The following is a 57671-nucleotide window of genomic DNA, read 5'->3' on the forward strand; positions in this document are numbered from 1 at the left end:
CTTCAAGGCATGCAAACCTGCCTGCAGTGACTCCTCGAGGAATACTTTGTCCAGAGCGGCGTCGGCCAACTGGAATGGCACGTTCATGCGTGAACGGTTACCGGAAGCAACATCGTTACGATAGAAGCTGCTGCTGTCGATCACGCCATAGAGAAGGTCAGCTTTCGCCTGATTAACCTTATCCATTTCAGCCACACCGCCCTTCTCTTTCAGCCATTTAAAGACCAAACCAGAAAGATACCAAGCGAAGGTTGGCGGGGTGTTGAACATGGATTCGTTTTCTGCCAGCACCTTGTAATCAAGAATAGAAGGCACATAACGTTGCGCTTTACCCAGCAGGTCTTCACGCACCACCACCAGCGTTAAGCCTGCCGGTCCGATATTTTTCTGCGCGCCCGCGTAGATCACACCATAACGGCTGACATCAATAGGACGAGACATGATGGTTGAAGAGAGGTCGGCAACAACAACTTTGTCACCAAAATCCGGTTCTTCATCAATAGCAATACCGTCGATGGTTTCATTCGGGCAGAAATGCACATAAGCAGCATCATCGTTCAACTGCCATTCACGCATCGGTAACAAAGCACGTTTACCTTCCAACGTGGTTTTGACATCAATGGTGTTTGGGGAACAATATTTTTCCGCTTCTTTGATGGCGCTGTGAGCCCAGTAGCCGCCATCAATGTAGTCGGCGGTTTTGGCTTCACCCAGCAAGTTGCCCGGGATAGCCGCGAACTGTGCACGCGCGCCACCATGACAGAACAAAACTTTGTAGTTGGATGGGATCTTCAGCAGATCGCGAAAATCCTGTTCTGCTGCTTCAGCAACCGCAATGAACTCTTTACTACGGTGACTGATCTCCATCACCGAGGTGCCTAATCCGTGCCAGTTTGTCAGTTCTTGTTCTGCACGACGGAGCACTTCTACCGGCAGCATCGCTGGGCCGGAGCTAAAATTATAAACCTGCGTCATTTCCCCTCACCACTGTCATATCGAACGGTTATGAATACCGTATCGGTTTTATCATTGCCTCCGAATGGCTGCAATCATTAATCCGGCGGAGATCACATTCACAGAGCAGGCATCGCCGCAGCTTATGTCATAAATGCAATCAGCCACGGAATTTTGTGAGGTGGTTTCATGAAGTAAAATCAGAATGCAGCCAGGTGAATAAAAAGCCGCAACAATACCGCGATAAATTTGGAACACTGAATAGCTAAGCAGGCGCAAAACCCGTATCATTGCGCGCTTTACGCCCACCCCATCGACTTGAGAGAGCGCCAACATGACGCAAACGTTTATTCCAGGAAAAGACGCCGCACTGGAAGACTCCATTGCCCGCTTCCAGCAGAAGCTGCAAGATTTAGGCTTCAATATTGAAGAAGCCTCCTGGCTTAACCCGGTTCCACATGTTTGGTCTGTGCACATCCGCGATCGTGACTGCCCACTGTGCTTTACCAACGGTAAAGGTGCCAGTAAGAAAGCCGCGCTGGCATCTGCGTTAGGCGAGTATTTTGAGCGTCTCTCAACCAACTATTTCTTCGCTGACTTCTGGCTGGGTGAATCCATCGCGAAAGGTGAATTTGTTCACTATCCCAACGAGAAGTGGTTCCCACTGACTGAAGATGACAGCCTCCCGGCTGGTATTCTGGATGCGCGCCTGCAGAAATTTTACGATCCAGAAGATAGCCTGAGCGCCTCAGACCTGATTGATTTGCAGTCGGGCAATGCTGACCGCGGTATCTGCGGCCTGCCGTTTACCCGTCAGTCCGATCAGCAAACGGTCTACATTCCGATGAACATCATCGGTAACCTGTATGTTTCTAACGGTATGTCCGCCGGCAACACCGCCAATGAAGCGCGTGTACAGGGACTTTCTGAAGTCTTTGAGCGCCATATTAAAAATCGTATTATCGCCGAGTCCATCAGCCTGCCGGAAATCCCGGCTGAAGTGATGCAGCGCTATCCCGGTGTGATCGAGGCGATTGACCGTCTGGAAGCAGAAGGCTTCCCTATCTTCTCTTACGATGCTTCCCTTGGTGGGAAATATCCGGTCATCTGCGTAGTACTGTTCAACCCGGCAAACGGCACGTGCTTCGCTTCCTTCGGTGCACACCCTGACTTTGGCGTGGCGCTGGAGCGTACCGTCACTGAACTGCTTCAGGGCCGTGGCCTGAAAGATCTGGATGTGTTCACCCCGCCGACCTTTGATGACGAAGAAGTGGCTGAACATGCTAACCTCGAAACGCACTTCATCGATTCCAGCGGCCTGATCTCCTGGGATATGTTCAAAGACGATGCAGATTACCCGTTTGTTGACTGGAGTTTCTCTGGCAGCACGCACGAAGAGTTCGACACCTTGATGGCGATCTTCCGTGCTGAAGATCAAGAAGTGTATATTGCTGACTACGAGCATCTGGGTGTTTACGCTTGCCGCATTATCGTGCCGGGCATGTCCGATATCTATCCGGCGGAAGATCTGCTGTTGGCCAATAACAGCATGGGCGCGCCACTGCGTGAAACCTTGTTGGCGCTGCCAGCCAGCGAATGGGAACCCGAAGCCTATCTGAACCTCATCGAGCAACTGGACGAAGAAGGCCATGACGACTTCACGCGCGTGCGTGAACTGCTGGGTCTGGCATCGGGCAAAGATAACGGCTGGTATACCCTGCGTATCGGTGAATTGAAAGCGATGCTGGCGCTGGCAGGTGGTGATTTAGATCAGGCACTGATCTGGACTGAATGGACCATGGAGTTTAACCAGTCGATCTTCAGTGAAGAGCGCGCCAACTATTATCGCTGCCTGCAGACGCTGTTACTGCTGGCGATGGAAGAAGAGCGCGATCCAGTGCAGTATCATCGTGCATTCGTGCGCATGTATGGCCAAACGGCAGTTGATGCCGCATCCGCTGCTATCAGCGGTGAAGCGCCATTCTATGGTCTGCAAGCGGTCGATCTCGACCTCAAAGCCTTCCCTGCTCACCAGGCTCTGTTAGCGGCTTACGAAAAATTGCAGGCGGCCAAGCGCCAATACTGGTCAAAAAAATAACGCCAGTTTTGCAGTGAAGTATTAATTGGCACTGAATCATTTCAGTGCCTTTTTTATGACTAAAATACAGCTGTCACACTTAACCTTTATATTTAACAATTCGTCTTCAATCGCTAAACGTAATTAACTGTTTACTCGCGACCAGGCTACGTCATTAAAATATTAGTGTATATTTTAAAAAATATTTATTTCATAAAAATCATATAATTAAATACAAAAAGCATCGTTACCCGCCTCGCTTATCCCCGCCAGCCCTGGCATTTATGATCCACATCAATTCCTGACCTATACTCCTTTGTTAGTATCATTACAGACAAATTTTGGAGAGCGTTAGTGTGAAAGCTGACAACCCTTTTAATGCATTACTACCGGCGGCAATGGCTAAAGTTGCAGAAGATGCCGGTGTTTATAAAGCCACTAAACACCCTTTAACCACCTTCTTCCTTGCCATCACCGCTGGCGTATTTATCTCTATCGCTTTCGTCTTCTATATCACTGCCACAACTGGCAGTGGCGCGATGCCTTACGGCATAGCCAAGCTGATTGGCGGCATCTGCTTCTCACTTGGCTTGATGTTAGTGGTGGTATGTGGTGCTGACCTCTTTACCTCCACCGTACTGATTGTGGTGGCGAAAGCCAGCGGGCGCATCACCTGGCTGCAACTCGGTCGCCACTGGCTGAATGTTTATATCGGTAACCTGTTTGGTGCCCTGTTCTTCGTGGCATTGATTTGGTTAGCGGGTGAACACATGGTCGCGAACGGTGCATGGGGTCTAAACGTGCTTCAGACCGCAGACCATAAAATGCATCACACCTTTATTGAGGCCGTAAGCCTGGGCACGCTCGCTAACTTGATGGTTTGCCTTGCAGTGTGGATGAGTTATTCCGGCCGCAGTTTGTTCGACAAAATGTTCGCGATGATCTTGCCCGTCGGCATGTTTGTTGCCAGCGGCTTCGAGCACAGTATTGCCAACATGTTCCTGATTCCAATGGCCATTGTTATTCGTGATTTCGCCAGTCCTGAATTCTGGCAGATGGCCGGTTCCAGCGCCGCACAGTTCCCGTCTCTCAGCGTTGGTGACTTTATAGTTAACAACCTGATTCCAGTGACCATCGGCAACATCATTGGTGGCGGATTGTTAGTCGGTTTGACCTATTGGGTTATCTATCTGCGCGGCGATGAGCCCGTGCATTAATGAATTGATACGGGCGTGCGGCAGCGCACGTCATACGTCAGAGTCTCCCTAAATAAGGCAGGTATATCATGTCCGAACTTAACGAAAAAATGGCGTCAGCCTGGGAAGGATTTAGCGCCGGCGAATGGCAGAACAGTGTCAACGTCCGTGACTTCATCCAGAAAAACTACACCCCGTATGAAGGTGACGAATCTTTCCTGGCGGGCGCAACACCAGCCACCACAGAATTGTGGGACAGCGTGCTGGAAGGCATCAAAATTGAGAACCGTACCCACGCTCCGGTCGATTTTGATACCGACCTGGCTTCAACTATCACCTCTCATGACGCGGGTTACATCAATAAATCTCTGGAGACCATCGTTGGTTTGCAGACTGAAGCACCGCTGAAACGTGCCATTATCCCATTTGGCGGCATCAAAATGGTTGAGGGGTCTTGCAAAGTCTACGGACGTGAACTCGATCCTGCGCTGAAAAAAGTCTTCACCGATTATCGTAAAACCCATAACCAGGGTGTGTTCGATGTCTACACCCCAGATATCCTGCGCTGCCGTAAATCCGGTGTGTTGACCGGTCTGCCAGATGCTTATGGTCGTGGTCGTATTATTGGTGACTACCGTCGCGTGGCGCTGTACGGCATCGACTATCTGATGAAAGATAAAGTGGCACAATTCAATTCACTGCAAAGTGATATGGAGAACGGTGTCGATCTGGAAGCCACCATCCGCTTGCGTGAAGAGATCTCAGAACAACACCGTGCATTAGGCCAAATCAAAGAGATGGCCGCTAAGTATGGTTGCGATATCTCTCTGCCAGCCGTGACGGCGCAAGAAGCGGTACAGTGGACCTACTTCGGTTACCTTGCCGCTGTGAAATCTCAAAACGGCGCAGCCATGTCATTTGGTCGCGTATCCACCTTCCTTGATGTTTATATCGATCGCGACATCAAAGCCGGTAAATTGAGTGAAGAAGGCGCGCAGGAGCTGATTGACCACCTGGTGATGAAACTGCGTATGGTGCGTTTCCTGCGTACCCCAGAGTACGATGAACTGTTCTCTGGTGACCCTATCTGGGCAACCGAATCCCTTGCAGGTATGGGTGTAGATGGCCGTACATTGGTCACCAAAAGCACCTTCCGCTTCCTGAATACGCTGTACACCATGGGCCCATCGCCTGAGCCTAACATGACCATTTTGTGGTCGGAAAAACTGCCCGTTAACTTCAAAAAATACGCGGCCAAAGTCTCTATCGACACATCCTCATTGCAGTACGAGAATGATGACCTGATGCGTCCTGACTTTGATAACGATGACTATGCCATCGCCTGCTGTGTCAGCCCAATGATTGTCGGTAAACAAATGCAGTTCTTTGGTGCCCGCGCCAACCTGGCAAAAACATTGTTGTATGCAATCAACGGTGGTGTGGACGAAAAACTGAAAATGCAGGTGGGTCCAAAAGAAGCGCCAATCACTGACGAAATCCTGGATTTCGATACCGTTATGGCGCGTCTGGATCACTTCATGGATTGGCTGGCGAAACAGTACGTCACCTCGCTGAACATCATCCACTACATGCACGATAAGTACAGTTATGAAGCCTCACTGATGGCGCTGCATGACCGTGACGTTTATCGCACCATGGCTTGTGGTATCGCGGGCCTGTCAGTGGCTGCCGACTCCCTGTCAGCTATCAAATATGCGAAAGTGAAAACCGTGCGTGATGCTGATGGCCTGGCCGTGGATTTCGAAATCGAAGGCGAATACCCGCAGTTCGGCAACAACGATTCACGTGTTGATGACATGGCCTGTGACCTGGTTGAACGTTTCATGAAAAAAATTCAGAAACTGCAAACCTACCGTAATGCGGTACCTACTCAGTCAGTGCTGACCATTACCTCAAACGTTGTTTATGGTAAGAAAACCGGTAATACCCCAGATGGTCGTCGTGCCGGTGCGCCATTTGGACCGGGTGCTAACCCAATGCACGGTCGCGATCAGAAAGGTGCCGTTGCCTCACTGACCTCGGTTGCCAAACTGCCGTTTGCCTACGCTAAAGATGGTATCTCTTATACCTTCTCCATCGTGCCAAACGCGCTGGGTAAAGATGACAACGTGCGTAAAACCAACCTCGCCGGTCTGATGGACGGTTACTTCCATCACGAAGCGAACATTGAGGGCGGCCAGCACCTTAACGTCAACGTCATGAACCGTGAAATGCTACTGGATGCGATGGAACACCCTGAGAAATACCCTCAGCTTACCATCCGTGTTTCCGGTTATGCTGTGCGCTTCAACTCGCTGACTAAAGAGCAGCAGCAAGACGTTATTACCCGTACCTTCACGCAGTCTCTGTAATTCTTCCAGAGATGTAAAAGGCTCCTGCGGGAGCCTTTTCTCCACAAGTCTGTTTTGCCAGTTTGCTGGTGATGGCAACCTGGCAAAATCGACTTTAATCCCAGAGCACAACACAGATTGTGCCGCCTGATGTTGAGGCTAAACCGGAGAACTCATCGCAATGTCCACCATTGGTCGTATCCACTCATTTGAATCTTGCGGCACCGTTGACGGGCCCGGCATCCGTTTTATCACTTTCTTCCAGGGCTGCCTGATGCGCTGCCTCTATTGCCATAACCGCGATACGTGGGACACGCATGGCGGCAAAGAGGTCACCGTTGAAGACCTGATGAAAGATGTCTTGTCGTATCGCCACTTTATGAAAGCCTCTGGCGGCGGTGTTACCGCGTCTGGCGGAGAAGCGATTTTGCAAGCCGAGTTTGTGCGTGACTGGTTCCGCGCCTGCAAAGCACAAGGGATTCATACCTGTCTCGACACCAACGGTTTTGTCCGTCGCTACGATCCGGTGATTGATGAGTTGCTGGATGCCACCGATCTGGTGATGCTCGACCTGAAGCAAATCAATGACGATGTTCACCAGATTCTGGTCGGGGTGTCCAATCACCGCACGCTGGACTTCGCCCGATATCTGCAAAAGAAAGGTAAACGCACCTGGATTAGATTTGTCGTGGTGCCTGGCTATTCCGATGATGACGACTCAGTACATCGCTTAGGTGAGTTCACCAAAGATATGGACAACATCGAGAAGATTGAGTTGTTGCCCTACCACGAATTAGGCAAACACAAATGGATAGCGATGGGGGAAGAGTACAAGCTTGATGGCGTGAAGCCACCGAGTAAAGAGACCATGGAACGGGTCAAAAATATTCTCACCAGCTATGGTCACGAGGTGATGTACTAAATGGCATAAGGGGAGCAATCGCTCCCCCTTCTTTTTGCCGTTAAGCATGTGCCACTGGGGTGGCATGCTGATCGGCCTTGCGCAGCAGCATCACCAAATACACCAGTGCCACCACCGCAATCATCACAAACAGCAGGCGATCGGAGTAGTTCTGCATCAGCATCGACGTCATGCCAGGCCCAACTAAACTGCCAACGGTATAGCTAAACAGCAGAGCCTGATTCATCGCGACCAGCTCGTGGTGAGCCACGGTCTCGCATGCCCACGACATCGCAACCGGGTAGAGGGTAAAACCTGCCAGACCCAACACAAACAGCGCGGGTGCCATGGCGGTATCACCCAGCATGGCAATCGCACCCAGAATGACGACAAACACCTGCACGCGTAAAACCATTAAGCGGCCAAAGCGGTCAGCCAGGCGTCCGACCGGCCACTGCCCTACGATGCCTGCGCTCACCAGTAATGCCATCCAGTATCCGACGGTGGCATCGCTCATTCCCTGATGGGACAAATAGAGTGGCATCAGTCCATACAACGATCCCAGCACAATGCCTGAAATCACACAGCCGTTAATACCCAGACGAGAACTGCGACGACGCAACATAGTCCAGATACGTCCGGTCGATGCCTCTTCTGTTGCAGCTCCAGCATTCACACGCAGGAATACCACTGGCAACACGGCACAAATAATCAGTGCGGTCACCCACGGAATAACGTGCAGCAACTCAGTCGAGACACGGCTAACCAAAAGCTGACCCGCAACCGTGCCCAGGTAGTAAACAATCATATAGGCCGCTAACAATTGGCCGCGATTGCGTACCGTGCCGCTACACAGCAATGCACTCTCCACCACAACCCAGATCAGTGCGCAACCTAAGCCAGCCATGAAACGCAGAGACGTCCAGTTATAGAAACCGTCTAATAGCGCCATACCCATGGTCGCCAAAGCAAACAGCACGCTCGCCAGATAAAAACAGCGATTAAATCCGTAGCGATTGATAAGCCAGCCTGCCAGCAAGGTCCCGAGCAGGTTGCCGGTGTAATAGGCTGAGCTGGCCATCCCCACCTGCCAGGTCGGCAGTTGATCATGTGTAAGCCAAAGCGGTACCAGCGTATTAAGCACAGCAATAGACACCGTCATGAGCATTAAGCCGCAGAGCAGCAACACGACGGGGCGCGACCAGGTTGACATAGGGATTAAAACCAAAGAAATGTAGATAATTGCGCGCAGTTTGCCATTCGCTATTTTAAAGTCAATGTGCAAAAAATAGTCGCCGCACAATTTGCTGCAGAACAATTTATTTTTTTTATCTTCAGCAGGTTAGAGGATATATCTCACACGATGGGACGATAGCTATCTGTATGAATTTATAGATTTTAGTCTTTTAAGGCCATCTACTGACGATAACGTTTATTTCTGATTAATTCTTACTAAAAAATAATCCCTGAGTTATAGACAATAAAAAACCCGGCATAGCCGGGTTTTTACTGGGAAAGTCTCGATTAACCAATCATTTCCAGACCGCCCATATAAGGGCGCAACACTTCTGGCACCTCAATGCGGCCATCAGCTTGCTGGTAGTTTTCCAGTACCGCAACCAAAGTACGGCCTACAGCCAGACCAGAACCATTCAAGGTGTGAACCAGGCGTGGTTTTTTGTCTGCTTTGCTGCGGCAACGCGCTTGCATGCGACGCGCCTGGAAATCCCACATATTTGAGCAAGAGGAGATTTCACGATAGGTATCTTGCGCTGGCAGCCACACTTCCAGATCGTAGGTTTTGGCAGAGCCGAAGCCCATATCACCGGTGCACAGCAATACTTTACGATAAGGCAGATTCAGCAGCTGCAAGACTTTCTCAGCGTGTCCGACCAACTCTTCCAACGCATCCATCGAGGTTTCTGGCGCAACAATATGCACCATCTCTACTTTGTCGAACTGGTGCATACGGATCAGACCACGGGTGTCGCGTCCGTATGAACCCGCTTCTGAACGGAAGCAAGGTGTATGCGCCGTCAGCTTGATCGGCAGATCTTCTTCTTCGACGATCTCGTCACGTACCAGATTGGTCAGCGGCACTTCTGCGGTCGGGATCAGCGCATAGTTGCTGCTACCGGCTTCTTCACCCAGTGGCTTAGTGTGGAACAGGTCTTCACCAAACTTCGGCAGTTGACCTGTACCAAACAGGGTTTCACGGTTGACCAGATAAGGCACGTAGGTCTCAAGATAACCGTGCTGCTCGGTGTGCAGGTCAATCATGAACTGGCTCAGAGCGCGGTGCAGACGTGCAATCTGGCCCTGCATCACAATGAAGCGAGATCCTGTCAGTTTCACTGCGGACGCAAAATCCAGGCCTTTTACCGCTTCACCCAGCTCAACGTGGTCTTTTACCGGGAAATCAAACTGGCGCGGCTGGCCCCAGCGGCTGACTTCCTGATTCTCGCTGTCATCTTTACCCAGCGGCACTTCATCGACCGGCAAGTTAGGCAGAGAGAGCGCAAAATCACGAATTTCGTTCTGCAGCGTGTCCAGTTCCGCTTTGGCCGCATCCAGGCGTTCGCCCAGCGCGTTCACTTCCTGACGCAGTGGCTCGATGTCTTCCCCACGCGCTTTGGCCTGACCGATGGATTTGGATCGGGAGTTACGCTCTGCCTGCAGGTTTTCAGTTTCTACTTGCAGGACTTTACGACGCTCTTCGAGGGAGCGAAGCGTTTCCACATCCAGTTTAAATCCTCGGCGTGCCAGTTTTTCTGCGACTGCGTCTGGCTCATTACGCAGCAGATTGGGATCGAGCATGCTTATCCTGTGTAATTAAGGTTGATTGAACGAATGAAGGGATGCATCCCACTGGAATGCATTGAAATACTTGCTCACCTTACCGTAAGGTCTTTATCAGCGGTAGCGTTTTATCGGGCTATTTTGATCCTGTTCAGCCAGCCAGGCGAGTTTTTCGCCAATTTTCCCTTCAAGCCCCCGATTGGTTGGCTGATAGTAGCGCGTTTGCGCCATTTCAGGCGGGAAGAACACCTCACCGGCGGCGTAGGCATTAGGCTCGTCATGCGCATAGCGGTACTCTTTACCCAACCCCATCTCTTTCATTAATTTGGTCGGGGCATTGCGCAGATGCTCTGGCACATCATAATCCGGCGATTCGCGCGCATCACGCATCGCCGCCTTGAAAGCGGTATACACGGCATTACTTTTCGGTGCACAAGCCAGATAAACTATCGCTTGCGCAATCGCGCGTTCGCCCTCTGCGGGGCCAACACGGGTAAAGCAATCCCAGGCTGAAATCGCCACCTGCATGCCACGCGGATCGGCATTACCGACATCTTCGGAAGCGATGGCCAGTAAGCGACGCGCCACGTAAAGCGGATCGCCCCCTGCGGTGATAATGCGTGCGTACCAGTAGAGCGCGGCATCCGGCGCCGATCCACGCACCGATTTATGCAGTGCGGAAATCAGATCGTAAAAGCGGTCACCTTTATTATCAAAACGCGCCGCCCTTTCACCGGACACTTCATTGAGCAGTTGCGGCGTCAGCTCGCGCAGGCCTTGTGCATTGCTCTCTGCCATATCGGCCATCATTTCCAGCGTATTGAGCGCCCGCCGCGCATCACCATTGACCAGTTCAGCAATCATCCGACGCGTGTTATCCGGCAACAGAATATCGCTGTTGCCATAACCACGGTCGCTGTCTTGCATGGCTTGTGTTAACACCCGTTCAATGTCTTCGGTGGTGAGGGATTTCAACAGATAAACACGCGCACGCGACAACAATGCCGAGTTGAGTTCGAATGAGGGATTTTCTGTGGTGGCGCCAATAAAGGTGATGGTGCCATCTTCAATATGCGGCAAGAAGGCATCCTGCTGACTTTTATTGAAGCGATGCACCTCATCGACAAACAAAATGGTGCGACGTCCGAGCTGACGATTCTGACGCGCACGCTCAATTGCCTCTCGGATCTCTTTCACGCCAGACGTCACCGCAGAGATGCGCTCAACGTCTGCTTGACCATAATGCGCGATGATCTCAGCTAGCGTGGTTTTCCCTATTCCTGGCGGCCCCCAGAGGATCATCGAATGCAGATGCCCGGCTTCAATAGCACGCGGCAGCGGTTTGCCCGGCGCCAGCAGATGCTGTTGCCCGATATACTGCTGCAACGTTGCTGGCCGCATACGCGCGGCCAGGGGTTGAAACTCATTCGAAGAGGCGAAATCAAGGGACAGGTTACTCACGCTGACCTCACTGACGTTGATCGTCGACCGTTACCCCTTTAGGCGGCGTAAAGGTAAATTTATCCGGGCTAATCGCGCCATTTTTCTGACTTTTCAGCTGGTAGTCACTGTGCTGGCCATCTTGTTCAATCGCGCTGAATTTATTAATGGTGCCGGATGCAGAAACATTGATGGTGAACTGTTTCAGATTGCCGTCGCTGCTTTTCGGCGTCAGTTCAAAGTTGTCGCCCTGCTGCTTGATGTTGTACTGCTGCCAGTCGCTTGGCTGGTTACGCGCAATCAACATAAACGGGGTGTTGCTGGTGGCATTCTGCAACAGGCTGACGCTCGCCTGCTCAACAAAGGGGTTATAGAACCACAGATTCTTACCGTCAGAGATGATGACGCTTTCGTCTGGTGCGGTCATGTGCCAGTTAAACAGGCTTGGGCGCTTAACCCACAGTTCCCCTTCCCCATCCTGCACATTGGCACCGCTACCGTCGGTGACCTTCTGGCTAAAGCTGGCATGGAAACTGTTCACCTTGTTCAGACGTTGTTGCAAATCGCTGGACGCATCCGCCAATACCGATGCAGAGACAAAACTGGCCAACAGGCCGCAGGCAATAACGCGTAATTTCATCTGATTCGATTCCTTATTCATGGTTTCCCGACACTTACCGCATTAAACGTAGTTGCCGCCCTGTCAGTTCGACAGGAGAAAAAGCCGAAAGCTCCCGAAGATATGGGGATCGTTTCGCAGATAAACAACGGGCCAGTGTTAACTGGCCCGAATATAGCTCACTGCTGACACAAGATTACATCTCATGCGGCGGCGGGGAGAGGACTTCACGGTTACCGTTATGACCCGGTTCAGACACAATTCCCTGCGCCTCCATCTGTTCAATAATACGTGCAGCACGGTTGTAACCAATACGGAATTGACGCTGGACACCCGAAATCGAGGCGCGACGTTTCTCCACCACGAACGAGACGGCCTGGTCGAACAGCGGATCCAGTTCTTCATCGCCGTCCAGCCCACCTGCAGCAGTTTCGCTCTCTTCACCCGCCGTGATGCTGTCGATGTATTGCGGACGTCCGCGTGCTTTCCAGTCTTGCACCACCGCATGCACTTCCTGGTCACGCACGAAGGCGCCGTGAACACGGACTGGCATCGAGGAGTTTGGCGGCATATAAAGCATGTCACCCATCCCCAACAGCGATTCTGCGCCCCCCTGATCCAGGATAGTACGCGAGTCAATCTTACTGGAAACGGTAAAAGCAATACGGGTTGGAATGTTGGCTTTAATCAAGCCGGTGATCACATCCACTGACGGGCGTTGCGTTGCCAGCACCAGGTGAATACCCGCTGCACGCGCTTTCTGGGCGAGGCGAGCAATCAACTCTTCCACTTTCTTACCTACCGCCATCATCAGGTCGGCGAATTCATCCACCAACACCACGATATAAGGCAGTTTCTCCAGTACCGGCGGCGTCGTGTCCATGCTGTCGCCCGGCTTCCAGAACGGATCAGGAATCGGACGGCCCATCGCCGCTGCCTGCTCAATCTTCTCGTTATAACCCGCCAGATTACGCACGCCGAGTGCTGACATCAGCTTGTAGCGGCGTTCCATCTCACCCACACTCCAGCGCAGCGCGTTGGCGGCATCTTTCATGTCGGTAACAACTTCAGTCAGTAAATGAGGAATACCTTCATAAACCGACAGCTCCAGCATTTTCGGGTCGATCATGATAAAGCGCACTTCTTCCGGCGTGGCTTTATACAACATGCTGATGATCATGGTGTTAACGCCCACTGACTTACCGGAACCGGTGGTACCCGCAACCAGTAAGTGAGGCATTTTCGCCAGATCCGCAACAACCGGCTGACCCGAAATATCTTTACCTAACACCACAGAGAGCGGTGAAGGATTATCACGGAATTTATCGCAATCCAGTACTTCACGCAGATACACGGTTTGGCGGTGCTTGTTCGGTAACTCCAGCCCGACATAAGGCTTGCCCGGAATCACTTCCACCACACGCACTGCAACCGCAGAGAGTGAGCGCGCTAAATCGCGTGACAGGTTAGAGATACGAGCGGCTTTCACACCCGGCGCAAGGTCGAGTTCAAAACGGGTGATCACCGGGCCTGGCGAAATGCCCACCACTTCCGCTTTCACACGATAGTCAGCCAGACGCGCTTCAACCAGACGCGCAGTTTGCTCAAGGGCAAACATATCCACCGGCTCTTCTTCCGAAGGCGGCGAAGTCAGTAAATCGAGCGTTGGCAATGGAGTAGACGGTTTTTCCAGTGGCCGCTCATGACGCACCAGGAACGGATGGAACAGGCTGTCCTGCGCTGGCGTAGCCGGTTTTGGCGTTTCGCTGGGTGCAGCATAACTTTCCGGCTCAGCCGAAGACCATGGGCTGTTCTGCTCAGTCAACGATGGCAGGGTTTCCGGTTGCGGCGCTGCAGGCTGCTGCCATTGCGATGGCGCTTCCGGTTCTGGCGTCGCGGCAATAGTAAACAGCGGCTCGCTTGGACCGTCATCAACCAAATCTTTCATCGGCGAAAAATCAAAGGCTGACGAGGTATCAAGACTAAATACCGGGCCATCACTGGCATCTGATGGCTGATAGCGCTGTTGCTGCTGTGCCGCAAACTGATTCGCGAGCTGCGCCTGATGCAACGCCTCTTCATCATCCTCTTCCGGTTGCTGCTGCCAGCTGTCGCCATAACGCTGCTGCTGTTGAGATTCATAGGCCTGACGCAACTGTGCCTGCTGCAGTGCGGCATCATCATCATGATCATGTTGCGGTGCATGGTAGGTTGCCGTCATTTCTGGCAACGTCTGCTCCGCCTCTTCTCGTGCCTTTTCTTCCGCCATACGCTGAGATGGCAGTTTAATGCCATAAGAAGCCCGTTCACGACGGGTTGGCAGTTTGACTTTATTCGGACGCGGTAATTCAGGACCAATACCCTGCTTCACCTGCGGGTTGTAATCTCGCTCAGGGACAATATCAAAAGCCGGTGTGTAAGCTGACGCGCTCTTCACCGCCGCCATGCCCGCTGCTGCCGCTGCGGCAGTATTGAGAGAAGCAGACGAGGATGCCGCATCCTGCCAGTTGCCCATGCGCGGGCCATCATCCTCATCAGCCAGTGAGAATGGAGCGGGCGTTGACGCAGGTTCATTCGGCACTTCAAAACGATACAACGGTGGCGCAGGCTGAATCACTGGCTCGGGAGCAGCCGCAACAGGTGCTACTGGCACAGGTTCGGTTGGCAAAGCGTTCACCGGAGGCGTCACAACAGAGGATTCAGTTGGCGAACTGACCGCAGGTTGCACAGCAGTCGGAGCCTGTTGTGCGGCTTCTGTGGTAACCGCAATAGCCGCGGCTGTTGCTGCACTGGCTTTCGCCAACAGCGGATCATCCGCCAGTTCTTCCGCAATGGGCTCGGCGATTTTACGTGGTTTAGCCAGCAGAACGTCATCAGCGTCATGATGGGCTTGCGTAGCACGTAACGGAGGCGCGGCATCTTCTGCCTGCTCCTCGTCTTCGTACTCGTCATCTTCTTGCCAGGGTTCGTCATGGCGCGAGCGATTGCTGGCAAAGGTCAGCACGCCCATCACCACACCGCCAATCCTTTCGGCAATGGTAAGCCAGGACCAGCCGGTATACAGCGTAATACCCGCAGCCCAGACGCACAGCAGCGTTAAGGTGCCGCCCGCGGAACTGAACCACGGTGCCATCGCATTGCTGACCAGGCTGCCAATCACGCCGCCGGAAGCAAAGTACCAGATGTCATCCACGTTGAGCGCCGCCAGGCCGCAGGTGGTGACCACCAAAGCCAAAACGCCGATCAAACGTAAACCAACGGCAAAGTAATCGATGTAATCCTGACGATCGCGCTGACGGAACGTAATCCAGCACAGCCCAATAATGACGGGAGGAATGGCATAGGCCATCACGCCAAAAATGAACAGCAAGGTATCCGCCAGCCATGCGCCAACACTGCCGCCTAAATTATGAATCGGCTCATGCCAGGCGGTCTGCGACCAGCTTGGATCTGAAGGGTTGAAGCTAACCAGCGACACCATCAAATAGATGGCGAACAGGGCCACAAGGATGAGTAACGCTTCCAGCAGCCTGCGTCCACTGCTCAGCGGTTGTAACGAAACGTCTTTATCTTCTGTATATTCCTGGCTCAAGAGAACTCTCCAGGTGCCTGTAAATTAAGAAGGAAACAGCGTCGGGCAAGCCCGACGCTGATCCTGTATGAATTCACAGGAGTGTACCGAATTCCTGCAAGCTTTGCACCTGCCCTGCACTAACGGGTTTTGATCACCAGACGATTGCTCTGTTTGACCTCTTCCATTACCACGTAAGTACGGGTGTCATTCACGCCCGGTAGGCGCAGCAAGGTTTCACCCAAGAGCTTACGATAGGCGGACATGTCCGGTACACGGGTTTTCAGCAAGTAGTCAAAGTCACCGGAAACGAGGTGACACTCTTGAGTTTCCTCAAGTTTTTGCACTGCGGCGTTAAATTGCTCAAACACATCGGGCGCACCACGATTCAGAGTAATCTCAACAAACACCAGCAGTGAAGCGTCCAGATAATGCGGGTTCAGCTGTGCGGTATAACCCAGAATGAAGCCCTGACGCTCCAGGCGACGCACACGCTCAAGACACGGTGTAGGTGATAACCCAACACGTTTCGAAAGCTCAACATTGGAAATACGACCGTCTTTCTGCAATTCATTCAGAATGTTTCTGTCGATACGATCCAGGTCTTTTCCGGGGCGTTTCTTATTGTCTACCATTATTATTGTCTCTCTTAATTCCTTCCCTTTACCTGCCACACCCTGAAAACGCTCATTGTTCAGGGCCTTACTTAAGCGAAGCCTATAAGTCTGTGCAGTAATGCGGCCATCCGTATGACGCATGTTGTCTGTCCACACCATGCGTCATTACCAATGTCAGACTGAGTTTATCTGGCAAAAACACGCAAAACAGAAATGAAATTCTGTTTTGCGCCGCTAAATATTCTCTGCTTCTGGTAATGTTTTCGCAAAACAGCAGGCGATTGTCAAAGTAAAACATCCAAATTCAGTACAAGATGCCAGACAGAGTGCTGGGATGCTGTTTTTTAATAAGAATTTTTATACTGCTGCACCAGAAATTGCCGAGCATTGCCCCCTTTTGGCGCAACAGACGTGCAAAATTGCGCCTCATCGACTACGCCGCTTGCAGCGATTGTTAACAAAATCGCTGAAACCTTTTTTTGCGTCGCTAATTTCCCTACAATCAAAAACTATGTTGTCAGAAAAAAACTGAGGAACGCATGAGTACGGCCAAACACAGTAAGCTGCTCATTTTGGGCTCCGGCCCTGCCGGTTATACCGCTGCAGTGTATGCAGCGCGCGCCAACCTGAATCCGGTATTGATTACCGGACTGGAAAAAGGTGGTCAGCTCACCACCACTACTGAAGTGGAGAACTGGCCTGGCGACCCGCACGATCTGACTGGTCCGTCGCTGATGGAGCGCATGCATGAGCATGCCGAGAAGTTCAACACCGAAATCTTGTTCGACCACATCCATACTGTGGATTTGCAGAACCGTCCCTTCCGCCTGACGGGCGACAGTGGCGAATACACCGCTGATGCACTGATCATCGCAACGGGGGCGTCAGCACGTTACCTCGGTCTGCCTTCTGAAGAAGCCTTTAAAGGTAAAGGCGTGTCCGCTTGCGCGACCTGTGACGGCTTTTTCTATCGCAACCAGGAAGTCGCTGTCATTGGTGGCGGTAACACTGCGGTTGAAGAGGCACTGTATCTGGCCAACATCGCGTCAAAAGTGCATCTGATTCACCGCCGCGACAGCTTCCGTGCTGAAAAAATCCTGATTGACCGTCTGATGGCGAAAGTCAGCAGCGGCAATATCGTGCTGCACACCGACCGCACCCTGGAAGAAGTGGTTGGCGATCAGATGGGCGTAACCGGCCTGAAATTACTCTCGACCAAGGGTGAAGCGCCGTCGACCCTGGATGTTGCGGGTCTGTTTGTGGCTATCGGCCACAGCCCTAACACGGCTATTTTTGATGGTCAGTTAGCGCTCGAAAACGGCTATATCAAAGTGCAGTCCGGCCTGCACGGTAACGCGACACAAACCAGCATTCCTGGCGTATTCGCTGCGGGCGACGTGATGGACCACATCTATCGTCAGGCAATTACCTCTGCAGGCACCGGCTGTATGGCAGCATTGGATGCAGAACGTTATCTTGATGGCTTGGTTAAAAACGATAAGTAAGTTGTTAATAAGCTGATCATAATTGCTGAGAGGCGACCTATATTGGTCGCCTTTTTTATGACCTGCGTGCTACAGTTCATGCGCTCAGGATGTCCGGACAATTGATCCGGTATTTGCCTCTCTCCATCAGTGATCAAACGGCTTCGCATGGATAAATCACGGCAGCAACACCTTCTCCGCTGGCTTCGTCAGCAACGCATTCACGGCGCACGTAGTTTACGTGCAGCATCGCTTTTCGGTTTAGCCGGGGCGCTGGTCATTATTGTTCAGGCCTGGTTGCTGGCTTCGTTGTTGCAAAATTTGATTGTGGCGCAACAGCCACGCGGCTCACTGCTTGCGGATTTTATGCTGCTGTTGCTCTGCTTTGTCCTGCGCGCCGGGCTGAATTATGCGCGCGAAATGGCAGGATACCAGGCGGGTGTTGCGATTCGCCGTGCTTTGCGCCAGCAGGTGCTGGATAGACTGAATGCGTTAGGCCCTGCCTGGATTCAGGGCAAACCCGCGGGAAGTTGGGCAACACTGCTGCTGGAACAGATTGAAGAGATGCAGGAGTATTACGCGCGCTATATTCCGCAAATGTCGCTGGCCGTGTTTATTCCCTTTGCCATATTGATTGCTATCTTCCCCGTCAATTGGGCCGCCGGTCTGATTCTACTCGCAACCGCACCGCTCATTCCGCTGTTTATGGCGATGGTCGGCATGGGTGCGGCAGAAGCTAACCGTCGAAATTTTCAGGCGCTGGCTCGACTGAGTGGCGATTTTTATGATCGCTTGCGCGGGCGCGAAACCCTACGCTTGTTTCATCGCGCCAAAGCCGAACAGCATGCGATTGCCGAAAGCACCACGGATTTCCGTCAGCGCACCATGGAAGTGTTGCGCCTGGCCTTCCTCTCTTCGGCCGTTCTGGAATTCTTCGCTTCCCTGGCAATTGCCGTCGTCGCGGTTTATTTCGGTTTTTCCTACCTTGGCGAACTCAACTTTGGGCATTACGGAACCGGCGTCACGCTGTTTGCCGGATTCCTGGCCCTGATTCTGGCACCGGAATTTTTCCAGCCTCTACGCGATCTCGGCACTTTTTATCACGCTAAAGCACAGGCGGTTGGCGGGGCAGATGCACTGGACAGCTTCCTGACAGAAAGCCCTGATATCGACGCGGCTCAGTCTTCTACCTCAATAGCATTTGATACACCATTGACGCTGCTGGCGCAGGATTTGATTGTCATGACAGCCCGCGGTGAGCCGCTGTCTCAACCTCTTAATTTCACTCTCGCAGCCGGCAAACGCATCGCGTTGATTGGTCAAAGTGGTGCCGGTAAAACGGCGTTGATGAACGTGCTACTCGGCTTTCTGCCTTATCAGGGTTCGCTACGCGTCAACGGTCACGAACTGCGTGAAATCAGCCGCGACAACTGGCACCAGCATCTGGCCTGGGTTGGACAAAATCCCCATTTGCCTGCGTCAACGCTGCGCGAAAACCTGTTACTGAACCGAACGGTTGATGACATCACGCTCACGAATGTGCTGCAACGCGCGGGGGTGAATGATTTTCTGGCACAACTTCCGCAAGGGTTGGACACGCCACTGGGCGATGGCGGATTAGGGCTTTCTGTTGGTCAGGCGCAGCGCGTAGCGGTGGCGCGGGCGCTGTTGAAGCCCGCACAGCTCCTGTTGTTGGATGAGCCTGGTTCCGGACTGGATAGCCAAAGCGAGCAACATGTCATGCATGCGCTGCATCAGGCGGCTACCCAGCAAACCACCCTGATGATCACGCATCAGCTCAATGCGCTCGCCGACTGGGATGAAGTGTGGGTCATGCAATCCGGGCAATTGGTACAGCAGGGCAGTTGGCAACAATTGAAGGATCAAGAGGGTCCGCTGCGCGAGATGGCGCAGCACCGCCAGCAGGAGATTGTTTGATGAAAAATTTATTGCCGTTCTTGCGTCTCTATCGCCGTCACCCCTGGCGTTTAGGTTTAGGCATCATCCTGGCGATCGCGACCTTGCTGGCCAGCATCGGCCTGCTTACCTTGTCTGGCTGGTTCCTTGCCGCCTCCTCGCTGGCGGGTGTGGCGGGCCTGTATAGCTTTAACTACATGCTGCCCGCCGCAGGCGTGCGCGGCGCGGCCATTACCCGCACGGCATCCCGTTACTTTGAACGTCTGGTCAGTCACGATGCAACATTCCGGGTATTGCAGCATTTGCGCGTATTCACCTTCAGCAAGCTGATTGCGCTGGCACCAGAGCAGCTGGCGCGCTTTCGTCAGGGCGATCTGCTGAACCGCTTTGTTAGCGATGTTGATACGCTGGATCATCTTTACCTGCGGGTGTTTTCGCCGCTGCTGGGTGCCGCCGTTGTCATTATTATCGTCACCTGCGGTTTGGCCTATCTGGATGTGCCATTGGCTTTGCTGCTGGGTGGCATCATGCTGCTGACATTAATCATCCTCCCGCCTCTGTTCTGGCGGCTCGGAACTTCTGCTGGCCAGCAAATCTCGCAACGCCAGGCCAGTTGGCGCTTGCAACTCACACGCTGGGTGAGCGGGCTGGCTGAATTACACATTTATGGTGCGGCGACGCTGTGGCGCACTCACCTCGATGATGAAGAAAAAGCCTGGCAGCAGGCTCAACGGCGCCAGCATCGTCTGCAGGCCATCGCGCAGAGTGTGTTGCTGTTGATCAGTGGTTCAACGGTGGTGCTCCTGCTGTGGATTTCAGCCGCGGGCGTGGGAGATAACGCAGCGCCCGGTGCATTCATCGCGCTGTTTGTCTTCTGCGGTCTGGCGGCATTTGAAGCGCTGGCCCCGGTTGCCGGTGCATTTCTGCCTTTGGCTCAGGTCACGGGGGCGGCACAACGCGTGCGAGAGATTATTGAGCAGGAGCCGCACATCCGCTTCCCAGACAGGATGAAGCATTCTCAGCCCGGCATAGCCCTTACGCTGGATAATATTGTTTTTCGTTACCCACAGCGGCCAGAGCCGGTGCTTAACCACTTTTCACTTCATCTCAAAGCCGGTGAACATCTGGCGTTGCTCGGCCCCACCGGCTGCGGGAAATCCAGCCTGCTGGCGTTGATCACGCGCGGCTGGGAAGCGCAGCAAGGTGAAATCGCGCTCAACGCGATCCCGATTAATGAATGGGATGAAACCAGCCTGCGCCAGCGTATCAGCGTTGTTACCCAGCGCGTCCATCTGTTTAGCCAGCCTTTGCGTGACAATTTACTGTTGGCTAACCCAATGGCCAGCGACACACAGTTGCAGGATGTTTTGCACCAGGTGGGTCTCAGCCATTTAGTTGAACATGATGAAGGACTTAATGCGTGGATGGGGGAAGGCGGTCGCCCGCTGTCAGGCGGTGAACTGCGCCGTTTGGCCATCGCCCGCGCACTGCTGCATAACGGTGATTTGTGGCTGTTGGATGAACCCACAGAAGGGCTTGATGCCACCACCGAACAGCAGATTTTAGCGCTGTTGCAACAGGTAGCGAGTGATAAAACGCTGGTCATGGTGACGCACCGATTAAGCGGCCTTGAGAAGATGGATCGAATTTGCGTTATGGATCGTGGACAAATTATTGAATCGGGCTCACACGACGAATTAATCTCAAAAGCGGGTCGCTACTGGCGTTTCCAGCAGCGCTTTGCGCTATAGTCTAAGCGACTAGCCCGAAGGGTAAATGACGCAATGAGACTGGTACAGCTTTCACGGGATTCGTTAAATTTCCCACCGCCTGAGATGGCGCTGCGCGAGCCAAATGGACTGTTGGCGATGGGTGGCGATCTCTCCCCTGCCCGCCTGATGAATGCCTATCAGCGCGGTATTTTTCCGTGGTTCTCCCCCGGTGACCCAATTTTGTGGTGGTCGCCGGATCCACGTGCTGTGATGTTGCCGGAATCTTTCCATCTCAGCCGGAGCATGGCGCGCTTTCATCGTCGCTCCCCTTTTCGTGTCACCATGAATCATGCGTTTCCGCAGGTGCTTGAGGGCTGTGCCAGCGGTCGTCAGGAAGGGACGTGGATTACGTTTGAAGTGAAGCGCGCCTGGCTGCGCTTGTATGAGCTGGGTCATGCCCATTCCATTGAGGTCTGGAGCGATCATCGTTTAGTCGGCGGCATGTACGGTCTGGCACTTGGGCAAATTTTCTGCGGTGAATCAATGTTCAGCCGTCAGGAGAATGCGTCAAAAACCGCGTTATGGGTTTTCTCTCAACATTTTCTGGCTCATCAGGGCCGTTTGATTGATTGCCAGGTACTGAACCCGCATACCGCCTCATTGGGCGCCGTTGAAATCCCACGTGTCGATTATTTACAGTACGTGCAAACACTGGCGTGGCAGCCTGTTTTGGCGGGTTGCTGGCAAACACAAACCCTTTTTTGACCCTCCCCGCAGATGTTTTGCACACAATTCCCGACAAAAGTGATACAATAAGCGAGTTTGGTATGTCGTCCGCGCTTCGCTGTGGCGAGCCGGAATTGCCAGGTTGGGAATCTCATACATTTCCCGAAGCTGTATCAGTTGTGCATCAGCAGCCAATTGCTACAGATTCTTAGCCCGCTAATCCCCCGCAGACGTCAAAAAACACCCGAATTTTTCCGTAATGCACGCGCAATGGCGCGACGCACGGCGAAGCGTTGGCAAAATCACCAACGGTTCTTTACATAAATCATGGAATTCGGCATTATCTTGCCGGTTCAACAGTTTGGTAGTTCACCCAGAGGATTCGATGGCCAAAGAAGACAATATTGAAATGCAAGGTACCGTACTGGATACGTTACCTAACACCATGTTCCGCGTAGAACTTGAAAACGGGCACGTGGTTACCGCTCATATCTCCGGTAAAATGCGCAAAAACTACATCCGCATCCTGACGGGCGACAAAGTGACTGTCGAGTTGACCCCGTACGACCTGAGCAAAGGCCGCATTGTCTTCCGTAGTCGCTAAGTTGTTGCCCACATCTCGCGTTGGTGGCAAGTAACTGAGCGCGAAAAAAAAGGCCGGATTCTCATCCGGCCTTTTCTTATCTGGAACTTAGCACATCAGTGCACAGTCCCTTCGGTTTTACGTTTTTCCGCACTCAGGAAGTGGTAAGTCAGCTGGTTTTTCTCTTTATCCAGCGCCACCGAGACTGAGCCTCCGTCGACCAATGAACCAAACAGCAGTTCGTTCGCCAATGGTTTCTTCAGATTTTCCTGTACGGCACGTGCCATCGGACGTGCACCCATCGCCTTGTCGTAACCTTTGTCAGCCAGCCAGTCACGTGCATCATCACTGACTTCCAGTGATACGCCTTTCGCATCCAACTGTGCCTGCAACTCGACGATAAATTTATCCACGACCTGATGAATCACCGCCGTATCCAGGTGACGGAACCAGATAATATTGTCGAGACGGTTACGGAACTCTGGTGTGAAGATCTTTTTGATCTCCTCCATCGCGTCAGTGCTGTTGTCCTGATGAATCAGACCAATCGATTTACGCTCGGTTTCACGCACGCCGGCGTTGGTGGTCATCACCAGCACGACATTGCGGAAGTCCGCTTTGCGGCCGTTGTTATCTGTCAGCATGCCGTTGTCCATCACCTGCAACAGCAGGTTAAAGACATCCGGGTGAGCCTTCTCGATTTCATCCAGCAGCACCACCGCATGTGGATGTTTGATTACCGCATCAGTGAGCAAACCACCCTGGTCGAAGCCCACATAGCCCGGAGGCGCACCGATCAAACGACTCACCGTGTGACGTTCCATGTATTCGGACATATCAAAGCGCAGCAGCTCAATACCCAGCGCCTTCGCCAACTGAACCGTGACTTCGGTTTTACCCACACCCGTCGGGCCGGCAAACAAGAACGAACCTACCGGTTTACGCTCCTGGCCTAAGCCTGCACGGCTCATTTTGATCGCTTCCGTCAGCGCTTCAATCGCGTTGTCCTGTCCGAACACCAGCATTTTCAGACGGTCGCCGAGGTTCTTCAGCGTATCGCGGTCCGTTGCCGAGACACTTTGCTCTGGGATACGCGCAATACGCGCCACCACAGATTCGATGTCAGAAACGTTGACGGTTTTCTTGCGCTTGCTGACCGGCACCAGACGCGCACGCGCACCGGCTTCATCAATCACGTCGATAGCCTTATCAGGCAAATGACGATCGTTGATGTATTTCACCGCCAGCTCTACCGCAGCACGCACCGCTTTCGCGGTATAACGCACATCGTGATGCGCTTCATATTTCGGTTTCAGGCCGTTGAGGATCTGTACGGTCTCTTCCACAGAAGGTTCGGTGATATCGATCTTCTGGAAACGACGCGCCAGCGCACGGTCCTTCTCAAAGATATTGCTGAACTCCTGATAGGTGGTTGAACCCATCACGCGGATTTTCCCGCTGGAAAGCAGCGGTTTGATCAGGTTCGCCGCATCAACTTGCCCGCCAGAGGCAGCACCCGCACCAATAATGGTGTGGATTTCATCGATAAACAGAATGCTGCTGGTGTCCTGTTCAAGCTGTTTCAGCAGCGCTTTAAAACGTTTCTCAAAGTCACCACGGTACTTGGTGCCTGCCAGCAACGAACCGATATCGAGCGAGTAGATAGTGCAGTCTTTCATCACTTCAGGCACGTCGCCCTGCACAATGCGCCAGGCGAGACCTTCCGCAATCGCGGTTTTACCCACGCCAGACTCACCCACCAGCAGCGGGTTGTTCTTACGGCGACGGCACAGCACCTGAATGGCACGCTCCAGCTCTTTATCGCGGCCGATCAGCGGATCGATTCCGCCGACACGAGCAAGCTGATTAAGATTGGTGGTGAAGTTTTCCATACGTTCCTCCCCGCCTGCTTGCTCTTCGTTAACCGGATTTTCCGCGTTGTTCTGCGGCTGGCCGGGTTCGTCTTTACGCGTACCATGGGAGATGAAGTTCACCACATCAAGGCGGCTCACTTCATGTTTGCGCAGCAGATAAGCCGCTTGTGACTCCTGCTCGCTGAAAATGGCGACCAGCACGTTTGCCCCAGCCACTTCGCTGCGACCGGATGACTGGACATGGAATACCGCACGCTGCAACACGCGCTGGAAGCTGAGCGTCGGTTGCGTATCGCGCTCTTCCTCACTGGCTGGCAGCACCGGCGTGGTTTGTTCGATGAAGGCTTCGAGTTCCTGTCGCAGAGCCACGATATCTACCGTACAGGCTTCCAATGCCTCTCTGGCCGACGGGTTGCTGAGCAATGCCAGCAACAGATGCTCGACGGTCATAAACTCATGACGGTGCTCGCGCGCTCTGGCGAAAGCCATGTTTAAACTGAGTTCCAGTTCTTGATTGAGCATTTGGCACCTCCCCCAATTATCGCTCTGACGACCTATCCCCTATATGGAGACGGGCTCAGGCTTTTTCTAGCGTACACAGCAACGGATGTTCATTCTCTCGTGCGTAGTTGTTCACCTGGGCGACTTTTGTTTCCGCCACTTCTGCAGTGAATACACCACAGATCGCCTTTCCATGGTAGTGAACTTTCAACATCAGCTGCGTTGCACGTTCAACATCATAAGAAAAGAACTTTTGCACCACGTCAATAACAAATTCCATAGGTGTATAATCGTCATTATTCAGAATGACTTTATACATTGAAGGCGGCTTTAACCCTTCGCGTACTTTATCTTCGGCCAGATGTTCAAAATTAAGCCAGTCGTTTGTGTTTGCCATAATGTTCCGTCGAAATTCTGCGTTACGATTGTGCACATTGCTGTGCCCATTCTTAAGTTTAACATGTCTGTCAAGCCACCATTCCTCGATTAAAAAACGGCACTAAAAGCCCATGCGCGACCTGTATCACAAAATTTGCAATAGCGTTAACTGCCTCAAATTTTGATGAATTTCTCCCCATGCGCCAGGGCCGTTTGCTTGACGATAAGGTCCGTTTCTCTACATTCTACTTACACAAGCTGATTGAGTTTTAAACAAACTCGACTCACAGCTTCAATGACCTCACCTACTTATCAAAATGTCTTGCGAGGGAAGTAAAAGCATGGAGACGGGTACTGTTAAATGGTTCAACAACGCCAAAGGCTTCGGCTTTATCTGTCCGATTGGCGGCGGCGACGATATCTTCGCGCACTACTCCACGATTCAGATGGAGGGATACAGAACGCTGAAGGCCGGCCAGCAGGTTCAGTTCGATGTCCATGAAGGGCCAAAAGGCAATCACGCCAGTCTGATTGTGCCCTGTGAAGTCACGCAAGTCGCCTGACGCGCGTGTCTCTTCATTCATTCTGACCACTCCCGAAAAAAAATGCCAGCCGCATACGCTGGCATTTTTCTTTTACGAATTTTCCCGCATCTTAGTCCGCCCGACCTCTTGCTAACCACATCACGCGCGCAAATAACTGGTCGAGTAACGGCGGAATCGCCTCTGGCCCACGTTCCGCCGCAGACAGCGCCACAGCAATCGCCAGTTCAGGCTTCGAGCTATGCTGAATCGCTTTGGTAATAATACGCCGTGCATTCATCGGCACGTTTAACGGCAGGTGCGCCGTCTGGTGGTAAACATCACTAAACCCATGCTTATAGAGAAAATGTTCAATGTCGGGTGCGGGGAACTGGGTCAGATGATCGGCCTCTTGCTCATGCTCCTGCAGTTGGCCGCGCGCACTGGCAGCATATTTGTTGCCCGCTTCATCACCGTCCGTCAGCACATGCCAGGCGATGCCCATGCGGCGGGCAAATTTCAATAACGGCTTAAGACCGGCCTGGGCAAACTCAATCACTTTGACCCCTTCAGCAGCAAAGTGATAGCCACGCTGCCGCGCCAGCTCATTGATAATCCACACTTCCGTCTCGCCTTCCACCAACAACCAACATCGCGCAAACAGGGCTGATGGGCGATTAACGCGAATGTGAAAGCCAATGCGCCGACTCTCCTCGGCACTCAGCCCTTCAGGCCCCACCCGCCAGGCTGCGACCCGCGTGGGTTCACGCACCAACCGGCAGATGTTTTCCACCGGCACTTGCGAGAGCAGTTCACCCGAATTGGTGGTGGTGATTTTCTGCAAAGGCATCAGATCCAACAGATTCCACGCCACCGATAGCATAATGGGGTGCAAACGCGTTTCCGGGTCTTCGACCAACAGCAGCGGATGCGCACCCGGCGGTAACGCTTCGTTACCGTGCGCCTGAATTAACAGCGAAAACATCCGTAACAGGATCACCTGACGGCTACGTGACTCAGTGCTGGCAATCAGATGATTCAGCTTATCCAGCGAACGCCAACCCTGGCTGCCGTCGCGCATTTCGGGGGCCACACGCGCAGCACTGCTGCCGGGTTGCTGCACGAGAAAATAGTGCTCCAGCAGTTGCTGCATGGTGTGCAATCCCTGACGCAGTAAATCATCGCTCAGCGTTTGCGGACGCACCACTAAATCACGCGTTAACTTATCGACTTCCTGCACCAGCTCGCTCATGGTCGATGCCCGCCGATCCGCATCCGTTTCACTCTGTCGCCCACGCCGACCAAAACGCGCATCGCGCAGGCGTAATACGGGGTAAAAAGCACGTAAATGGGCCAGCGCAGTCTCCGTGCCCTCCATCGGTAACACATCACCATGCTGATCAATAAAGCGCCAGGTGGTTTTCACCCCGTGTTCGTTACGCCGCGCACGGGTGCTGAAGCTGATGTAGCGCCCCATGTCATCGTGCTGCCAGAAAGGCTGAAACACCGCATTTTCATCGTCATCCTGGGCGCGAAAACGGAACACTAATCTTAGCTGGCGCAGGCGCGCGTCGAGGTCACCGGGAGGGAAATGAAAATCGTGCTCGGAAAATTGATAAGGCTCAGCAGCAGGTGCTAACAGCAAGGTCAAGGCATCCAGTAGGCTCGATTTACCCCATGCATTCTCGCCTATCAGCAGATTGGTGTCAGTCAGCGGCAACGACAGCCGATTAATGCCACGAAAACCCACAATGTCGATGTGTTCCAGAATCATCTTTTCCTCCCTTCGCTGTTTGCCTGAGCATGGTCCGCGGCGTTAGGTTGGTCAAGTTATCGAATCGGGAAAAGGTTTACACTTCAAATATTTTCCGCTAGCGTTGCGGCCCTTTCCCAAGGATGGACGCGTAATATGTACGGCTTAATCATTATTCTGCTGCCGCTGGTTTTCGGTTACCTGCTGCACATCCAGCACGCTCCCCTGCTGCGCGGCGTTGCCCGCATGCTCAGCGCACTGGTGTATATCATTCTGTTCTTTATGGGCACCAGTCTGGCGTTTCTTGATAATCTCAGTAGCAATTTGTTGGCGATCTTTCATATCGCCCTTATCAGCATGCTGTGCATTCTGGCCTGCTCTCTGTTGGCATTCTGGCTGCTGGAGAAGCGCGTTCCCTGGCACCACCCGCATAAGCAGCAAGCCCTGCCCTCACGCCTGCATATGGCGCTGGAGTCGCTCAAGCTCTGTGGTTCAGTGTTGGCGGGTTTTTTACTCGGTCTCACCCAATGGCCCGCGCTACGCCATGCCTCAACCGTAAGCGAATATGCGTTGATGCTGATGCTGTTTCTGGTGGGTATCCAGCTTCGCAGCAGCGGCATGACGCTACGCCAAATCACCCTGAATCGTCGTGGCATGCTGGTTGCCGCGGTGTCTCTTGGCAGTGCGCTCATCGGCGGTATGTTAGCGGCGTTGTGGCTCGACCTGCCGATAAAAACGGGTATGGCCTTAGCCAGCGGTTTTGGCTGGTATTCCCTTTCCGGCATTCTAATGACCGAATCTTTTGGCCCGGTGATCGGTAGTGCGGCCTTCTTTAACGACCTGTTGCGCGAGCTGATCACCATTATGTTGATTCCAGTGCTGATCGGTCGCCAACGCAGTATGACGCTGGGGTTAAGTGGCGCCACGTCAATGGATTTCACCTTGCCGATCCTGCAACGCACGGGCGGTATGGAGATTGTGCCAGCCGCAATAGTACATGGCTTTATTATGAGTTTACTGGCTCCGATCCTTATCGCACTGTTTTCCGCTTAGCCGCCGACAACGCATTTTTTCACGGCTACGCGTGAGTTCCATCGTCTACGCTTCTGACTGACACGTTTCCGCCATCGGGATGGATGGCAAACACCAGATAGGAGCGAACGATGAAACAAACTGTGGCAGCACTGCTGGCCAAAACCCTGGAGAGCGCGGGCGTAAAGCGTATCTGGGGCGTCACAGGTGACTCTCTCAACGGGTTGAGCGACAGCCTGAATCGGATGGGCACCATCGAATGGATGCCCACGCGCCATGAAGAGGTCGCCGCCTTTGCGGCCGGAGCCGAAGCCCAAATCAGCGGTGAACTGGCAGTGTGCGCTGGCTCCTGTGGCCCCGGTAACCTGCATCTGATTAACGGCTTGTTCGATTGCCACCGCAATCACGTTCCGGTGCTGGCGATTGCCGCACACATCCCTTCCAGTGAAATTGGCAGCGGCTACTTTCAGGAAACGCACCCGCAGGAGCTGTTCCGTGAATGCAGCCACTATTGCGAGCTGGTTTCCAACCCGGAGCAGTTACCGCAGGTGCTGGGGATTGCAATGCGCAAAGCGATCCTCAATCGCGGTGTGTCGGTGATTGTACTGCCCGGCGATGTGGCGTTAAAACCCGCGCCAGAAGGCGCACGCAGTGAGTGGTATCCACCACAACTGCCACACGTTGTCCCCTCAGCCAGCGAAATTGCCCGCATGGCCGAAACCCTGAACGGCGCGCAAAATATTACCTTGATGTGCGGCAGCGGTTGTGCCGGGGCTCATGCTGAAGTGGTGAAGCTGGCAGAGACCCTGAAAGCGCCAGTGGTGCACGCGATGCGCGGTAAAGAGCACATCGAGTACGATAATCCTTACGATGTCGGCATGACGGGTCTGATTGGCTTCTCTTCCGGCTATCACGCCATGATGAACGCCGATACGCTGGTGCTGCTCGGTACCCAATTCCCCTACCGTCCGTTCTATCCCGCGGAAGCCAGGATTATCCAGATCGATATCAATCCGGCCAGCCTCGGCGCGCATAGCCATGTTGATATGGCGCTGGTCGGTGACATTAAAGCCACGTTACAGGCGCTGCAACCTCAGCTCAGCCGTAAAAGCGATCGTCAACATCTCGACAGCGCGTTGGAGCACTATGTTGATGCCCGTAAAGGGCTGGACGATCTGGCCACCGCCAATGATAAACAAGCCATTCACCCACAATATCTGGCACAGCAAATCAGCCAGTACGCCGCTGACGATGCCATTTTCACCTGTGACGTCGGCACCCCTACCGTCTGGGCAGCACGCTATTTAAAGATGAACGGCAAACGTCGTCTGTTAGGGTCGTTCAATCATGGTTCGATGGCCAACGCGATGCCGCAGGCATTGGGCGCGCAGGCCATTGACAAACAGCGTCAGGTGGTGGCGCTTTGTGGTGATGGCGGTTTCAGCATGCTGATGGGCGATTTCATCTCCGTGGCGCAACTCAAGTTGCCGGTGAAGCTGGTGATCTTCAATAACAGCGTGCTGGGCTTTGTGGCGATGGAGATGAAAGCGGGCGGCTATCTCACTGATGGTACGGATCTGGAAAACCCTGATTTCGCCGCTATCGCTGCCGCCTGTGGCATCAAAGGCATTCGCGTCGAGAAAGCCTCAGACCTTAATGGCGCTCTGGAACAGGCTTTTGCGCATGACGGACCGGTGCTGGTCGATGTGATTACTGCCAAAGAAGAGTTGTCGATGCCGCCGCAGATCAAAGCCGAACAGGCCAAAGGATTCAGTTTGTACATGCTGCGTGCGATTCTTAATGGTCGCGGTGATGAGATTGTAGAACTGGCGAAAACTAACTGGCTGAGGTAAAACCGTTTCTACAAGCTGAGCGCAATGTGCGCCAGACGGGCAGCCTCAAGGCTGCCCCGACAACGCTGTTTACCCAGGAGAGCGATGTGATCGATTTACGCAGTGATACCGTAACCCGCCCGAGTGCCGCCATGTTGGATGCAATGATGGCCGCCGAAACTGGCGATGATGTCTATCGCGATGATCCCACCGTGAATGCCTTGGAAGCAGAAGCCGCGCGTTTGAGTGGCAAAGCGGCTGCTTTGTTCTTCCCTACCGGCACCCAAGCCAATCTGGTGGCGTTGCTGTGTCACTGTCAGCGCGGCGACGAGTATATCGTGGGTCAGCAGGCACATAACTACAAATACGAAGCGGGCGGTGCTGCAGTGCTTGGCAGTATTCAACCCCAACCGATTTCCCACGCCGAAGATGGTTCGCTGCCGCTGGCTGATATTATCGCCGCCATCAAACCGGATGATATCCATTTCGCCCGCACACGCCTGTTGAGCCTGGAAAACACCCATCACGGCAAAGTGCTGTCACAGCGCTATCTGGAACAGGCATGGGAATTAACCCGTGAGCGTAAACTGGCGCTGCACATTGATGGCGCGCGCATTTTTAATGCGGTTGTGGCACAAAACCTTGAGCTGAAAGATATCGCACGTTACTGCGACACCCTGACCATTTGCCTGTCAAAAGGGCTGGGCACGCCGGTCGGCTCGCTGCTGTGTGGTGACGAAGCCTACATTGAACAGGCGCGTCGCTGGCGTAAAATGACCGGCGGCGGCATGCGCCAGTCAGGGATTCTTGCGGCGGCTGGCTTATATGCCCTCAAACACAACGTGTCACGCCTGAAAGAGGATCACGATAATGCGGCGTGGCTCGGAGAACAACTCAGCGCCATTGGTGTGGAGGTGATGAATCAACACACCAACATGCTGTTTGTGAAGGTGCCCTCGGAGCAGGTTGAAGCACTGAAAAGCTGGATGCATTCAGGCGATGTGTTGATCAGCGTAGGCCCGGTGACACGTATCGTGACGCACATCGATGTCACCCGTCAGGATTTGCAACGCCTGGTTGCGCACTGGCAAGCGTTCCAACAGCAGTAACTGTGGCGGCGCGTTACTGCGCCGCACCGTATTTCGCCAGCAGCGCACGGGCAATCGCCAGCGTTTCTGCATCCGCTATCCCACGATAATCCCGCGAGCGGAAATGCATCTGAAACGCCGCAATCAGCTTGCGCTGCATCTGTGGTGTCGTGGCCGATGCCACGTCATAGCCGTAGCGCTGCAACGCATCCAGCAGTTCTGACTGATCAACGGGTGCATCGACCGCCTGACCGTGTAAATAAAGCTGCACTGTGGCCTGATCGGGCCACGCCCCTAAACCCTGCGCGGCCAGTTGCTGCCAGGGAAAGAGCGGGCCGGGGTCCTGTTTACGCTGCGGCGCGATATCACTGTGACCCACCAGATTCTCGGGCGTGATGGCATAGCGCTGGGTGATGTCTTTCACCAGTGCCACCAGCACGCTGATTTGTGCCGGCGTGAAGGGCTGCCACTCCACGCCCGTTAAGGTTCGCGTGTAGCCACGATTCACAATCTCAATGCCAATCGACGTGTCATTGATACGAGTGGCACCTCGCCAGAAACTCGGCCCGGCGTGCCACGCCAGTTCACTTTCCGGCACCAGTTGCCATATCACACCCTGCCCGCGTTTCTGTTCTGGCTGCTGTGGGATCAAATAATGGGCGCTGACCTCACGATCGGTGAGTGTGGCCAGTGAAGAGGGGAAGTCTTCAGCGGTGTAGTGGATCACCACCACTTTCACTCTCGGGCGCGCACCCTGCGCCGGATGGGCGGTATCCACCCAGTAACCGTGACGCGGCTCAATCGAGGACTGGCAGGCACTGAGCAGCAACGCCGCTGCCAGCAGAGCAATCAATCGCATCAGCGAATGATCACGGCAGTGCCGGTCACGCTGACCATCAGCATGCTGCTGTCTTTGCCCACCGTTTCGTAATCAATATCAATACCTACTACCGCGTTCGCACCCAGCGCTTTGGCCTGCTCTTCGAGTTCTTCAAACGCAATCTGGCGCGCTTTTCGCAGCTCTTTCTCATAGGCACCAGAACGGCCGCCGACGATGTCACGAATGCCGGCAAAGAAGTCGCGGAAGATGTTGGCCCCCAGAATCGCTTCACCGGTGACGACACCGCAATATTCGCTGATGCTGTGCCCTTCCAGCGTGGGCGTGGTGGAAAATTTCATCGCGGTCTCCTTGTTTGAGTGATTCGGGCGAATGCGTTTAGCCAACGTATCTGCATCCTGAAGTATGACGGGAACAGCTCGTACGGCGTAAAAGCGAAACTATACTCTATGATAAAAATGGCGCTTTGCCAGTGAACTATAAGGAAATCGAGATGAGAAACAATGCCTTTGCGCTGCTTGTTCCCGCTGCGTTACTGCTCAGTGCTTGTACCACCGTCGAACCGGTGACCAAGGATAATGGACCGCGTACCGCCAGCTGTATCGACGGTGGTCCGGATAGCGTTGCGCAGCAGTTTTACGATTTACGTATTAGCCAACCCACTCAGGGCCTGCCGAACAGCGCAACCCTGGCAAAATATCGCCCCTACCTGAGCGATCGCCTGTATCAGAAACTGTTGAGCGCCAGCACGCAAAGTAACAAGCCTGCGTCATGGAGTCAGGGTGACCTGTTCTCCAGCCTGTCGCAGGGGCCGACGTCAGCGGATGTCGCCAGCGCCTCAACCATTCCGAACCGCGATGCCCGCAACATCCCGCTGCGCGTCGCATTAAGCCGCGATGGCAAAAGCTGGAATGATGAAGTGCTGATGATTCAGGAAGGCACCTGCTGGGCAGTGGATGATATCCGCTATGTGGGCGACTGGCCGCATGCAGGTGGTGGCTCGCTCAGCCAACTGCTGGAAGAGAAAAAATAGCCTGACCGTGTCGCTACAGTCTTATACGGCGAGGTTTTGAAGGGTGCGGCCTTGAGGCACCCATCCCCGACACAACCGTAGCGAAGCGATTTATCGCGCTTCTTTCAGGCAACCCTGAGCTGAAAGAGGCGCAATCAATTCCGCCACCAGACTTTGAGCGCCGATATTTTGTGCTACGCTTTGAGGACTTCACTGCTGTTTAATAAATTTTAACCCACCACAATTGCATAACTATTCTGGTGACGTTAAGATTCGCGGCACTAATTACTATTCAATTTTTGCGCATGAGTATTCAACTAAACGCCATTAACTGTTTTTACGGTGCCCATCAGGCGCTGTTCGATATCAACCTGGCTTGTCCGCAGGGAGAAACGCTGGTGTTGCTCGGCCCAAGTGGCGCGGGTAAAAGTTCGCTCCTGCGCGTCCTTAATCTGCTGGAGCAGCCGCGTTCCGGTAGCCTGCAGATTGCCGGTAATCACTTTGACTTCAGCAAAGCACCGTCTGATAGCGCGATCCGCGAACTGCGCCAGAACGTCGGCATGGTGTTCCAGCAATACAATCTGTGGCCGCATCTCACCGTGGTGCAAAATCTGATTGAAGCGCCGTGCCGGGTGCTGGGTCTCAGCAAAGACGCCGCGCGTGCGCGTGCTGACAAACTGCTGGACCGCCTGCGTCTGACGCCTTTTGCTGACCGTTTCCCGCTGCACCTTTCCGGTGGCCAGCAGCAACGCGTGGCGATTGCCCGTGCGTTGATGATGGAACCCCAGGTGCTGCTGTTTGATGAACCTACCGCCGCACTCGACCCCGAAATCACCGCGCAGATCGTCAGCATCATTCGTGAACTGGCGCAGACCCAAATCACGCAGGTGATTGTGACCCACGAAGTGGAAGTGGCGCGTAAAACGGCCAGCCGCGTGGTGTACATGGAGAATGGTCATATTGTTGAGCAAGGCGATGCCAGCCACTTTTCACAGCCGCAAACCGAAGCGTTTGCACATTATCTTTCGCACTAAGTCAGGATGCATCTAATGAAAAAAGTCGTACTTGCTGCACTGCTTGCCGGTCTGAGCCTCAGCGCTTCTGCTGCGCAGACCCTGCGTTTCGCCACCGAAGCCTCTTATCCGCCGTTTGAGTTTGTCGATTCCGACAACAAAATTCAGGGCTTCGATGTCGATCTGGCCAATGCGCTGTGTAAAGAGATTGATGCAACCTGTACTTTCACCAACCAGGCGTTTGACAGCCTGATCCCAAGCCTGAAATTCCGTCGTTTCGACGCGGTGATGGCGGGTATGGACATCACCCCTGAGCGTGAAAAGCAGGTGCTGTTCTCCAAGCCTTACTATGATAACTCCGCCATCTTTATCGCGCAGAAAGGCAAGCTGGCCGATGTTGCCGCGCTGAAAGGCAAACGCGTTGGCGTGCAAAACGGCACCACGCACCAGAAATACCTGTCTGACAAACACAGCGACATCACCGTTGTGCCTTATGACAGCTACCAGAATGCGGTGCTGGATCTGAAAAACGGTCGTATCGATGCCGTGTTTGGTGATACCGCGGTGGTGAACGAGTGGCTGAAACAGAATGACAACCTCGCACCATTGGGTGAAAAAGTGACGGATAAAGATTACTTCGGTACCGGTTTGGGTATCGCGGTGCGTCAGGGCAATACCGATCTGCAGGGCAAATTCAACACCGCTCTGGAAAAGATCAAAGCTGACGGCACCTACAAAACCATCTACAACAAATGGTTCCAGCAGTAATTCCTGATGAATGAACTCATTCCACTCGCAAGCGCCGCCGGCATGACCGTCGGCCTTGCTGTTTGTGCATTGATCGCCGGCCTTGTGCTGGCGATGATCTTTGCTGGCTGGGAGATGGTGCGCTGGAAACCGCTGGCGTGGATCGGCACCCTGTTGGTGACCCTGATTCGCGGTTTGCCGGAAATTCTGGTGGTGCTGTTTATCTATTTTGGCGCGTCACAGCTCTTATTGACGCTCTCTGATGGCTTCCACATCAATCTCGGCCTGTTCAGCATTCCTGTACAGGTGCAGATTGAAAACTTTGATGTCAGCCCCTTCCTGTGCGGGGTGATTGCGCTGGCGATGCTCTATTCCGCTTACGCGTCCCAAACCCTGCGCGGTGCGTTAAAAGCCGTTCCAGTTGGACAGTGGGAATCAGGTCAGGCGTTGGGCCTGAAGAAGTCGGCGATTTTCTTCCGCCTGATTATGCCGCAAATGTGGCGTCACGCACTGCCAGGCCTTGGTAATCAGTGGCTGGTGTTACTGAAAGATACCGCGCTGGTGTCACTGATCAGTGTTAATGACATCATGCTGCAAACCAAAAGTATTGCCACGCGCACCCAAGAGCCTTTCACCTGGTATCTGGCGGCGGCGGCCATCTACCTGATCATTACGCTGTTCAGTCAGGCGGTCTTGCGCCGTATTGAATCGCGCACCACGCGTTTTGAGCGGGGGGCCTGACCATGCTGGATTATTTACCCGAATTGCTAAAAGGGCTGCACACTAGCCTGACGCTCACCGTGGCATCGTTAATCGCTGCGCTGGTGCTGTCAGTCTTGTGCACCATTGTGCTGGCATTAAAAGTGCCGGTAATGAATGCCTTGGTGAAAGGCTATATCACGGTGTTTACCGGTACACCGCTGTTGGTGCAGATCTTTCTGATTTACTACGGACCCGGCCAATTCCCGAGCATTCAGAATGTGCCATGGCTGTGGCATCTGCTTTCGCAACCCTGGCTGTGTGCGCTGCTGGCGCTTTCGTTGAACAGTGCCGCCTATACCACGCAGCTGTTTTACGGTGCGGTAAAGGCGATTCCGTCCGGCCAATGGCAATCTTGTGCGGCACTGGGCATGAATCGCAAGGATACGCTGCGCATTTTGCTGCCTTATGCCTTCAAGCGCGCCCTATCCTCGTATTCCAATGAAGTGGTACTGGTGTTTAAGAGTACCTCTCTGGCATACACCATTACGCTGATGGAAGTAATGGGACACGGGCAGCTGCTTTATGGCCGCACCTATGACATCTCAGTCTACGCCGCCGCTGGCTTGATTTATCTGGTGGTCAACGGTCTGCTGACCTTGATGATGCGGTTGATTGAGAAGCGCGCGCTGGCATTTGAACAGCGGAACTGATCCGTAGCGGCGTGATTTATCACGCCGCTACAATACCCATGCAATCCAATGTAATTTTTTAATCATATTTATTGCATATAAATTCATTAACTGGCATCGTGTTAACCGTTCAATCTCTGGCATGGTTTACAGGAGTCACATAATGAAAAAATGGATTGTTGCCGCGGCACTGGCAACACTGGCAATGAATGCTTATGCGGCAGAAAAAATCCGCTTCGCCGCTTCTGCGACTTACCCCCCTTTTGAATCACTCGATCACGACAACCAGATTGTCGGCTTCGATATCGATCTGGCCAAAGCGCTGTGCCAGCAGATGAAAGCGGAATGCACCTTCACTAACAACGCCTTTGATAGCCTGATCCCTTCACTGAAATTCCGTCGCTATGATGCGGTGATTTCCGGTATGGATATTACTGCCGAGCGCAGCAAGCAGGTCGATTTTTCCCAACCCTATTACGCCAACTCCGCCATTGTGATTGCCCATAAAGGCCAGTTTACCGATTTCAGCCAGCTGAAAGGCAAACGTGTTGGCGTGGAAAATGGCACCACGCACCAGAAATATCTGCTGGAGAAACATCCTGAAGTGATCGCCGTGGCCTATGACAGCTACCAGAATGCGATCCTGGATTTGAAAAATGGTCGCCTGAATGGCGTATTTGGCGACAGCGCGGTGGTCAATCAGTGGCTTAAAGCCAATGATGACCTCAGTACCGTCGGTGAGCACATCACGGATACCGAATACTTTGGCACCGGACTGGGCATTGCCGTACGTAAAGGGAATGAACCCTTATTAAAAGAGTTGAATAGCGCGCTTGAGGCATTAAAAACCAACGGCACCTGGCAGCAGATTAACCAGAAGTGGTTCCCGGAATAAGCATTATGGAACGGCGTAGTATGCCATCTGGCAGGTTCTGCACGTCCTCAGTCCAGACGGCCGCTACGCTGTTCCACCCTTCTTAATCAGTAACGTCAGCACTTCAAAATGCGCAGTGTGCGGGAACATATCAAACAACTGCACGCGCGTGACGTCATAGTCAGCCAGCTGTGCAATATCCTGCGCCATGCTGCTCGGGTTACAACTTGAATAGAGAATGTAGTCCGGGGCCATCTGGCTGAGATAATCACACAATTCGGCACCAATGCCACGACGCGGTGGATTGACCAGCACCAATTGCGGGACCTGTACGCGCGCGGTGGCAAATTGCGTGGAATCCAGTGCCGCAAAGCTCACATTCTCCAGCCCTAATTGCTGCGCGGATTGCCGTGCGCAGGCGATGGCTTCGGCATTAATCTCGATTCCAGTAAGCTGCATCTCCGATGTCGCACAGTGCAAACCGAACCCGCCCACGCCACAAAACAGATCCCACATGCTGCTGACAGGCAGTTCAGCGACCCACGCACGCGCGGTGGCGTACAGAGTCGCGGCAACCTGCGGGTTGGTCTGGAAGAAGCTCTGTGGACGAATATACAGCGGCACCTGATTAAACATCTCTGGCAGCGCCTGCTCGGGCGTTAGCGCAATCTCTTCATCGCCCTCTAAAATTGCCATATGTATCGGCTGGATGTTGGCAGAGATCACCTTCAGCTGCGGCAACTGCTGCTGGAGCCAAGGCAGCGCTGCGCGCAGCTGCGCCAGCTTGCTGGTCGAGCGAAGCACAAAACGCAGCATCATCCCGCCTTGTGAGCTCTCTGTCAGCAGCAGGAACTTTAGCTCACCGCGTTTACGCGCCACGTTATAAGGGGTTAAACCGGCACGCGCGATAAAAGGCTTGAGTACTTCAAACACAGGCGTGAAGCTGGCGGGATAGAGCGGACAATCACAGAGATCAACCGGCTCGCCCTCGCGCGCCACCATCCCCAGAATGGGGCGCTCAACGCTACCACTCACCACCATTTTGGCTTTATTACGAAACCCCTGCTGCGCAGACGTTACCGGCGGGAGATACTCAGCCACCGGCATCTGCTGCAGCAACTGCTCCAGTAGCGACTGTTTATCGCTGAGCTGTTGCGAATAGGGTTTTTCCAGCCACTGGCACGAGCGACAGCGACCGGCATCATAAAGCGCGCAATGCATGGAGAGGCCTGTATTCAGAATCGGGAGAAAAATCGGGGGCAGATTGTATCACCGGCCACGGAAAAAAGCGCGGCTGCTGGCCGGGACAAACAGCATCAGCAGTACCATCACATCCGGCACTTTCTGCAGCAAGGTATGATGAACGATCTGCGCATTGGTCTCTCCGGAAATGCTGAAGATTTCCGGGTAAATCCAGCCAACGGAAGCCATCAACATATACGCCAGAACAATGACTTGTGTCGCGACATAGCCCCAGCGACCACGATTACTGCCGCGCATCAGGGTAAAGGCGCACCGCAGTTCAAATAAAAAGATGAGCTGGCTGGCGATAAAAATCAGCGTGGAGTCCCAGGCTTGCGCACTGCGATGGACAAAATTAGCGATTTCGTCGTACCCCAGTTCGTTGGCGAGCATCAGCACGCTAAGACAGCGTGTGGCAATGATCGCGATGCCCGCGACCATGACCGCCACAGGCGCTGACGTTAAAACGGGGGTTTTTAGCGTTTCCGACATCCCTGAACTCCGTAACCATAAAAAACAGCCTGGCCGTAAGTTACCCCAGTTAGGAAGGTGGGAAGTGAGCGAATCCCCCGTCACTTACAGCAGTAAGTGACGGGGGGGGAACACCTGTTGCCAACGCACCTAAACCAAGAGTAGGCCCCATGAGGGGAAGTGAAGTCTTAAGGGTAAACCAGCCTGTTTTTATTTTGGCAAATGTTACGGCTTTCAGCCACGTCTGGCTTTCTGAATATCGCGTAAACGCTGCTTTTCTTCGTGTGCCATAAAGCGCCAGGCGATAAATCCAACCAGACCGACGACAAACAAAATCAGCGAAGCCAGCGCATTGATCTCTGGGTTGACGCCACGACGTACAGTGGCAAAAATCGCCATTGGTAACGTCGTCGCACCCGGCCCCGTAACAAAGCTGGCGATAACCAAATCGTCAAGCGACAGGGTAAAGGCCAGCAGCCAACCGGTGACAATCGCGGGGGCGATCATCGGTACCGTAATCACGAAGAACACTTTGAGCGGTGTTGCCCCCAGGTCCATCGCCGCCTCTTCAATCGAGCGGTCCAGCTCACGCAGGCGCGAGTTGATCACCACCGCCACATAGGCGGTACAGAAGGTCACGTGCGCCAGCCAGATGGTGAGCATGCCGCGATCGCTCGGCCAGCCAAAGGTGTTGCCCATGGCCACAAACAGCAGCAGCAGTGACAAACCGGTGATCACATCTGGCATCACCAACGGTGCGGTCAACATAAAGGCAAAGCCACTGTGCCCACGGAAGCGACCAAAGCGCACGATAATCACCGCCGCCATGGTACCCAGCACCACCGCCATGGTGGCAGACAGTGCGGCAATGGTCAGACTCAGGCCCACCGCATCCAGCATCGCGCTGTCCTGGAACAGCACTTTGTACCAGTGGAAAGAGAAGCTTTCCCACACGGTGACCAACTGCGAGCTGTTAAAGGAATACACCACCAGTAGCAGCATTGGCGCATAGAGGAACAGGAAGCACACCACCAAAATCGCGGTGCGCCACGGAGAGCGAATGGTCGGTAACTGATTCATTCCTTCTCTCCTAACTCACGGTTTTGGTGCTTGTGGAACCAGATAATCGGCAAGATCAGTATCAACAGAATGATCACCGCCAGCGCAGAGGCCACCGGCCAGTCACGGTTGTTGAAGAACTCCTGCCACAAGATGCGGCCAATCATGATGCTGTCTGGCCCACCGAGCAGTTCTGGGATCACGTACTCCCCCACCGCCGGGATAAACACCAACATCGAACCGGCAATAATGCCGCCTTTGGTCAGTGGCACAATCACGCTGAAAAAGGTCTTCAACGGGCGCGCGCCAAGATCCAGCGAGGCTTCCACCAGCGAGTAATCAATGCGGGTCAGCGCGGTGTAGATTGGCAGCACCATAAACGGCAAGTAACAGTAAACGATACCGATATACACCGCCGTGTTGGTGTAAAGGATCACCAGCGGATGATCGATCACCCCCAACCACATCAGGAAGCGGTTAAGAATACCGTTGTTGTTGAGCAGCCCCATCCACGCATAGACGCGCACCAGGAACGAGGTCCATGACGGCAGAATCACCAGCAGCAGCAAAATGGTGCGCATCGAGGGCTTACTGTGTGCTACCGCCCACGCCAGCGGATAACCAATCAGCAAACAGATCACCGTGGAGATCGCCGCCACCTTTAGCGAAGTTAAATAGGCTTCGGCATACAGCGGGTCGTCGGTCAGCGTGATGTAGTTGCCGAGGTTCAGCACCAGGTTGAGCTGATCGTCCGCCCAGGTCACCAAATCGGTGTACGGCGGAATTGCACGCGCAATATCAGCAAAACTGATTTTCAGCACAATCAAGAACGGCAACAGGAACAGCAGGATCAGCCACAGATATGGCAGTGCGATCACCAGCTTGCGGCCATGAAGCATTTTGATACGCGTGCCCCAGCGTTGTAACGGTGTGCCGACAACTTCGGGTTCGCGGCGTTGAGAAATCTGGCTCATTACGCCTCCTTAAACCGTCAGAACCACACAGCTATCAGCATCCCAGCACAGGCGTACTTCATCGCCCCATGTCGGCGCACCTTTGCGGTAGCGATGTGCATTCTGCAGCTGTGCACTGATCATCTGACCGCTGCGCAGGCGAACGTGGTAGATGGAGAGATCGCCGAGATAAGCGATATGCACCACTTCACCCACCGCGAAGTTGCAGCCGTCAGCAGGCACCTCTTCACACAGCATCACTTTCTCAGGACGCAGTGCTACGTGTACCGGCACGTTATCAACGATAGAGACATCGGTCTGAACTTTTAGTGGATGTACCAAACCTGGCGCGTCAATGACCACACCGTCTTCACCACGTTCACGCAGCAGGCCATCAAACACATTGACTGAACCAATAAATTCGGCGCTGTAGCGGCTGGTTGGATGCTCGTAAATCTCTTCAGGTTCACCAATCTGCACGAACTTACCACGGTTCATGATGGCGATACGGCCCGCCATGGTCATGGCTTCTTCCTGATCGTGCGTCACCATCACACAGGTGGCACCGACTCGCTCCAGAATATCCACCACTTCGTGCTGCATGCGGTCACGCAGTTTCTTATCCAGTGCGCCCATAGGCTCATCGAGCAGCAGCAGCTTAGGACGTTTCGCCAGGCTACGTGCCAGTGCCACGCGCTGGCGTTGGCCGCCAGAGAGCTGGTGTGGCTTGCGCTTGGCAAACTCCTGCATATGCACCAACGTCAGCATCTCTTCAACACGGCTGCTGATTTCACCTTTCGGCAATTTGTCCTGCTTCAGACCAAAGGCAATGTTCTGCTCAACGGTCATATGCGGGAACAAAGCATACGACTGGAACATCATATTAATGGGGCGTTGATACGGCGGCACGTGGGACATGTCCTGGCCGTCAAGCACAATCTGTCCACTGGTCGGTGGCTCAAAGCCTGCCAGCATGCGCAGCAAGGTGGATTTACCACAGCCGGAGGCACCCAGCAGGGCAAAAATTTCACCTTTATAAATGGTCAGGCTGACATCATCCACGGCGTGCTGGCCGTCAAAAGATTTGGTCAGGTTGCGAATTTCCAGCAGCGGCGTTAACGCCTTAGCCGTTTTATTTGGGGGGCGGGGAATCGCGTCGTTCACTAACATTTCTCCGGCGCTAAGCGGTGTAGCGCGGCACAGCCAGCCGCTAAAATGGCACAACAGAGGCCATCACCGCACCTCTGTTGTCGTCTACAAGTAAATGAATCCGTTTATACCCTTCATACTTCAAATTTCAGCTGCGTTGGCTACGTGCATTCACCTCAGTCACTTACTTCAGTAAGCTCCTGAGGATTCATGCACTTGCCGCCTTCCTGAAATTCGAATTATTTTGGGTATAGAACGAATTACTTACCACTTTTTACTTTAGTCCATGCACGGGTACGCGCACGGTCCAGTTTTGGATCCTGGACTTTCAGCACAAACAACTTCGCCATGGCATCAGGCGTTGGGAAGATGCCTGGGTTATTACGCACATCGGCGTTGATCAGCGGCAGTGATGCCTTGTTACCGTTGGCATAGTTCATTTTGTTGGAGACATCAGCGATCACTTTCGGATCCATGATGTAGTTCAGCCACTGATAAGCTTCATCCAGGTTCTTCGCATCTTTTGGAATCGCCATCATATCGAAGAAGGCTAAAGCACCCTCTTTCGGCACGCTGTACCCCAGGTGCACGCCGTTGTTGGCTTTTTCTGCACGATCTTTTGCCTGCAGGATATCTCCAGACCAGCCGATCGCCACGCAGATGTTGCCATTCGCCAGGTCGTTAATGTACTGAGACGAGTGGAAGTAACGGATGTTCGGACGCAGTTTCAGCAGCAGATCGGTGGCAGCACCGGTGTAATCTTTGGCATCAGAGCTGTTCGGATCTTTGCCGAGGTAATTCAACACGGTAGCGAAAATCTCTTCTGGTGCATCCAGGAAGGAGACGCCACAGCTTTTCAGTTTTTCCAGGTTTTCTGGCTTCAGGACCAGATCCCAGCTATTGACAGGTGCATCGGTGCCCAGCGCGGCTTTCACTTTATCGATGTTGTAGCCGATACCGGTGGTGCCCCACAGATAAGGAATCGCATATTTGTTACCTGGATCATGCTGCGCGACTTTCGCCATCAGGTCAGGATCGAGGTTTTTGTAGTTAGGCAGTTTGCTTTTATCCAGCTCCTGGAAGACACCTGACTGCAACTGACGCGCGAGGAAGCTCGAAGAAGGCACCACAACGTCGTAACCGGTTGAACCCGCCATCAGCTTGCCTTCCAGTACTTCATTGGAGTCAAACACGTCGTAGACCACTTTAATACCGGTCTGCTTTTCGAAATTAGGCACGGTATCGGCCGAAATATAATCGGACCAGTTATATACGTGCAGCGTTTTATCCTCTGCCTGAGCACCCACGGCCGCAGCCATCAGCACACCTGCAACCACACCTGGCAACCATTTTTTACGTTGGTTGATCATGTTTTACATCCTCCATAGCGGGTCATCACAACGCTGCATACACGCGATCCTGACGTTGCGTTTATTGTCGAATTAGACGCATAGAATGAATCAATATTCAGCGGGAGTTTAATAGCAAAAACCTATGTTTGTGCTGAGGTTGCACGTCTCAGGCAGCCCCGCAAGAATAGCCCCACAGCTCCATGCGTGCCAGAGCCCAGCGTAAAAAACGCCTTTTTGCGATATCTTATGCATGTTTCTGCTATGGGGTTTGGCACTAGCGGCATAAAGCACGACTAATATCTGGCAATAAAGGGCAAAATGCAGAATAAAAAGTGGTGGGGATAAAATGAAAACTGCCGCAAAAAGCGGCAGTTAGCGAGACGGGGAATCTTAGTGCAGCATCGCGTGGCTGCCGGAACTGGGTTGACGTTCCTCTTCTTCGCCCATCATCAGTAAATTGTTGGCAAAGGCTTCCATAATCACCATGGAAATCCCCTCTTCACTCTGCTTCATAAAGTGAGAGAACTGGCCAAAGGTCAAACCGGCGGTGGTACTGATGGACTGGCAGACAATCAGCTTGGGCAGATTATCGTCCTGAATATCGATAAAGGCTTTCACCGTTAATGAACTGGCGTTGATTTGTGACAAATCGCCAACTAACGGGATCAGCGCCGTGGGCTTCACTTCAGCCAGCGCGGAAAAGAGGATGACGTCGTCCACCAGGTCGATTTTTGCATCAAACACCCCGTCAAAATTCTGCATGTGCGGCAGATGCAGTGCCTGGCAGGCATCGCATTCGAACCAGGTGATATTTTGTTGATCCAGCCAGCGACGCAGCATGTCGATGTCAGGAACGACCAGTGAATCCATCGTTGTATCCTGTGGGGTGAAGAAATAAGCGCCTTAGCTTACGGAAAAAGTCATGCTGATGCCACGAAAACCGCGTAAAAGCGGGCTCAGCCGCCCGTTTTAAGACGATAGCCGGGGCAAGCGTGTTGTTCAACCCACTCAATCATCATGGTGGCGATATCTAAACCGGTGTTGCCCTCAATCCCTTCGAGACCGGGCGACGCATTAACTTCCATGACCAGCGGCCCGCGATGCGCACGTAAGATATCGACACCAGCGATCTCCAGACCCAGCGTTGACGCGGCTTTCACCGCAATCTCACGCTCCTTATCGGTGATGGTCACCGCATGCGCTTTGCCACCGCGATGCAGATTAGAGCGGAAATCCCCTTCTTTAGCTTCACGTTCAATGGCGGCCACTACCCGATCGCCAATCACCAGGCAACGAATATCGCGCCCTTGTGCTTCTTTGATAAACTCCTGCACCAGAATATGCGCGTTCAGGCCACGGAAGGCATCAATCACGCTTTCGGCGGCCTGACGCGTTTCCGCCAGCACCACACCAATACCCTGCGTCCCTTCCACCAGCTTGACCACTAGCGGCGCTCCGCCCACCATGGCGATGAGGTCTTGCGTATCGTCAGGTGAGGAAGCAAATCCGGTGATCGGCATATCAATGCCTTCACGTGCCAGCAACTGCAGCGAGCGTAATTTATCGCGGGCGCGGGTAATCGCCACCGACTCGTTCAAGGGATAACTGCCCAACATTTCGAACTGACGTAGCACAGCCGTGCCATAGAAGGTGGTGGCAGTACCGATACGCGGGATGACCGCGTCAAAATGGCCCAGCGGTTCACCCCGATAATGCACAGCGGATGAATCGGAGTTGATGTTCATATAGCAGGAGAGCGGATCGATCATCTGCACCTGATGACCACGCTCTTCCGCAGCATCCCGCAGACGTTTACACGAATACAACGATCCATCGCGGGTGAGAATGGCCATCTTCATTGCTGAGTTCCTTGTGCTTAGCGTGTTGCCCAGCCTTGCTGATGCAGATAATCCAGCATAAATGGCCGCGTTTCTTTAATAATCAAGCGCTGAATCAGTTCGCTCCAGGTTTCGGAACGCTGGTTGCTGTCGCGCTGCTGATAATAGGCCGTAATTTGATTATCGTAATCAGCCAGTAGGTTTTTATCGACAACCTGATAACGATTTTCATGCACCAGCATAGCTTGCGGCATACGCGGTTTCACATCCGGCGCGGACGCAGGATGGCCAATACAGAAGCCAAACAGGGGCAACACAAATTGAGGCAGCCCCAGCAATTCGGTGACTTGCGCAATGCTGTTACGGATGCCGCCAATAAACACACCACCCAGGCCCAACGATTCGGCCGCCACCATAGCATTTTGCGCCATCAGCGCGGTATCGACGCAGCCCAGCAGAAGCTGCTCGGCGCGTCCGAGATGCGCATCGGGGCAAATTTGCTGATGGCGATTAAAGTCGGCGCAGAATACCCAGAATTCAGCCGCAGCACTGACCCAAGGCTGTCCGCCGGTCAGCTGCACCAACTGTTCACGCATGGCCTTATCCGTGATGCGAATAATGGAAGAGCACTGTAAAAAACTGGAGGTAGAGGCCGCTTGTGCTGCAGCAATGATCGCGCTGCGCTGGGCATCATCTATACCTTGCTCAGTAAAAGCGCGAATGGAACGGTGGCTGCATAGTAAATCAATCGTCGGCGTCATAATCCTCTCCGGTTACTTCTTTTTGTGGGTTTGATTGAACAACTGCGGCGCCATGGCTTTCGCCGTTCGCCACATCATCAGCCATGCTGCGGGCAGCATCAGCGCAATGCCAAGGAAAAACAATAGCGTAGCCAACGAGTTTTTCGCCATAAACGCTGGGGCGCTGACCCAGTCGTTGACCAACAGCAGCGCGCCAATCACCGAAAGAACGCCCAGCACTTCCAGCAGCAATATCGGTTTGGGCAAAGTCGCCAGATTACGCATAGGTGAATCCCTCAGTGACTCAATTTGTCAGTCGCATGCCAGATCCGCATACTTCGCATCATGAGAGTGAAGTATGACGGATATAGTTTGCGGCCATTAGATTAACAGGCAATTTCTTCTTTGCTTAAGCAGGATGGGCGGGCATGATGAATGCCATTATTCACGCTGTAATGTGAAACTGGTCACAAAACAGCAGCGGAAGGAGAGAAGCAATGATTGCAGTGATTTTTGGCCGTGAAAGCTGCCCATACTGCGTACGTGCCAAAGAGTTAGCCACCAAGCTAACCAGTGAGCGCGACGATTTTAACTATCAGTACGTCGATATTCAGACCACCGGTATTACTAAAGCCGACCTGGAAGCGCGTGCGGGCAAACCGGTTACTACCGTACCGCAGATTTTCCTCGACGATCAGCATATCGGTGGCTACACCGAATTTGCTGCCTGGACCAAAGAAAATCTGGGTGTTGAAGCCTGATTGATCGGGCGCGTTATAGGGGGCGGCTTTCAGGCCGCCTCTCGCCACAAATCCATCATATTACTCAGGCCGCATCGCCAGCATTATCCGCAGTAGCCGCACCACCAAAGCGCCGCACCCCGCCCAGAACAACGCACTCAAACTCCACGCCACCACCAGCAGCCAACTGTGCATTTGCGTCACGGTGAACCACACCCACGCTAACCCCAGTAATGAGCCGCCCAACGCGACCCACAGCGTCCCGATCAGCGGGCTGTCTGGCTGCATCACAGCCATTAGCATGCCTGGCAATAAAAACAGCAATAACTCAGGTTGTCCACGCACGGCTTGTTCCGCCGCAGCGGCCCAAAAATGATGTGCAAAAATAAACACCAGCGTATAAAGCATCATGCCTAAAACCGATGCTGGCCAGCGATTATTGCGCTGCAACATAACCATCCTCAACTTTGACGTTAACAATATTGAAACGTTTACTGCCCTGATGCGCAAAAGTGGAAATAAAAATACACAGCAACGGCCCTAAGGAATGAAAATGGCTGATAGCTGAGGGAGTTAATTATGATTAGAATGACGCCGCTTTTAATTACGGTCTACCTCTCCGTGGCGGCAAGGATGCTTGCGGCTGCCACAAGATAGCGAAAAAAGACCCGTTCATCAACTCGTTACAGGTAAAGAAGAAGTTAAACCGTGAACATTAACGTCGCAGAATTGTTAAGCGGAAATGACGTTCTGTTATTATTTGTCGTCTTAGCCCTTGGGCTGTGTCTGGGTAAATTACGCCTGGGTTCTGTCCAACTGGGTAATTCCATTGGTGTACTCGTTGTTTCTTTGATTTTAGGCCAACAACACTTTGCGATAAATACCGACGCATTAAGCCTCGGCTTTATGTTGTTTATTTTTTGTGTCGGTGTCGAAGCGGGGCCAAACTTTTTCTCAATCTTTTTCCGCGACGGTAAAAATTACTTCTTTCTCGCCATTGTGATGGTAGTCAGTGCACTGCTGATAGCCTTAGGGCTGGGTAAACTGTTCGGTTGGGATATTGGGCTAACAGCAGGCATGTTGGCCGGTTCCATGACGTCAACGCCGGTGCTGGTTGGCGCGGGTGACACACTGCGACAAAGCATCAGCGATAGCCATCAGTTGAGCATGATGCAGGACAACCTGAGTCTTGGTTACGCCCTGACCTATCTGATTGGTCTGGTCAGCCTGATTTTTGGTGCGCGCTATCTTCCGCGCCTGCAGCATCAGGATTTACCGACCTGTGCGCAACAGATCGCGCGTGAACGAGGCCTTGATGCCGACAGCCAGCGCAAAGTGTTCCTGCCGGTAATTCGCGCCTACCGCGTGGGGCCGGAGCTGGTGGAATGGAGCGGCGGCAAAAATCTGCGCGAACTGGGCATTCACCGCCAGACCGGCTGCTATATCGAGCGCCTGCGCCGCAATGGGATCCTCGCCAGTCCCGATGGCGATGCAATGCTGCAACTGGGCGATGACATTTCCCTGGTGGGCTATCCTGACGCACACGCGCGCCTTGATCCCAGCTTCCGCAACGGCAAAGAAGTGTTCGATCGCGATCTACTCGACATGCGTATCGTCACCGAAGAGATCGTGGTGAAAAATCACAATGCGGTGAATAAGCGCCTCAGCCACCTGAAACTCACTGACCATGGTTGCTTCCTCAACCGCGTAATCCGCAGCCAGATTGAGATGCCCATTGATGACAGCATTATGCTCAATAAGGGCGATGTGTTGCAGGTCAGTGGTGAAGCGCGACGCGTAAAAAGTCTGGCAGACCGCATCGGCTTTATCGCTATCCACAGTCAGATGACCGACCTGCTGGCATTCTGCGCGTTCTTTATTATCGGATTGATGATCGGCATGATTACCTTCCAGTTCAGCAACTTCAGCTTTGGCATCGGCAACGCCGCGGGTTTGCTGTTCGCCGGGATCATGCTGGGCTTCCTGCGTGCTAACCACCCTACCTTTGGTTATATCCCTCAGGGTGCACTCACCATGGTGAAAGAATTTGGCTTGATGGTGTTTATGGCGGGTGTCGGCCTGAGTGCTGGCAGCGGCTTGCAACATGGACTCGGCAGCGCAGGCGCACTGATGCTGTTAAGCGGCTTGCTGGTCAGTTTAATACCGGTGGTGGTGTGCTATCTGTTTGGTGCCTATGTGCTGAAAATGAACCGTGCGCTGTTGTTTGGCGCCATCATGGGTGCCCGTACCTGTGCACCGGCAATGGAGATCATCAGTGATACCGCCCGCAGTAGCATTCCGGCACTAGGCTATGCAGGAACTTATGCCATTGCTAACGTTTTGCTGACGCTCGCCGGCACCCTGATTGTGATAATTTGGCCGCTTTTGCCTTTTTAAAAATATTTTTACCCCGTTCAGAACTTTCTATTTGGGGCGCAGTCTGAATAAGTGCCACTGCTTTTCTTTGAAATCCCCAAATTGAGGAGCCCGCCGGTCACTGACTTGCGGGTTTTTTTATGTCTGCTGTTCCTGCCGCTTAAGGTTCTCCTAAGCGTAAATTGCGACCCTGCCACTCTGATTTCGCTATTTTCAAACCTTCATGCAACTTTCATCAAAGTTAAACACTCCAACAACCCGCGATAAGATTAAGAGCCAGACTATTTATTGTTTGTCTGGGCGCTTTTACGCTATCAACTTTATTTTGCTGGCAATTTTTGCACTGGTGTTCTTGTGGTGGTCACGCCACGAAAGCCTGGATATCGCCATCAGCAGGATGTGGTTTGATCCCCTGACACAGACGTTTCCGTGGCAGCACAACCGCTGGCTGGACCTGATTAATCATCGTTTGTTTAAAGATGTGATCATTGTCGGGGCGGTACTGCTGCTGTTACGCGGACTACAGAAGCGCGATGGGCGTCGCGTGCTGGTGGCCCTGCTGTTTGGCTTGGGGCCGCTGGTGGTCGGTATTCTGAAGGCGCACAGCGCACATTCATGCCCGTGGGATCTGGCGATGTTCGGCGGTAAGGCTGCCACCTTCGCGCTGCTGGATGCCGTGCCCGCCAATAGCGGGCCGGGGCAATGTTTCCCTGGCGGACATGCCTCCAGTGGTTTTGCCGTGATGGCGCTGTTCTTCCTGTGGTGGCCTGAACGTCCCCGCCGCGCGCTGTTGGCGCTGTGCGCGGGTGGCGCAATTGGCCTGTTGATGGGCTATGGCCAGGTGATGCGCGGTGCCCACTTTTTCTCACACAACCTGTGGGCAGGCTGGTGGGTATGGCTGAGCCAGGTGCTGATTTTTGCTGGTGTTTCTTTTTGGGTAAACAGAACGAGGATGATGAAACGTGATGGAAGCACTTAACCACACGATCTTTTTATGGATTAACGCCACTGCGGATTCGCCGCAGTGGCTGATTCATCTGGCTACTTTTATCGCGAAAGATGTGATTGCGATTGTGCCATTACTGATTGTTGCGCTCTGGCTGTGGGGACCGCGCGATCAGGTTCAGTCACAGCGTGCTCTGGTGCTGAAAACCGGTATGGCGCTGATCTACGCACTGAGTATTTCCTGGTGTGTGGGGCAACTGCTGCCGCATCCGCGCCCCTTCGCTATCGGCTTTGGCCATCAGTTCCTGGCTCATGCGGCCGATGACTCTTACCCCAGTGACCACGGCACCACTATCTTCACCTTTGCGCTGGCGTTTATCTTCTGGCATCGCCTGTGGTCGGGCGTGATTTTGTTGGCGGTGGGCAGTGCGATTGCCTGGTCGCGCGTCTATCTGGGCGTTCACTGGCCGATGGATATGCTGGGTGGATTCCTGGTAGGTCTGTTGGCTTGTCTGGCGTCGCACATGGCGTGGCAGCTATACGGTGAACGCATGCTGGCCTTTACGCATCAGGTGTATCGCGCACTCTTTTCAATGCCGATTAAGAAAGGCTGGGTTCGCGGATAATGCAGAAGGCGGCGCAAATGCGCCGCCTATTTATCAATTGAACCACTTACCAAACCAGCCGTTGAATTTCATCATGATGAAGTCCCAAATGCGGCCAATAAAGCCACCCTCTGGTACATCCTCCATCACCACCAACGGACGTTGATCAATCGTTTTTCCATCCAGTTGGAAATCAATGGTGCCCACCACCTGATTCTTCTGCAGCGGTGCCTCCAGTTGCGGCGAATTCAGGGTAAAGCTCGCCTTGAGGTTTTTCATTTGGCCTTTCGGCACAGTGATTGCCGCATCCTTAGCGACTCCCAGATTGACCTGACTGTGGTCGCCAAACCAGACACGTTGTTGAGCAAACGGCTTATCGGCTTTGATTGGCGTCACCGTTTCATAGAAACGGAAGCCCCACGTCAGCAGTTTCTCGCTCTCACGAAAACGAATCGCATCGGTTTGCGTGCCCAGCACCACTGAAATCAGACGCATATCGCCATCCACCGCAGAGGCCACCAGATTGTTACCTGCGCCAGAAGTGTGCCCGGTTTTGATACCATCGACCTTCAGGTTACTGCTCCACAGCAGGCGGTTGCGGTTCATTTGCTTGATATGGTTAAAGGTGAACTCTTTTTCGCTGTTTAGCGCATACTCTTCCGGCACGTCACTGATCAGACGCTGACCAATGATGGCCATGTCACGCGCGGTGCTGTACTGCCCTTCCGCATCAAGACCGTGCACGGTCATGAAATGGGTGTTTTGCAGTCCGAAGGCTTTAACGTAGTTGTTCATCAGACCGATAAACGAGTCCTGGCTGCCTGCAACATAATCCGCCAGCGCAATACAGGCATCATTACCTGACTGAATCACTACACCTTTATTCAGTTCCGAAACCGGAATGCGGTCACCCGGTTTAAGGAACATCAGCGATGAGCCGCGCAGTTTTGGATTGCCGGTTGCCCAGGCATCCTGACCAATGGTCACCAGGTCATCGTTATGTATCTTGCCCGCTTTCAGTGCCTGTCCAACCACATAACTGGTCATCATTTTGGTCAGGCTGGCGGGATCGAGGCGTTGATCAGCATTGGACTCTGCCAGCACTTTCCCGCTGTTATAGTCCATTAAAATCCAGGCTTTGGCTTCAATCTGTGGAGCAGCAGGTGCCTGTTCAGCCTGAGTGGTGACTGGAAGGAAAAGCACTAATAATGAAGTGGCAGCCAGCGGCCGCAAGGCAGAAGTGACGGAGTTTTTTCTCATGAGCGTGACCAGATTGTCCTTGTTAAATCATGGTTTTGGTGCGGGTAAGACATGTCTTAATCAAAGCTACACGCTAACCCCCTGCGAACAAAACCGTCCAATCGTAAAGTTTTTTAGAGTTTATTAGAGTAACCCTGGCACCAACGCCGCAGTGCTGCCACTTTTGATCTATTGCACAAGATGAAAAAATGCGAGAAATTCCGATTTTTCGCAGAACGGTTAAGCCAGTCACAAAATTCCGCTACCCTGATACCAGTCAGCCCGAGGAGAACCACGATGGACTTAGCCGTTTTCGATCTGGACGAAACCCTGATTTGTGAAGACAGTACCAGCCTCTGGCTGCGCTGGCTGGTTTCACAGGGGTTCGCACCCGAAGCAGTCATTTCGCAAGAGCAGGCTCTGATGGAAAAATATCACGCCGGCACCCTGTCAATTGAAGAATATATGAGCACCACTCTTGCCCCTCTCGCCGGTATGGCGACCCTGACCGTTGAGGGCTGGGTGCGTCGTTTTATCCATCGCGACATTTTACCTCGCGTTTTCCCTGCCGCACGCGAACGCATCGACTGGCACCAGAAACGCGGCGATACCGTGATGATCATCACTGCCAGTGGCGACCATCTGGCCGTTCCGATTGCGCAGCGTCTGGGTGTACACGGGGCACTGGCCATCGGTGTAGAGGTCGTGGACCAACGCTACAGCGGCCAGATTTATGGCACAGCGACCTACCGTGAAGGCAAGGTCACACGCCTGAGTGACTGGAAAGCCTTGCAGCATGATCAACGTTATGAGCGAACCTGGGCTTACAGCGACTCAATGAATGATTTACCACTGCTGGCCCACGCCGATCATGCCTGGGTGATTAACCCCAATGCGCAGTTGCAGCAGGAAGCGCAGCAGCGCGGCTGGGAAGTGCGCAACTGGGTGCGTTAAGTTAACCGCGAGGGGGGTTGGCCGCGTCTGCCAGCCCCACTTTTAACAGTTTTCCGTTAGCCTCATCTGTTAGCACATAGAGAAAACCGTCTGGCCCCTGGCGCACATCGCGGATGCGTTCACCACGATCCTGCAACAAGCGCTGCTCCTCAACCACTTTCTCACCATTCACCCGCAGGCGAATTAAGCTTTTCTCTTTCAAAGCACCAATGAACAGCGAATTCTTCCACTGTGGGAAACGTGCGCTGTTGTAAAACGCCATGCCGCTGATGGCCGGAGAGACTTTCCACCAAAACAGCGGTTGTTCAGTCCCGGCGACATGGGTTCCCTGGGCTTCTGGCACCTTCTGACCGCTGTAATCGATACCGTAGGTGGCCAATGGCCAGCCGTAATTTTTGCCTTTCTCTGGCAGGTTCACCTCATCGCCGCCACGCGGGCCGTGCTCACTCTCCCACATTTGCTGCGTCCACGGATTGAACGCTAAGCCCTGTGGATTGCGCATGCCATAGGACCAAATCTCTGGGCGGGCGTCTTTGCGATGCACAAAGGGGTTATCTGACGGGATCTCGCCATTCTGTGTCAGACGCACGATTTTTCCAGACAGCTTATCCAGCTGTTGGGCACTGCTACTGGCAAAGTTGTCACCAAAAGCAATATAGAGGTATCCCTGATGATCAAACGCCAGGCGCGTGCCGATATTGGCACCACTGGAGAGTTTAGGTGTTTGCTCCAGTACCTCTTTGAAGTCGTTTAGCTGACGGTTATCGTCGCTGAGCCGCCCGTACCCCACCACGCCGCCGGCACGCCCTTCAGCATTTGCCGTGGTGTAACTGAGCCACACGCGACGGCTTTGGGCGAAATCGGGCGCCAGCACCACATCCAGTAATCCACCCTGACGATTGGCCCAGACTTTCGGCACCCCGCTGATGGGCTGCGATAACCCGGTGCCCGGTTGCCAACTGCGCAGCTGCCCGGAACGTTCAGTAATCAGCAAGGTTTGATTGTCAGGCAGAAACGCCACAGACCAAGGGTGGTCGAGCTTATCCTGCAACACCTGAACCTGGACCTCTGCAGCATGAGTGAATGAGGGGTAACTGAATACGCCAAGCAGTAGCGCGACGGGCAGTAAACGCATGGGGTGCTCCTTTATCACGGTTTGTGATCAAGGGTAGTCAGCCCGTAAGAAAGGATGTGCAGTATTTACAAAACATTAAGCCCGACGCGACGTCGGGCAGCAGGATTAAGGAGCCGAGAAAGCCACAACATCGCGCACCATCTCGTCGATGCCGGGACGTAAGTCATTGAGGGTAATTGGGGTGCTGTTATTAGGCAGTGACTTACCAAACGCCTTGCGCACCACCTTGATCATCGGTTTCCCAGTTTGGGCATCCACCGCTTCCACTTCCAGGAACAGCGCACTGTTTTGAGTTCTGTGCCCTGTGGCCGCCATGGTGCTGGCCACCACAGCAGCAATTGGTACCACTTCATAGAACTGCACCCCTTCGTTTTCGGCACTCACCGCCGTGATTGCACTTTTCACACGCAGGGTGTGCGCACCTGGCTTGCCCACCACAGGTTTACGTTCTGACACCGCTTTTTTTAGTTGAGCGTCAGTGTACTGGCGAATCTGATCGAGGGTTTGCTGACTGATTCGTTCGGTAGGGCGCGCGGCGGGATAATAGACCACCGGTTCAAACACCACGTTGGTGTAATCCGCGCTGTGGTAATCCGGGGAGATCCAGCGTAGCGTCGGCTTTCCACTGGGCGACTGCGCCGGTTTTAACTGGCTGTAATCGCCAAGGAACCCAGAGAATTGCTGTTTATCGGCAACATGAGAGGTACAGCCCACGGCCAGCATTGCCAGCGTTAAAGCAGGAATATAAAGACGAAATCGCATGAGAAAGCCCTTATAAGAGGTGAACGCTTCTCAAGTGTAGAGTGCACGCTGCGCTTTAGCGGGATAAATTCGCAGGTTGTGAAGAAAACCACCCGCAGAGCAGGTGGTTAACGGGATTATTCGAAGCAGGTCTCTGGATTTTCTGAAAGTGAGATAAACGATTCACCGCCTTTGGTCAGGGCGATAATACCGCCGCTCTCAATATCATAAACCCACCCATGCAGGCGAATTTTGCCTTTACGCAGCGCTACCGCCACGGAAGGGTGTGTTTTGATATTGTTCAGCTGAGCAATAACGTTTTCTTTCACCATCTCGTTGAGACGGGTTTCTACTGATTCATACTTGCGCTCTTCCACCACAGCTTTTGCCGCATTGGCGTAATGTAGCCAGTGATCGACCGCAGGCATGCTTTCCAGGTCGGCGTTAGCTGCAATCGCGTTCATGGCACCGCAATTCGAGTGGCCGCAAATGATGATTTCAGTCACGCCCAGTGCCACCACCGCATACTCAATGGTGGCAGAGACACCGCCCGGTTCAGGACCAAACGGCGGCACGATATTCCCGGCGTTACGGATCACAAACAGTTGACCGGGCTCAGATTGCGTGACTAATTCGGGCACCAGACGGCTGTCTGAGCACGAGATAAACAGCGCTTTGGGATTCTGGTTTGAAGCCAGACTTTTGAAAAGATCCTTCCTTTCAGGGAACACATTCTGTTGAAAATTCAGAAAACCTTTGACGATCTCTTGCATATGTCTGCTCTCACATTATCCACTTCTGCTTAGGCCATTAAATACGGCCGTCAGCGCGAGTTAACATTCTTCAGTGACAAGAATAACTTACCGTCACCGACCCAACATTTAAGCAAAACAGGCTGAATTGCACAACTCGGATCACCGCCCACTCTCTCCCGGCCACAACCTAAGTTTATGAGCTGAGCGGGTAAGTTAAGCATAGCGGGAATAACACGTGTAACTGATAAGGAGATTCTTTGCTTAACTATACATTTTCTCCAGTAACCTCTGTACAATCGCCCCCCTATCCACACTAATTATGATGAATTTTTATCCTTATGAGCCATGTCAAAAATCCGCCGCGCGTGGGCTTCGTCTCACTCGGTTGTCCAAAAAACCTCGTCGACTCTGAACGCATCCTGACGGAACTGCGTACCGAGGGCTACGATGTGGTGCCACGCTACGATGATGCGGAGATCGTCATCGTTAACACCTGCGGATTTATTGATAGCGCCGTACAGGAATCACTGGAAGCGATTGGCGAAGCGCTGAACGAAAACGGCAAAGTGATTGTCACCGGCTGCCTGGGTGCCAAAGTGGATCAGATCCGCGAAGTACACCCTAAGGTGCTGGAGATCACCGGTCCGCACAGCTACGAGCAGGTGTTGTCCCACGTTCACACCTATGTGCCAAAACCTGAGCACAACCCGTTCCTCAGCCTGGTGCCGGAGCAAGGTGTTAAGCTGACCCCGCGCCATTACGCTTACCTGAAAATTTCTGAAGGCTGCAACCATCGCTGCACCTTCTGCATCATCCCATCAATGCGTGGCGATCTCGACAGCCGCCCGATTGGTTCCGTGCTGGATGAAGCGAAACGTCTGGTGGAAGCGGGCGTTAAAGAGCTGCTGGTAATTTCACAAGATACCTCAGCCTACGGCGTGGACGTGAAGCACCGCACCGGTTTCTGGAATGGGTCGCCGGTCAAAACCAGCATGGTCAGCCTGTGTGAGCAACTGGCTAAGCTTGGCGTCTGGGTGCGTCTGCACTACGTGTACCCATATCCGCATGTGGATGACGTGATCCCGTTGATGGCCGAAGGTAAAATTTTGCCTTACCTCGATATCCCGTTACAGCACGCCAGCCCGCGCATCCTGAAGCTGATGAAGCGTCCTGGCGCAGTGGAACGCACTCTGGAGCGTATCAAACGCTGGCGTGAAATTTGCCCAGAGTTGACGCTGCGTTCGACCTTTATCGTCGGCTTCCCGGGCGAAACCGAGGAAGATTTCCAGATGCTGCTCGACTTCCTGAAGGAAGCGCGTCTGGATCGCGTCGGCTGCTTCCAGTACAGCCCGGTTGAAGGCGCAACCGCCAACCAGTTGCCGGATCAAGTGCCAGAAGAGGTGAAGCAAGAACGTTTCGACCGCTTTATGCAACTGCAGCAGAAAATCTCCAGCGAGCGTTTGCAGGAGAAAATCGGCCGCGAAGTGCTGGTGATCATCGATGAAGTCGATGAAGAAGGTGCGGTTGGCCGCAGCATGGCCGATGCCCCTGAGATTGACGGCGCCGTTTACCTGAA

General features: G+C 53.3%; 52 protein-coding genes and 2 pseudogenes (2 of these 54 only partly in view). 25 read left to right on the forward strand and 29 right to left on the reverse strand.

What is annotated here, in order from left to right:
* Both serC and LK04_RS12090 read right to left on the reverse strand, forming a co-directional pair.
* Positions 1-975: the 5' portion of a 3-phosphoserine/phosphohydroxythreonine transaminase gene (gene serC / locus LK04_RS12085; RefSeq protein ID WP_039332415.1), read on the reverse strand. 111 nt of this gene lie to the left of the window's left edge; 975 of the gene's 1086 nt are visible here — the first part of the coding sequence; it begins with the start codon at positions 973-975; the stop codon falls past the left edge of the window.
* Between the two features lie 51 nt (positions 976-1026).
* Positions 1027-1290 (reverse strand): hypothetical protein, encoded by a 264-nt coding sequence (locus LK04_RS12090; protein WP_039332413.1) that lies wholly within the window; start codon positions 1288-1290, stop codon positions 1027-1029.
* Between LK04_RS12090 and ycaO the strand changes: the two genes are divergently transcribed.
* The 4 genes from ycaO (at position 1289) to pflA (ending at position 7500) form a co-directional block, all read left to right on the forward strand.
* On the forward strand, positions 1289-3052 hold the full coding sequence (ycaO, locus tag LK04_RS12095; protein ID WP_039332411.1) for a 30S ribosomal protein S12 methylthiotransferase accessory factor YcaO: 1764 nt from the start codon (positions 1289-1291) through the stop codon (positions 3050-3052). The two genes, LK04_RS12090 and ycaO, sit on opposite strands and share 2 nt — an antisense overlap.
* A 335-nt stretch (positions 3053-3387) precedes the next feature.
* A complete protein-coding gene (gene focA, locus LK04_RS12100; RefSeq protein ID WP_039332409.1) occupies positions 3388-4248 on the forward strand; it encodes a formate transporter FocA in 861 nt (286 codons plus the stop codon).
* 68 nt (positions 4249-4316) lie between these two features.
* Positions 4317-6599, forward strand: coding sequence for a formate C-acetyltransferase (pflB, locus tag LK04_RS12105; protein WP_039332407.1), 2283 nt, complete (start codon positions 4317-4319; stop codon positions 6597-6599).
* Positions 6600-6759: 160 nt separating this feature from the next.
* Entirely contained in the window at positions 6760-7500 is a 741-nt protein-coding gene (gene pflA / locus LK04_RS12110; RefSeq protein WP_039332405.1) for a pyruvate formate lyase 1-activating protein, read from the forward strand.
* A gap of 40 nt (positions 7501-7540) precedes the next feature.
* Here pflA and LK04_RS12115 read toward each other — a convergent pair whose 3' ends face one another.
* The 7 genes and pseudogenes from LK04_RS12115 to lrp all read right to left on the reverse strand — a co-directional run bounded on the left by LK04_RS12115 (position 7541) and on the right by lrp (position 16543).
* Positions 7541-8692, reverse strand: a complete 1152-nt coding sequence (locus LK04_RS12115) for an MFS transporter (RefSeq protein WP_039332452.1) — start codon at positions 8690-8692, stop codon at positions 7541-7543.
* 311 nt (positions 8693-9003) lie between these two features.
* Positions 9004-10296, reverse strand: a complete 1293-nt coding sequence (gene serS, locus LK04_RS12120) for a serine--tRNA ligase (protein ID WP_039332403.1) — start codon at positions 10294-10296, stop codon at positions 9004-9006.
* A gap of 96 nt (positions 10297-10392) precedes the next feature.
* Entirely contained in the window at positions 10393-11739 is a 1347-nt protein-coding gene (locus LK04_RS12125; RefSeq protein ID WP_039332401.1) for a replication-associated recombination protein A, read from the reverse strand.
* Between the two features lie 7 nt (positions 11740-11746).
* Positions 11747-12358 (reverse strand): outer membrane lipoprotein chaperone LolA, encoded by a 612-nt coding sequence (gene lolA, locus LK04_RS12130; RefSeq protein ID WP_039332399.1) that lies wholly within the window; start codon positions 12356-12358, stop codon positions 11747-11749.
* 175 nt (positions 12359-12533) lie between these two features.
* Positions 12534-14942: pseudogene (locus LK04_RS12135) on the reverse strand (DNA translocase FtsK); the annotation flags it as partial.
* A gap of 122 nt (positions 14943-15064) precedes the next feature.
* Positions 15065-15929 (reverse strand): annotated as a pseudogene (locus LK04_RS20945) (DNA translocase FtsK 4TM domain-containing protein); the annotation flags it as partial.
* Positions 15930-16048: 119 nt separating this feature from the next.
* The gene (gene lrp, locus LK04_RS12140) at positions 16049-16543 is read right to left on the reverse strand and encodes a leucine-responsive transcriptional regulator Lrp (protein WP_006118610.1); all 495 of its coding nucleotides are present in this window, start codon (positions 16541-16543) and stop codon (positions 16049-16051) included.
* 521 nt (positions 16544-17064) lie between these two features.
* On the opposite strand from lrp, the gene trxB reads away from it, so the two are divergent.
* The 5 genes from trxB to infA all read left to right on the forward strand — a co-directional run bounded on the left by trxB (position 17065) and on the right by infA (position 22968).
* Positions 17065-18030, forward strand: coding sequence for a thioredoxin-disulfide reductase (trxB, locus tag LK04_RS12145; RefSeq protein WP_039332392.1), 966 nt, complete (start codon positions 17065-17067; stop codon positions 18028-18030).
* 147 nt (positions 18031-18177) lie between these two features.
* The gene (cydD, locus tag LK04_RS12150; protein ID WP_039332390.1) at positions 18178-19947 is read left to right on the forward strand and encodes a heme ABC transporter permease/ATP-binding protein CydD; all 1770 of its coding nucleotides are present in this window, start codon (positions 18178-18180) and stop codon (positions 19945-19947) included.
* Positions 19947-21677 (forward strand): heme ABC transporter ATP-binding protein/permease CydC, encoded by a 1731-nt coding sequence (cydC, locus tag LK04_RS12155; protein ID WP_039332387.1) that lies wholly within the window; start codon positions 19947-19949, stop codon positions 21675-21677. Before cydD ends, cydC begins: the two co-directional genes overlap by 1 nt.
* A 33-nt stretch (positions 21678-21710) precedes the next feature.
* Positions 21711-22403, forward strand: a complete 693-nt coding sequence (gene aat / locus LK04_RS12160; protein ID WP_039332385.1) for a leucyl/phenylalanyl-tRNA--protein transferase — start codon at positions 21711-21713, stop codon at positions 22401-22403.
* Positions 22404-22749: 346 nt separating this feature from the next.
* Complete coding sequence (gene infA / locus LK04_RS12165; RefSeq protein WP_002211347.1) at positions 22750-22968, forward strand: translation initiation factor IF-1; 219 nt, start codon at positions 22750-22752, stop codon at positions 22966-22968.
* 95 nt (positions 22969-23063) lie between these two features.
* On the opposite strand, the gene clpA is transcribed toward infA, so the two are convergent.
* Together clpA and clpS are read right to left on the reverse strand one after the other, a co-directional pair.
* On the reverse strand, positions 23064-25343 hold the full coding sequence (clpA, locus tag LK04_RS12170) for an ATP-dependent Clp protease ATP-binding subunit ClpA (protein ID WP_039332382.1): 2280 nt from the start codon (positions 25341-25343) through the stop codon (positions 23064-23066).
* Between the two features lie 55 nt (positions 25344-25398).
* Complete coding sequence (gene clpS / locus LK04_RS12175) at positions 25399-25719, reverse strand: ATP-dependent Clp protease adapter ClpS (protein ID WP_039332380.1); 321 nt, start codon at positions 25717-25719, stop codon at positions 25399-25401.
* Between the two features lie 322 nt (positions 25720-26041).
* Here clpS and cspD point away from each other — a divergent pair, with 322 nt between their 5' ends.
* On the forward strand, positions 26042-26263 hold the full coding sequence (cspD, locus tag LK04_RS12180; RefSeq protein WP_038647847.1) for a cold shock-like protein CspD: 222 nt from the start codon (positions 26042-26044) through the stop codon (positions 26261-26263).
* Between the two features lie 91 nt (positions 26264-26354).
* Here cspD and LK04_RS12185 read toward each other — a convergent pair whose 3' ends face one another.
* The gene (locus tag LK04_RS12185) at positions 26355-27995 is read right to left on the reverse strand and encodes an ATP-dependent nuclease (RefSeq protein WP_039332378.1); all 1641 of its coding nucleotides are present in this window, start codon (positions 27993-27995) and stop codon (positions 26355-26357) included.
* 135 nt (positions 27996-28130) lie between these two features.
* Between LK04_RS12185 and LK04_RS12190 the strand changes: the two genes are divergently transcribed.
* The 3 genes from LK04_RS12190 (at position 28131) to ltaE (ending at position 31947) form a co-directional block, all read left to right on the forward strand.
* A complete protein-coding gene (locus LK04_RS12190; protein WP_059109804.1) occupies positions 28131-29027 on the forward strand; it encodes a lysine exporter LysO family protein in 897 nt (298 codons plus the stop codon).
* A gap of 110 nt (positions 29028-29137) precedes the next feature.
* Positions 29138-30859, forward strand: coding sequence for a ubiquinone-dependent pyruvate dehydrogenase (poxB, locus tag LK04_RS12195; RefSeq protein ID WP_059109805.1), 1722 nt, complete (start codon positions 29138-29140; stop codon positions 30857-30859).
* Positions 30860-30945: 86 nt separating this feature from the next.
* A complete protein-coding gene (gene ltaE / locus LK04_RS12200) occupies positions 30946-31947 on the forward strand; it encodes a low-specificity L-threonine aldolase (RefSeq protein ID WP_039332232.1) in 1002 nt (333 codons plus the stop codon).
* A gap of 13 nt (positions 31948-31960) precedes the next feature.
* Here the strand turns inward: ltaE and LK04_RS12205 are convergent, their stop codons facing one another.
* Both LK04_RS12205 and LK04_RS12210 read right to left on the reverse strand, forming a co-directional pair.
* Positions 31961-32785 carry an N-acetylmuramoyl-L-alanine amidase gene (locus LK04_RS12205; RefSeq protein WP_039332230.1) on the reverse strand — a complete coding sequence of 275 codons (825 nt, stop codon included), beginning with the start codon at positions 32783-32785 and terminating at the stop codon, positions 31961-31963.
* The gene (locus LK04_RS12210) at positions 32785-33105 is read right to left on the reverse strand and encodes a heavy metal-binding domain-containing protein (RefSeq protein ID WP_038647859.1); all 321 of its coding nucleotides are present in this window, start codon (positions 33103-33105) and stop codon (positions 32785-32787) included. Before LK04_RS12210 ends, LK04_RS12205 begins: the two co-directional genes overlap by 1 nt.
* 152 nt (positions 33106-33257) lie before the next feature.
* Here LK04_RS12210 and LK04_RS12215 point away from each other — a divergent pair, with 152 nt between their 5' ends.
* The 6 genes from LK04_RS12215 to artJ (LK04_RS12240) all read left to right on the forward strand — a co-directional run bounded on the left by LK04_RS12215 (position 33258) and on the right by artJ (LK04_RS12240) (position 37822).
* A complete protein-coding gene (locus LK04_RS12215) occupies positions 33258-33797 on the forward strand; it encodes a lipoprotein (protein ID WP_039332227.1) in 540 nt (179 codons plus the stop codon).
* A gap of 284 nt (positions 33798-34081) precedes the next feature.
* The gene (gene artP / locus LK04_RS12220; RefSeq protein WP_052206066.1) at positions 34082-34810 is read left to right on the forward strand and encodes an arginine ABC transporter ATP-binding protein ArtP; all 729 of its coding nucleotides are present in this window, start codon (positions 34082-34084) and stop codon (positions 34808-34810) included.
* Between the two features lie 15 nt (positions 34811-34825).
* Positions 34826-35557, forward strand: a complete 732-nt coding sequence (artJ, locus tag LK04_RS12225; RefSeq protein WP_039332223.1) for an arginine ABC transporter substrate-binding protein — start codon at positions 34826-34828, stop codon at positions 35555-35557.
* Between the two features lie 6 nt (positions 35558-35563).
* Positions 35564-36277, forward strand: coding sequence for an arginine ABC transporter permease ArtQ (gene artQ, locus LK04_RS12230; protein ID WP_039332221.1), 714 nt, complete (start codon positions 35564-35566; stop codon positions 36275-36277).
* A 2-nt stretch (positions 36278-36279) separates the two neighbouring features.
* Positions 36280-36948, forward strand: a complete 669-nt coding sequence (artM, locus tag LK04_RS12235; protein WP_039332219.1) for an arginine ABC transporter permease ArtM — start codon at positions 36280-36282, stop codon at positions 36946-36948.
* A 142-nt stretch (positions 36949-37090) separates the two neighbouring features.
* On the forward strand, positions 37091-37822 hold the full coding sequence (gene artJ / locus LK04_RS12240) for an arginine ABC transporter substrate-binding protein (protein WP_039332217.1): 732 nt from the start codon (positions 37091-37093) through the stop codon (positions 37820-37822).
* A gap of 63 nt (positions 37823-37885) precedes the next feature.
* Here the strand turns inward: artJ (LK04_RS12240) and rlmC are convergent, their stop codons facing one another.
* The 10 genes from rlmC to LK04_RS12290 form a co-directional block, all read right to left on the reverse strand.
* The gene (gene rlmC, locus LK04_RS12245) at positions 37886-39022 is read right to left on the reverse strand and encodes a 23S rRNA (uracil(747)-C(5))-methyltransferase RlmC (protein ID WP_039332215.1); all 1137 of its coding nucleotides are present in this window, start codon (positions 39020-39022) and stop codon (positions 37886-37888) included.
* Between the two features lie 48 nt (positions 39023-39070).
* The gene (locus LK04_RS12250; protein WP_039332213.1) at positions 39071-39535 is read right to left on the reverse strand and encodes a YbjO family protein; all 465 of its coding nucleotides are present in this window, start codon (positions 39533-39535) and stop codon (positions 39071-39073) included.
* Positions 39536-39748: 213 nt separating this feature from the next.
* On the reverse strand, positions 39749-40594 hold the full coding sequence (gene potI, locus LK04_RS12255) for a putrescine ABC transporter permease PotI (protein ID WP_039332211.1): 846 nt from the start codon (positions 40592-40594) through the stop codon (positions 39749-39751).
* A complete protein-coding gene (gene potH / locus LK04_RS12260; RefSeq protein ID WP_039332209.1) occupies positions 40591-41547 on the reverse strand; it encodes a putrescine ABC transporter permease PotH in 957 nt (318 codons plus the stop codon). Before potH ends, potI begins: the two co-directional genes overlap by 4 nt.
* Before the next feature lie 9 nt (positions 41548-41556).
* On the reverse strand, positions 41557-42690 hold the full coding sequence (potG, locus tag LK04_RS12265; protein WP_156138063.1) for a putrescine ABC transporter ATP-binding subunit PotG: 1134 nt from the start codon (positions 42688-42690) through the stop codon (positions 41557-41559).
* 245 nt (positions 42691-42935) lie between these two features.
* Entirely contained in the window at positions 42936-44045 is a 1110-nt protein-coding gene (potF, locus tag LK04_RS12270; protein WP_039336359.1) for a spermidine/putrescine ABC transporter substrate-binding protein PotF, read from the reverse strand.
* Between the two features lie 372 nt (positions 44046-44417).
* The gene (locus LK04_RS12275) at positions 44418-44897 is read right to left on the reverse strand and encodes a YbjN domain-containing protein (protein WP_039336361.1); all 480 of its coding nucleotides are present in this window, start codon (positions 44895-44897) and stop codon (positions 44418-44420) included.
* Between the two features lie 86 nt (positions 44898-44983).
* Complete coding sequence (gene rimK, locus LK04_RS12280) at positions 44984-45886, reverse strand: 30S ribosomal protein S6--L-glutamate ligase (RefSeq protein ID WP_039336363.1); 903 nt, start codon at positions 45884-45886, stop codon at positions 44984-44986.
* A 17-nt stretch (positions 45887-45903) separates the two neighbouring features.
* Positions 45904-46626 carry an oxygen-insensitive NADPH nitroreductase gene (gene nfsA / locus LK04_RS12285; protein ID WP_039336366.1) on the reverse strand — a complete coding sequence of 241 codons (723 nt, stop codon included), beginning with the start codon at positions 46624-46626 and terminating at the stop codon, positions 45904-45906.
* Between the two features lie 12 nt (positions 46627-46638).
* Positions 46639-46890 (reverse strand): DUF1418 family protein, encoded by a 252-nt coding sequence (locus LK04_RS12290; RefSeq protein ID WP_039336368.1) that lies wholly within the window; start codon positions 46888-46890, stop codon positions 46639-46641.
* Between the two features lie 212 nt (positions 46891-47102).
* Between LK04_RS12290 and LK04_RS12295 the strand changes: the two genes are divergently transcribed.
* Positions 47103-47366: a GrxA family glutaredoxin gene (locus tag LK04_RS12295; protein WP_039336371.1), complete on the forward strand. Its 264-nt coding sequence runs from the start codon at positions 47103-47105 to the stop codon at positions 47364-47366.
* Between the two features lie 60 nt (positions 47367-47426).
* On the opposite strand, the gene ybjM is transcribed toward LK04_RS12295, so the two are convergent.
* Positions 47427-47798, reverse strand: a complete 372-nt coding sequence (gene ybjM, locus LK04_RS12300; protein WP_039336373.1) for an inner membrane protein YbjM — start codon at positions 47796-47798, stop codon at positions 47427-47429.
* 255 nt (positions 47799-48053) lie between these two features.
* Here ybjM and LK04_RS12305 point away from each other — a divergent pair, with 255 nt between their 5' ends.
* The 3 genes from LK04_RS12305 (at position 48054) to ybjG (ending at position 51292) form a co-directional block, all read left to right on the forward strand.
* The gene (locus LK04_RS12305) at positions 48054-49742 is read left to right on the forward strand and encodes an aspartate:alanine antiporter (RefSeq protein WP_039336374.1); all 1689 of its coding nucleotides are present in this window, start codon (positions 48054-48056) and stop codon (positions 49740-49742) included.
* Between the two features lie 202 nt (positions 49743-49944).
* Positions 49945-50700 (forward strand): phosphatase PAP2 family protein, encoded by a 756-nt coding sequence (locus tag LK04_RS12310; RefSeq protein WP_071885746.1) that lies wholly within the window; start codon positions 49945-49947, stop codon positions 50698-50700.
* Positions 50687-51292, forward strand: coding sequence for an undecaprenyl-diphosphate phosphatase (gene ybjG / locus LK04_RS12315; protein ID WP_039336376.1), 606 nt, complete (start codon positions 50687-50689; stop codon positions 51290-51292). Before LK04_RS12310 ends, ybjG begins: the two co-directional genes overlap by 14 nt.
* Before the next feature lie 33 nt (positions 51293-51325).
* Here the strand turns inward: ybjG and LK04_RS12320 are convergent, their stop codons facing one another.
* Positions 51326-52531, reverse strand: coding sequence for a serine hydrolase (locus LK04_RS12320; protein WP_039336379.1), 1206 nt, complete (start codon positions 52529-52531; stop codon positions 51326-51328).
* A gap of 276 nt (positions 52532-52807) precedes the next feature.
* Here LK04_RS12320 and LK04_RS12325 point away from each other — a divergent pair, with 276 nt between their 5' ends.
* Positions 52808-53464 (forward strand): HAD family hydrolase, encoded by a 657-nt coding sequence (locus LK04_RS12325; RefSeq protein ID WP_039336381.1) that lies wholly within the window; start codon positions 52808-52810, stop codon positions 53462-53464.
* Position 53465: 1 nt separating this feature from the next.
* On the opposite strand, the gene LK04_RS12330 is transcribed toward LK04_RS12325, so the two are convergent.
* The 3 genes from LK04_RS12330 to LK04_RS12340 form a co-directional block, all read right to left on the reverse strand.
* Entirely contained in the window at positions 53466-54599 is a 1134-nt protein-coding gene (locus tag LK04_RS12330; RefSeq protein WP_039336383.1) for a PQQ-dependent sugar dehydrogenase, read from the reverse strand.
* Between the two features lie 105 nt (positions 54600-54704).
* On the reverse strand, positions 54705-55361 hold the full coding sequence (locus tag LK04_RS12335) for a DUF3313 domain-containing protein (protein ID WP_039336385.1): 657 nt from the start codon (positions 55359-55361) through the stop codon (positions 54705-54707).
* A 116-nt stretch (positions 55362-55477) separates the two neighbouring features.
* Entirely contained in the window at positions 55478-56113 is a 636-nt protein-coding gene (locus LK04_RS12340) for a carbonic anhydrase (protein WP_039336387.1), read from the reverse strand.
* A 320-nt stretch (positions 56114-56433) separates the two neighbouring features.
* Here LK04_RS12340 and rimO point away from each other — a divergent pair, with 320 nt between their 5' ends.
* Positions 56434-57671, forward strand: partial view of a 30S ribosomal protein S12 methylthiotransferase RimO gene (rimO, locus tag LK04_RS12345; protein ID WP_039336388.1) — the 5' portion only. 88 nt of this gene lie beyond the right edge of the window; the window shows 1238 of its 1326 coding nt (coding positions 1-1238); it begins with the start codon at positions 56434-56436; its stop codon lies beyond the right edge, outside the window.

This window comes from Pantoea vagans, from assembly GCF_001506165.1.
Taxonomy (GTDB): Bacteria; Pseudomonadota; Gammaproteobacteria; order Enterobacterales; family Enterobacteriaceae; genus Pantoea; species Pantoea vagans_C.

Excerpts from the sequence above, each read along its gene's own strand:
- ycaO (WP_039332411.1), top strand. The coding sequence starts at position 1,289 with ATGACGCAAACGTTTATTCCAGGAAAAGACGCCGCACTGGAAGACTCC.
- LK04_RS12090 (WP_039332413.1), bottom strand. The coding sequence starts at position 1,290 with ATGTTGGCGCTCTCTCAAGTCGATGGGGTGGGCGTAAAGCGCGCAATG.
- pflB (WP_039332407.1), top strand. The coding sequence starts at position 4,317 with ATGTCCGAACTTAACGAAAAAATGGCGTCAGCCTGGGAAGGATTTAGC.
- pflA (WP_039332405.1), top strand. The coding sequence starts at position 6,760 with ATGTCCACCATTGGTCGTATCCACTCATTTGAATCTTGCGGCACCGTT.
- LK04_RS12115 (WP_039332452.1), bottom strand. The coding sequence starts at position 8,692 with ATGTCAACCTGGTCGCGCCCCGTCGTGTTGCTGCTCTGCGGCTTAATG.
- serS (WP_039332403.1), bottom strand. The coding sequence starts at position 10,296 with ATGCTCGATCCCAATCTGCTGCGTAATGAGCCAGACGCAGTCGCAGAA.
- lolA (WP_039332399.1), bottom strand. The coding sequence starts at position 12,358 with ATGAAATTACGCGTTATTGCCTGCGGCCTGTTGGCCAGTTTTGTCTCT.
- lrp (WP_006118610.1), bottom strand. The coding sequence starts at position 16,543 with ATGGTAGACAATAAGAAACGCCCCGGAAAAGACCTGGATCGTATCGAC.
- trxB (WP_039332392.1), top strand. The coding sequence starts at position 17,065 with ATGAGTACGGCCAAACACAGTAAGCTGCTCATTTTGGGCTCCGGCCCT.
- cydD (WP_039332390.1), top strand. The coding sequence starts at position 18,178 with ATGGATAAATCACGGCAGCAACACCTTCTCCGCTGGCTTCGTCAGCAA.
- cydC (WP_039332387.1), top strand. The coding sequence starts at position 19,947 with ATGAAAAATTTATTGCCGTTCTTGCGTCTCTATCGCCGTCACCCCTGG.
- aat (WP_039332385.1), top strand. The coding sequence starts at position 21,711 with ATGAGACTGGTACAGCTTTCACGGGATTCGTTAAATTTCCCACCGCCT.
- infA (WP_002211347.1), top strand. The coding sequence starts at position 22,750 with ATGGCCAAAGAAGACAATATTGAAATGCAAGGTACCGTACTGGATACG.
- clpA (WP_039332382.1), bottom strand. The coding sequence starts at position 25,343 with ATGCTCAATCAAGAACTGGAACTCAGTTTAAACATGGCTTTCGCCAGA.
- clpS (WP_039332380.1), bottom strand. The coding sequence starts at position 25,719 with ATGGCAAACACAAACGACTGGCTTAATTTTGAACATCTGGCCGAAGAT.
- cspD (WP_038647847.1), top strand. The coding sequence starts at position 26,042 with ATGGAGACGGGTACTGTTAAATGGTTCAACAACGCCAAAGGCTTCGGC.
- LK04_RS12185 (WP_039332378.1), bottom strand. The coding sequence starts at position 27,995 with ATGATTCTGGAACACATCGACATTGTGGGTTTTCGTGGCATTAATCGG.
- LK04_RS12190 (WP_059109804.1), top strand. The coding sequence starts at position 28,131 with ATGTACGGCTTAATCATTATTCTGCTGCCGCTGGTTTTCGGTTACCTG.
- poxB (WP_059109805.1), top strand. The coding sequence starts at position 29,138 with ATGAAACAAACTGTGGCAGCACTGCTGGCCAAAACCCTGGAGAGCGCG.
- LK04_RS12205 (WP_039332230.1), bottom strand. The coding sequence starts at position 32,785 with ATGCGATTGATTGCTCTGCTGGCAGCGGCGTTGCTGCTCAGTGCCTGC.
- LK04_RS12210 (WP_038647859.1), bottom strand. The coding sequence starts at position 33,105 with ATGAAATTTTCCACCACGCCCACGCTGGAAGGGCACAGCATCAGCGAA.
- LK04_RS12215 (WP_039332227.1), top strand. The coding sequence starts at position 33,258 with ATGAGAAACAATGCCTTTGCGCTGCTTGTTCCCGCTGCGTTACTGCTC.
- artP (WP_052206066.1), top strand. The coding sequence starts at position 34,082 with ATGAGTATTCAACTAAACGCCATTAACTGTTTTTACGGTGCCCATCAG.
- artJ (WP_039332223.1), top strand. The coding sequence starts at position 34,826 with ATGAAAAAAGTCGTACTTGCTGCACTGCTTGCCGGTCTGAGCCTCAGC.
- artQ (WP_039332221.1), top strand. The coding sequence starts at position 35,564 with ATGAATGAACTCATTCCACTCGCAAGCGCCGCCGGCATGACCGTCGGC.
- artM (WP_039332219.1), top strand. The coding sequence starts at position 36,280 with ATGCTGGATTATTTACCCGAATTGCTAAAAGGGCTGCACACTAGCCTG.
- artJ (WP_039332217.1), top strand. The coding sequence starts at position 37,091 with ATGAAAAAATGGATTGTTGCCGCGGCACTGGCAACACTGGCAATGAAT.
- rlmC (WP_039332215.1), bottom strand. The coding sequence starts at position 39,022 with ATGCATTGCGCGCTTTATGATGCCGGTCGCTGTCGCTCGTGCCAGTGG.
- LK04_RS12250 (WP_039332213.1), bottom strand. The coding sequence starts at position 39,535 with ATGTCGGAAACGCTAAAAACCCCCGTTTTAACGTCAGCGCCTGTGGCG.
- potI (WP_039332211.1), bottom strand. The coding sequence starts at position 40,594 with ATGAATCAGTTACCGACCATTCGCTCTCCGTGGCGCACCGCGATTTTG.
- potH (WP_039332209.1), bottom strand. The coding sequence starts at position 41,547 with ATGAGCCAGATTTCTCAACGCCGCGAACCCGAAGTTGTCGGCACACCG.
- potF (WP_039336359.1), bottom strand. The coding sequence starts at position 44,045 with ATGATCAACCAACGTAAAAAATGGTTGCCAGGTGTGGTTGCAGGTGTG.
- LK04_RS12275 (WP_039336361.1), bottom strand. The coding sequence starts at position 44,897 with ATGGATTCACTGGTCGTTCCTGACATCGACATGCTGCGTCGCTGGCTG.
- rimK (WP_039336363.1), bottom strand. The coding sequence starts at position 45,886 with ATGAAGATGGCCATTCTCACCCGCGATGGATCGTTGTATTCGTGTAAA.
- nfsA (WP_039336366.1), bottom strand. The coding sequence starts at position 46,626 with ATGACGCCGACGATTGATTTACTATGCAGCCACCGTTCCATTCGCGCT.
- LK04_RS12290 (WP_039336368.1), bottom strand. The coding sequence starts at position 46,890 with ATGCGTAATCTGGCGACTTTGCCCAAACCGATATTGCTGCTGGAAGTG.
- LK04_RS12295 (WP_039336371.1), top strand. The coding sequence starts at position 47,103 with ATGATTGCAGTGATTTTTGGCCGTGAAAGCTGCCCATACTGCGTACGT.
- ybjM (WP_039336373.1), bottom strand. The coding sequence starts at position 47,798 with ATGTTGCAGCGCAATAATCGCTGGCCAGCATCGGTTTTAGGCATGATG.
- LK04_RS12310 (WP_071885746.1), top strand. The coding sequence starts at position 49,945 with ATGCAACTTTCATCAAAGTTAAACACTCCAACAACCCGCGATAAGATT.
- ybjG (WP_039336376.1), top strand. The coding sequence starts at position 50,687 with ATGGAAGCACTTAACCACACGATCTTTTTATGGATTAACGCCACTGCG.
- LK04_RS12320 (WP_039336379.1), bottom strand. The coding sequence starts at position 52,531 with ATGAGAAAAAACTCCGTCACTTCTGCCTTGCGGCCGCTGGCTGCCACT.
- LK04_RS12325 (WP_039336381.1), top strand. The coding sequence starts at position 52,808 with ATGGACTTAGCCGTTTTCGATCTGGACGAAACCCTGATTTGTGAAGAC.
- LK04_RS12330 (WP_039336383.1), bottom strand. The coding sequence starts at position 54,599 with ATGCGTTTACTGCCCGTCGCGCTACTGCTTGGCGTATTCAGTTACCCC.
- LK04_RS12335 (WP_039336385.1), bottom strand. The coding sequence starts at position 55,361 with ATGCGATTTCGTCTTTATATTCCTGCTTTAACGCTGGCAATGCTGGCC.
- LK04_RS12340 (WP_039336387.1), bottom strand. The coding sequence starts at position 56,113 with ATGCAAGAGATCGTCAAAGGTTTTCTGAATTTTCAACAGAATGTGTTC.